This is a genomic window from Deltaproteobacteria bacterium, from assembly GCA_011375175.1.
In the GTDB taxonomy this organism is placed as follows: Bacteria; Desulfobacterota; GWC2-55-46; order GWC2-55-46; family DRME01; genus DRME01.
Genome location: DRME01000054.1, coordinates 1 through 43947, shown reverse-complemented (window position 1 = coordinate 43947; position 43947 = coordinate 1). Strand labels below are relative to the sequence as shown.

Here is a 43947-nt window from a genome sequence, read left to right as displayed (position 1 = left end):
CCTCCCCGCCGCAGCGCCCGGCCATGCCCTTGACGAGCTCTTCCATCTTCTCGGCGTAGGGCCTGGCGGCCGTGATGTCCTCCTGGGCCCGGCGCAGCTTGGCGGCCGAGACCATCTTCATGGCCTTGGTTATCTGCTGGGTGTTCTTGACACTCTTTATGCGACGCTGTATGTCTCTGAGACTCGCCATGTCATTCCGTTCTTATTCGAGGTGGCTCTTCAGCGGAAAAGAGCTCTTTCGTTACGCCGGGGACGCCGGTACCCGGCGGATTTCCCACACCCCCTTACGCCCCCTTCAAAGGGTCCGCCCCGTCAGGCCTCTTCAGCCACAAAGAGGCCCTTGAACTCGTCGAGGACCTTGTTGAGCTTCTCCCTGAGCTCGTCGTCGAGCGTCTTCTTCTCCCTTATGTCGTCGAGGACGTCGGCGTGGCGGGTCTCGACGAAGCTTACGAGCTCCTGTTCGTACTTGCCGAGCGCCGCGACGGGATAGTCGTCTACGTAGCCGTTGGTGGCGGCGTAGATGACGAGCACCTGCTTTTCAACGGGCATGGGCGCGTACTGCCCCTGCTTGAGTATCTCGACGAGGCGGCTGCCGCGGGCGAGCTGGCGCTGGGTGGCCGGGTCGAGGTCGCTTCCGAACTGGGCGAAGGCGGCGAGCTCGCGGTACTGGGCGAGTTCGAGCCTGAGCGTGCCGGCCACCTGCTTCATGGCCTTTATCTGGGCGCTGCCGCCCACACGGCTCACCGAGAGACCGACGTTGATGGCGGGCCTCACGCCCGAGTAGAAGAGGTCGGTCTCCAGGTATATCTGGCCGTCGGTGATGGAGATGACGTTTGTGGGGATGTAGGCCGACACGTCGCCGGCCTGGGTCTCGATGACGGGCAGGGCCGTGAGGGAGCCTCCGCCGAGCTCGTCACGGAGCTTGGCCGCCCGCTCGAGGAGCCTTGAGTGGAGGTAGAAGACGTCGCCCGGGAAGGCCTCGCGGCCCGGCGGGCGCCGCAGCAGGAGCGAGAGCTGGCGGTATGCGACGGCGTGCTTGGAGAGGTCGTCGTAGATTATGAGGGCGTGCTTTCCGTTGTCGCGGAAGTACTCGCCGATGGCGCAGCCCGTGTAGGGCGCGATGAACTGGAGAGGGGCCGGAGCAGAGGCCGTGGCCGAGACGACGACCGTGTAGTCCATGGCGCCGTGCTGGCGGAGCTTTTCGACTATCTGCGCCACGGTGGACTGTTTCTGGCCCACGGCCACGTAGATGCAGAAGACGTCCTGGCCCTTCTGGTTTATGATGGTGTCGATGGCCACGGCGGTCTTGCCGGTCTGGCGGTCGCCGATTATGAGTTCGCGCTGGCCGCGGCCGATTGGTATCATGGAATCGACGGCCTTGAGTCCCGTCTGGAGGGGTTCGCTGACGGGCTTCCTGGCCACGATGCCCGGGGCCTTGACCTCGACGCGCCTGGACTCGGAGGCCTCGATGGGACCGGCGTCGTCTATGGGCTGGCCTATGGCGTCGACCACGCGGCCGAGCACGGCCTCGCCCACGGGGATCTCGACGATGCGGCCCGTGCGCTTCACCGTGTCGCCTTCCCTCACCTCGCGGTCAGGGCCGAGAAGGGCAACCCCCACGTTGTCCTCCTCGAGGTTCAGGACCATGCCGTAGAGGCCGCCGGGGAACTCGAGCAGCTCGCCGGCCATGGCCTTCTCCAGGCCGTAGACCCTCGCTATGCCGTCGCCCACGGAGATGACCGTGCCGATCTCCTTGACGTCGATCTCTTTTTCGTAGCCCTTTATCTGCTTCTTGATGAGCTGGCTTATCTCTTCCGCCTTTATCATTTAGACTACCCCTCCGAGAATTTTTTCCCTCATCCTTTCGAGCTGGCCCCTGAGGCTGCCGTCGAATATGGTGTTCCCCATCCTGATGACCACCCCGCCTATGAGCTCCGGCTTCTCCTCGAAGCTCAGGATTATCTCCTTGCCCGTCTCGTCGCCGAGCTTCCCGGAGATCGACTCGAGCAGTTCCTTGCCCAGCGGAGAGGCGGCCTCCACGCCGACCCTCAACCTTCCGGCCAGCTCGTCCTCCATCCTGGCGTAGGCCTGCGCTATCTCCCCGACGAGCCGCACCTTGCGCCCCTCGACGAGTATCTCGAGAAGCCTCGCCACGCGCTCCGAGGCGCCGAGCTTTTCGGCGAGCCCCGCCGCCAGGGCCTTGCGCTCTTCAAGCCTGTACATGGGGTTGAGCAGGACCTTGCAGAGAGCGGGACTGCCCCGGAAGGTCGCCGCCAGAGAGCGCAGCTCGTCGCCGAACCTCTCTACGCTTTTCTCCTCACGGCCTATCTCCATGAGCGCCTTTGCGTATCTCTTTGCCACCGAGCTTCTGCGCATATCCTATTCCCGTGCCTCTCTCATCGTTGTCCGTCCCCTCCGGGGGAGGTCCCTCCATGACGCTTCTACGCGGGCCTCTCTCCGAGAACACCCCGGCGCCGCCGATACTCCGCATGTGCCGGCCCCCGGACAGCCCCCCAGCCCCCCTCAGTGGAGCTTGAGCGAGCCGATGTACTCCTTCGCCAGCCGCTCCCTGTCGCCGGCCCCGACCTCTTTTTCCAGGAGTTTGCGGGCGAGTTCGAAGGCCAGGAGCGATGCCTCGCGGCGGAGCTCGATGCGGGCCTTCTTGAGCTCCTGTTCGGCGGCGAGCCTTGCCTGCTCTTTTATCCTCCGGGCGTTCTCGCCGGCGGTCTCGATGATCCTCTCCCTCTCGGCCTCGGCCTCGAGCAGTATCTCGCGCTTTATCTCGTCGATGCGGCCGTCGAGGAGCTTTAATTTCTCCCTGTACTCCCGCTCGCGGATATCGGCCTTCTCCTTGGCCTCGCGGGCCTCTTCCATGGCCTTTTCGATGGAGGCGGCCCTGTCGTCGAGCGCCCCCTTTATGTACTTCGTCCAGACGAAGTAGAGGCCGCCGGCGAGCACGAGGAAGTTGAATATCTTCCACCCCATGCCGCCGCCGTGTCCTCCCCCGCCCGAGGCGAGCGCCGGCTCGGCCCCGGCCAGGAGCGAAGCGGCGAGAAGAACCACAGCGGCCGAGATCGGACGATCCAGTATCTTCTCCACTATGGTGCGCGAGAGGCCCTCGGCCTCGTCGCCGAGAGCGCTCATGGCCCGGGCCTTGTCGGCCTCGAGCTCGGCGCGCAGGCGCGCAAGCTCGTCGGCCGCCTCCCGCCGGGCCTTGTCCAGTATCTTCTTCTCCTCGGCCAGCGCGCCCTGGCGCACCCTGGCGCGCTGCTCCTGCCCCTCGACGGCCGCCTCCCTGAGACGGCGTTCGTACTCGGCGAGCCCCTGGTCCACACTCTTTTCGAGCTCCTCGGCGGCCTTGCGCGTACCGCCTATCCTGCGGTCCCGCTCTTCCACGACCTTCTGGACGGGCTCGTAGAGGAAGCGGTTAAGCACGTAGAGGAGGGCGAAAAAACCGAGTATCTGGAGTACGAGAGAGATGTCTATGGATATCATCGGCAGAGGACCTTCCCAGTCTTTTGTGGCGGAGCGCACGCAACCCGCGGCCCGTCGGCGCCCCGGCTTCTTTCCCCTTGAAAAACCTGCACAATCGGCAAGGCGGGCTGAAAGTAAAACAGCAAATTGAGTAACACAGGGGTGGTTGGTTGTCAAGGAATAAATGGAGTCGGGCCGATAAGGGCCTCAACCGCCCCGCTCCGCGCCGCGGTCGTCGAGGAAGGCCTCTATCGTATCGACACACCTCGCTGCGGCGCCGCGGTTAGCGTCCACCACCGCTTTCGCGCGCCGCCCCATCTCCTCTCTCGCCCCCTCCTCGCGCAGAAGCCTTCGAAGCTTTGCAAGCATGTCGCTCTCTCCGGCCGCCCGCAGTCCGCCGCCTCCGGCCTCGAGCAGCGCCGCCATGGACCTGTAGGAGTCGATGTAGGGTCCGTAGAGCACGGGCCTTGAGAAGAAGGCCGGCTCGAGGAGGTTGTGGCCGCCCACGCCCCTTACAAGGCTGCCGCAGACGACGGCCACGTCGGCGAGGCTGTACAGCGCCGAGAGCTCGCCGACGGTGTCGACGACCACGATGTCGCCGCGTCCGCCGGCAGAGCGCCTCACGTAGCTGAAACCGCTCCTCGCCGCCAGGGCCTCGACCTCGTCGAAGCGCTCCGGGTGACGGGGGACGATGAAGAGTCTCAGCTCGGGGAACTCGCTGCGCAGGGAGCCGTACAGCCGAAGCAGTATCTCCTCTTCGCCGCGGTGGGTGCTTCCGGCCACTATGACGGGGCCGCCGTCCACGCACAGCGCCCTGCGGAGCTCGTCGGCCCTGGCCTCGCAGCCCGCCGTGCGCGCGCCCATGTCGAACTTGATGTTCCCGGCCACCGTGACCCGGCCCGGCTCGACACCGAGGGCCTCGGCCCTTGCGGCGTCCTCCTCGGTCCTCGCGCAGAAGGCCGACAGCGAGCCGAAGACCTCGCGGAAGAAGAATCCGAAGCGGCGGTAGCTCTCGAAGGACCTCTCCGAGACCGTGCCGTTCACGACGACCGTGGCCGCGCCGCTGCGTCGGAGCAGAAGGAGGAGGTTGGGCCACACCTCCTTTTCAACCACCACGAAGACCCTGGGGGCCGCCCTGTCGATGAGGCGGCCCACGGCCCAGGAGAAGTCGAGCGGACAGTAGACGAGGGCGTCGATGAGTCCCTTTCCCTCGGCGGCCGCCACGTCGTTGGCCGTGGCCGTAACCGTGGAGAAGAGGACCTTCACCTGGGGACGCCTCTCCTTGAGCATCCTCACAAGGGGTATGACGGCCCTCGTCTCCCCGACCGAGACGGCGTGGACCCACACAACGGGCCCGCCCTCCAGGGCCGCGAGCTTCCGGCGCGGCACCATGCCCAGGCGCTCCGGCAGGCCCCGGCGGTACTTGCGCGCCGCGGCGGCCATGAAGAGAAAGTAGGGGACCATGGCGAGGAAGCCTATGTGGAGGACGATCTCGTAGACAAACCTTGTCATCGGCTATAGCAGCGTCGCGGCGCCCCCGCGCTTCACCGGCCGCCGGCAGCGGTGTCGTCGAAGTAGCGGTCGGCCCGCTCCGTGATGGCCCGCATCGACTCCTCGAGCTCCGTGCGTTTTCTCTCCAGCTCCTGCGGCGTGCATCTCCTGTCCACGTATATGGGGTCGCCGCAGATGTATACGCCGGTGGAAAAGGGCAGCGGCACCATGAAGGCGTCCCAGCTCGAAAATACCACCTTCCTCGATGCGCCGAAGGCGGCCGGTATGATGGGAAGGCCCGTCCAGGCGGCAAGCTGCACCACACCGGGCTGGACCCTGTAGCGCGGCCCCTTCGGGCCGTCCGGGGTTATGGCCAGGTCCCGGCCGGCCCTGGCGGCCCTGAGCATGGCCTTGGCCCCCGAGGCCCCTCCCCGCGTGGTGGAACCGCGGGCGGCCTCCACGCCGAAGTAGCGCGAGAAACGGCTTATGAGCTCGCCGTCGCGGTGGCGGCTCACCAGGATGGTCATCCCCCGGCCCTCGTAGGGCAGCGGCATCATCAGGAGCCGGCCGTGCCAGAAGGCGTAGATGGCGTTCTCGCCGGCAGCGACCCTGCGCCTGTACTCGTCGAGGTTGACGTACTCGAAGCGCATGGTCGCGGCCAGGAGCCGCACCATGGCGTAAACGACCGGCGGCGCGAGGGCAAGGAGCGCCCGCCGGCCGACCTCCTTCCAGAGGGAGCGGCCCATGCCCCTACGCGCCGGCCTCCCTGGCGGCGGGGAACTGGAGGTCGTAGAGGCGGCGGTACTCGCCGCTTCGGGCAAGGAGCTCTTCGTGACGGCCCGCCTCCTTGATGGTGCCGCCGGAGATGACGATTATCCTGTCGGCGTTGCGCACCGTCGAGAGCCGGTGGGCGATGACGAAACTCGTCCGTCCGCGCATGAGGTTGTCGAGTCCCTTCTGGACCTCGAGCTCGCTCTCCGTGTCGAGCGCGCTCGTGGCCTCGTCGAGTATGAGGATGGGGGCGTTCTTGAGGATGGCCCTCGCTATGGATACGCGCTGTTTTTCGCCGCCCGAGAGCCTCACTCCGCCCTCGCCTATGATCGTGTCGTAACCGTCGGGGAGCGATGCGGCGAAGTCGTGGATGTTGGCCGCCCTGGCGGCCTCGACGACCTCCTCGCGGCTGCGCGAGGGGTCGCCGTAGGCGATGTTTCGGCCGAGGGTGTCGTTGAAGAGGACGACCTGCTGGGAGACGATGGCGATGAGGGAGCGGAGCGCCCCGAGATCGAGCTCCCTTATGTCGCGGCCGTCGATCCTTACGGCCCCGCCGGTCACGTCGTAGAAGCGGGGGATGAGGTTCACAAGCGTGGTCTTGCCCGCGCCGCTTCCGCCCACTATCGCTATCATCTCGCCCTTCTCCACCACGAGGTTCACGTCGCGCAGCACCGGCTTGCCGGGGCCGTAGGAGAAGGAGACGTCGTCGAAGACCACGGCGCGCTCGACTCCCCTGAGCTTAACCCCCTCTCCCGACGGCTCGCGCTCGGTGTCGAGGACCTCGAAGACCCGCTGCGCGGCGGCAAGCCCGTTCTGGATGTTGAGGTTCACGCCGTTGAGGGCCTTCACCGGCTGGTAGAGCATGAGTACGGCGGCGCAGAAGGACATGAAGGCCTCGGGCGTGAGCGTGCCCGAGGCTATCCGGTACGTGGCGTACCATATGGTGACGGCGAATCCGGCGGCGCCGAGAAGCTCCATGAGCGGAGAGGAGAGGGCCTTGACCTTTATCTGCTTTATCCTGTGGCGCGTGTACCCCTCGTTCTCGGCCCGGAAACGGCCGGCCTCGTAGCCCTCCATGCAGAAGGCCTTGACGATCCTCACCCCGCGCAGCGCCTCGTTGAGCACGGAGGTCATGTTGGCCATCGTCGCCTGGCCCTCCGTGGAGGCGCGCTTCATCTTCTTTCCGAGCCGCACCATGGGCGATATGGCGATGGGATAGATGAAGAGCGCGCCGATGGCCATCTGCCAGTCCATGGCCACCACCACGACGAGAAGGACGGCGATTGTGAGGACGTTCTTGAAGACCTGCGTCACGGCCTCGGCCGTCGCTGTCTGGAGCATGTTGGTGTCGTTTGTCACGCGCGAGACGAGCTCGCCGCTCGAGGTGCGGCTGAAGTAGCCCACGGGCAGCCGCAGTATGTGGGCGAAGAGTTCGTCGCGCAGGTCCGAGACCACGCGCTGGCCCACGTAACCCATGAGGTATGTCTGGCCGAAGGAGCTCGCGCCCTTTACCACCGCCACGACGATGATGGCCAGCGGCACGGCCACGACCATGCTGGTCCGCTCTATGCGGACGAGGTCGAAGGGGATGAGCCTTATCTCCGGCGGCGTCTCCCCGCCGGAGAAGAAGAGGAACTTGAGCGCCGGCCCCACGAGGTAGGCCATGGCGCCGTTGGAGAGGGCAAAGACGACCATGCAGACGACGGCGGCCGCGAAGGTCCCCTTGTAGGGGGAGAGGTAGTCGAGAAGTCGCAGGTATATCTTCATCTTCGTAACGCCTTGCTCCCTGCGGCGCGCGCCACGTCGAGCACGGCGCGGGCGGCCCTCATCGAGGCCCCGCCGCCTCCGAGAAGGCGCGCAAGCCCGGCGAGGTCGGCCCTCACCGCGGCGCGTCTGTCTCCGTCGCCGAGGAGGGCCTCGAGCTCCAGGGCTATTCTCCGCGGCGTCACCTCCTGCTGGAGGAGCTCGGGGACGATCTTCCGGCCGGCCACGATGTTGGGCAGGCCGAACCACCGAAGGCGCACAAGGAGCCTTCCCAGGAGGTAGGAGAGCGGCGAGAGCCTGTAGACTATGACCATGGGCGTGCCCATGAGCGCCGTCTCGAGCGCGGCCGTGCCCGAGGCGACCACCGCCGCGTCGGCGGCCCGCAGGCAGCGGTACATGGCGCCGCGCACGACCCTGATCCTCGCGGCGGCGGCGCCGAGCGCCGAGGCGATGAGACCGTCGTCGAGCGTGTCGGCCGCGGCGAGCACGAACTCCACCGTCCCGTCGCGCCGCTCCGCGATGAGCTCGCAGGCCCCGGCCATGGCGGGAGCGAGACGCATGAGCTCGTCGCGCCTGCTTCCGGGCAGAAGCGCTATGACCGTCGACTCCACGCCGAGACCGAGCTCCCTTCTGGCCTCGGCCTGCGTAAGAGCGCACACCGCGCGCTCGGCCAGCGGATGGCCCACGTAGCGGACCTCAACGCCCTCGGCCCTGTAGAAATCGACCTCGAAGGGGAAGACCACGAGCATGAGGTCCACCATGCGCCGTATCTTCCTCACCCGGCCCCGCCTCCAGGCCCAGACCTGGGGGCTTATGTAGTAGACCACCGGCACGCCGCGGCGGCGGGCCTGCTCGGCGAAGCGGAGGTTGAAGTCGGGGAAGTCGATGAGCACCACGGCGTCGGGGCGCTCTTCGTCGAGCATCTTCTTGAGTGTCCTGAAGGCCTCGAGGACGGCCGGGAGGCGGGAGGCGACCTCCACTATGCCCACCACCGATACGTCCCTGGAATCGATGCCGCGAAGCCCCTGGGCCCTCATGGCTTCGCCGCCCATGCCGACGACCTCGACTCCCGGCTCCAGCTCGCGCAGGGCCTTTATGAGCGCGCCGCCGTGGAGGTCCCCCGACGCCTCGCCGCTCACGATGAGTATCCTCGCGCCCATCGATCAGAAAACCGGCTCCCCTCGGGCCGCGGCCCTCAGAGCGGTATCCCGCCCTTCCTTATGTGCTCCTCGAGAAGCGTCATGGAGCGCCGCACCGATTCCTGGATCCTCACGGCCACCTCGAGGGCCCTCCGGCCGTCCCTGCCCGACACCACGGGCGCGGTCCCCTCGGCGCAGCTTCGCACGAAGGCCCTGATCTCCTCGGCCAGGGCGTCGGTCTTCTCGATGTCGAGCACCTCCTCGGCTATCGTCGGCGGCCCGTCCGGCCCGGAGGCCGTGCGCCTGAAGACCGAGATGTGCTGGGAGGCATAGTCTATGGCCATGTAGGCGTCCCACTGGAAGAGCCTTATCCTGCGCATCCTCTCCTTTGAGATGCGGCTCGCCGTCACGTTGGCCACACAGCCGTTGCCGAACCTTATGCGGGCGTTGGCTATGTCCACGTGCGTGGAGATGACCGGCACGCCCACGGCGTCGACCCACTCGACCTCCGAGTCCACGAGGTTCAATATGATGTCTATGTCGTGTATCATCAGGTCGAGGACCACGTCCACGTCGGTCCCCCTGTCGGGAAAGGGGGATAGACGGTGGCTCTCGATGAACATGGGGTTGTCCACCCTCCCCTCCAGGGAGACGACGGCGCCGTTGAAGCGCTCGAGGTGCCCCACCTGGAGCACGCGCCCGGCCCTGTCGGCCTCGTCGATGAGACGGTCCGCCTCGTCCACGGTCACGGTCATGGGCTTTTCCACGAGCACGTCCACGCCGTTTCTGAGGAAGTCGAGGGCTATGGGGTAATGGGTCTGGGTGGGCGTGACTATGCTGACGGCGTCCACCCTGCCGAGGAGGTCGCGGTAGTCCTCGAAGGGCTCGGCGCCGGTCATGGCCGCCACCTCGGCCGCCCTCTCGCCGTCGATGTCCGCCACGCCGACGAGCTCCACGCCGTCGAGCTCGCCGTACTTGCGGGCGTGAAACCTGCCGAGATAGCCCGCCCCTATGACGGCCGCCCTAAGCTTCTTCATGCTCGGGCCTTCTGTGGAGCCTTTCGCGGGTTACGCCGCGCTTGGAGCCCTTGAGGAACTCGAGGTAGCGCCCGGCGTGAAGCGAGTCGGGCATCTCGGCGCGGAGCCTCTCCATGGCGTCGGCGAGCTTGAGAGACGAGCGGAAGAGTATGTTGTAGGAGCGCTTTATCTCCGAGATGTCGGCCCTGGAAAAGCCGGCGCGCCGCAGCCCCACGGAGTTGAGTCCGTAGAGGTGGGCCCTGTTGCCCACGGCCATGACGTAGGGCGGCACGTCCTTGCTCACGGCCGAGGCGCCGCCTATGATGCAGTAGGCCCCGATGCGCACGAACTGGTGGACCGCCACGAGCCCGCCCACGATGGCGTGGTCGTCGATGGTCACGTGCCCGCCAAGCGTTGCGTTGTTGGCCATGATGACGTGGTCGCCTATGGCGCAGTCGTGGGCTATGTGGACGTAGTTCATGAGGAAGTTGTTGCTCCCTATGACCGTCCTCATGGCCTCCTTGGTCGTGGCCCTGTGTATGGTGACGAACTCCCTTATGACGTTGCCGTCCCCTATGATGACGTCGGTGCGCTCCCCCCTGTATGTGAGGTCCTGGGGCGGGGCCGCTATGGAGACGTACTGGAAGATCTCGTTGTTCTCACCTATGGTCGTCCACCGGTCGATGTTCACATAGGGACCGAGCCGCGTGTTCCTGCCGATGCGCACGTCCTCGCCTATGACGCAGTAGGGACCTATTTCGACGCCGCTGTCGAGCTCGGCCGAGGGGTGCACGACGGCGGTGGGGTCTACCTTCACCTCCGCTGCGCTCTCACTCATCTTCACCGGTCCTTTCGACGATGGTGGCCATGAGCTCGGCCTCGGCCGCCACGGCGCCCTCCACCATGGCCCTGCCGCTGAAGACCCAGACCGGACCGCGGACCTTCTTCACCTCGAGCTCGAGGTCGAGCCTGTCGCCCGGGACCACGGGCCTTCTGAACCTCGCCCTGTCTATGCCCATGAAGTAGACGACCTTGCCCGACACGCCGGCCGAGCGGAAGGCGAGCACCCCGCCGACCTGGGCCATGGCCTCGACGATCAGCACGCCCGGCATGACGGGATGACCGGGGAAGTGCCCCTGGAAGAACGGCTCGTTTATGGTCACGTTCTTTACGCCCCTGGCGCACCTGCCCTCCTCGAGCTCCACTATCCTGTCGATAAGAAGAAAGGGATAGCGGTGCGGTATTATCTCCTGTATCTCCTTTACGTCTATCATCACCCCTCCTCTTCCCCGGGGGAACCGGCCGACTCCCTTTCGAGCTCTTCGAGCCGCCTTTCCAGCTCCGAGACCCTCTTGCGCAGCTCCGGCAGCCTCGGCAAGAGCATGGCGGCGCGCAGCCACCGCCCCTGCTCGATGGCGGGACTGCCCATGTAGACCCCTCCGGCCTCGAGGTCGCCGGCCACGCCCGACTGCGCCCCCACCACGGCGCCGTCGCCTATCTCCACGTGGCCCACCACGCCGACCTGGCCGGCCAGCACAACGCCGTCGCCTATCTTCGTCGAACCGGCGATGCCTGCCTGCGAGACGATTATGGCGTTGCGTCCGATCCTTACATTGTGCGCCACCTGCACGAGGTTGTCTATCTTCGTGCCGGCCCCTATGACGGTCTCGCCCATCGTCGCCCTGTCCACGGTGACGCAGGCCCCTATCTCCACGTCGTCCTCTATGCGCACCGTCCCCACCTGGGGGATCTTGTGGTGCCGCCCGTCCTCTGTGGCGTAGCCGAAGCCGTCGCTTCCGACGACCGAGTTGCAGTGGATGACGACGCGCTCGCCGATCCTCACCTCTTCCCTGATGGAGACGTTGGCGTGGATGATCGACCCCGCGCCGACGACGGCGTCCCTGCCCACGCATACGGCGGCGCCGATGACCACGTCGTCGCCTATGACGGCGCCTTCGTCGATGGAGGCGAAGGGGCCTACCGAGACGTTGCGGCCGAGCCTCGCCCCCTCGTGGACCCAGGCGCGGGGATGGACGCCCGGAGCAGGCCGGCGGTATGGATGAAGCCGCGCCGCGATGCGGGCGAAGGCGAGCCTCGGGTTCTTCACCACGATGAGGTCGCGGCCCGGAAAGGCCGCTTCATCCTCCACTATGAGGGCCGCGCCGCGGGCCTTGTCCGCCCGCTCCCCGGAACGCCTGTCCGCGACGAAGGCGATATCCCCCGGCCCGGCCTCCTCGAGGGGGGCCACGGCGGTCACGACCCTGCCGCCGTCGCCGACCACACGGCCTCCGGCAAGCCCGGCGAGCTCCCTGAGCGAAAGGCCGGCCAACTTACTTGCCTTCCTTTTCCTTGAAGCGCTCGTTGTAGAGCTCTATGACCCTGCCCGTTATGTCGGCGTCGGCCGGGGCCACGAGGATGCCGCCCATGGACTTCTCCAGCACGTAGGCGTAGCCCTCCTTCTCGGCCAGCTCCTCCACTATCTCGCGCAGGTCGTTTATGATGCTCGCCTCCGTCTCCTGGCGCTTCTTGTTGAGCCTTTCGTTGTACTGCATGTACTTGCCCTGGAACTCCTGGCTCTTCACCTGGAACTCGCGCTGCCTTGCGTCCAGGGTCTCGGCGTTCCAGATGGCGCGCTTGCTGTCGATCTCCTCCTTGAGTTTCTTGAGCTCGGCCTGCTGGCTGTTGAGCTCGGCCTCGAGCTCCTTGGCCTCCTTCTGGAGGTCCTCGATGGCCTTGATGCCGGCGTCCGACTCGTTGAGCGCCTTCTGGAGGTCGGCGTAGGCGATGAGCGGCTTGTCGGCCGGCCAGGCCGCCGTCGCCGCGAGACACAAAAGACCCAAAACAGACAGCATCACCCTCGTCTTCATCGATACCTTCTCCTTTTGACTGGACTTTCTGAGATTTTACACCTTCGGGCCCCTGAGAGCAAGGGCCGCCTGAGAGTTTGCCGGCCGGCTGAACTCTCAGTGGAAGGGCCATAGGCCCCCTCGTTTCCCCCCTCGTATGTTATTCGGATGTTTGGCGGTCCTCTGGAGGCTCGGCCCGCGCCAGGCGGGCTCTTTACGCCTTTGCGGCCCGAACCTCCAGAGGACCGCCCCCCGGCGCAGCCAATACGGACAAAACACCCCCTTCAAAGATTTTCAATTCCCTGCGGATCATTCCGATTCTGCAAGCAGAATCGGAATGATCCGCAGGGCGTTAAAAGTTTTTTGGAGGGAGTATGTTCGGCGGTCTCCGGGCTCAGAACGCCGTACCCACGGCGAACTCCCACTGGCTCGCCTTCTCGCCGGCCTTGGGCGCCAGGTTGAAGCCCCACTCCAGACGCAGCGGTCCCAGCGGCGAAAACCACCTTATGCCCGTTCCGGCCGACATCTTCAGGTCCCCGAAATCTATGCCCCCGTCGTAGGAGTTGCCCGTGTCGAAGAAGACGAGCCCCTTCATGGTCTTCTGCGAGAAGAAGGGGAAGAGGTACTCGACGTTCACGACCAGCATGGTGTCGCCGCCAAGGATCTCGTTGGTGCGGGGGTCGCGGGGACCGACGCTTCGCGTCTGGAAGCCTCGAAGCGAGTTTATGCCGCCCAGGAAGTAGCGCTCGTAGAGCGGGGCGCTCTTGCCGCCGTAGCCCTGGAGGTGTCCCACCGAGCCCCTTATGGAGAAGACCGTATCCCAGGGCAGGGGGAAGAAGCGCACGGCGTCGGCCGCGTACTTTATGTAGTTCGTGTCTCCGCCGAAGGGACCGCCGGCCACCTCGGTCGAGACGGTGATGACCGTGCCCTCTGTGGGGAAGAAGGCGTCGTCGCGCGTGTCGTGGCGGACGAGGCCGCGCACGCTGCTCACAGTGCTGCTTCCCTGCTGGCTCGATATGAAGTACGAGGCGAAGGGGGAGACGTCGAATATCTTCACCTCCTCGAGCCTGTAGGAGACGAGTCCCCTGGTGACGAGCTTGTAGAGCGGGAAGCCCAGGCGCACCTCGAAGCCCTTGCGCTCCTGCGAGAAGTCGGGGTACTCGCGCCGCAGGTTGTAGATGTCGAATCCCGCCGATATGGGCTTGTCGAAGAGCCATGGCTCGGTGAGCCCGATCATGTAGCGCGAGCTGCTGGCGCTCACCGTGCCCATGACGTTGAGCTTGAGGCCCGTGCCGAGAAAGTTGGACTGGGAGATCGACGCCGTGCCTATGACCTTGTCGATGGAGCTGTAGCCCACGCCCGCCGAGATGGAGCCCGTGGGCATCTCCTTGACCTTGACGGTCACGTTCTTGCGGTGCGTCGACGAGCCCATGCTCTCTATTATCTGCACGTCCTCGAAGTAACCGAGGCGTTTCAGGTTGTTCTTGCTCCTCTTTATGCCGGTGGAGGTGTAGAGCTGGCCCTCCTTGAACTCGAGCTCCCGGCGGATCACCTTGTCGCGCGTCTTGACGTTGCCCGTTATCTCTATGCGCTCGAAGTAGACGAGCTCGTTTTTCCTTATCTCCACCTTGATGTCCACGAGCTTCTTGTCTCTTCTGAGCCTGGTCCTGGGCGTTATCTCCACGTTGGCGTAGCCCTTGTCGCCGTAGAAGTCGGTGACGGCGTTTATGCCGCTGGCGAGCCTGCTGCGGTTGAAGACCTCGCCGGGCTTCACCAGAAGCATCTTCTTGAGCTCCGCTATGCCGGTGAGGAGGTCGCCGCTCACCTCGACGTCGCCTATGGTGTACTGCTCCCCCTCGGTGACGGCTATGGTTATGTAGAACCAGCGCTTGTCCTCGCTCAGAAGCACGGAGTGGTCCGTTATGTCGGCCTCCACGTAGCCGTTGTCGAAGTAGTGCTTCATGATGAGCAGCAGGTCGTTCTGGAAGTAGAGGTCCTTGAACCTGCCGGCGTCGGTAAGCGGCGAGAAGACCCAGTACTCCTTGGTGTTCATCACCGCCTTGAGTTCATCGTCGGTGAAGACCTCGTTGCCTATGAAGCTTATGCGGCGCACCCGGACCTCGTCGCCCTCCCTTATCCTGAAGGTGACGGTGGCGTCGAGGCCGTCGGTCTGCACCTCGGGCTCCACCTGGGCGAGAAAAAAGCCCTCCTCGGCGTAGAGGGCCTTTATCTTGTCGGCGTTCTCGCGCAGCAGCACCCTGTCGAGCACGGTGTTCTCCCTGATCGTCAGCGTCTCCCTGATCTTCTCGTCCCTGAGCTCCTTGTTACCCGTGAACTCCACCCTCTTGATGAAGGGCATCTCCCGGACGATGAAGGTCAGGACCTTGCCCTTGCGTCCGTCGGAGAGGTCGGCGGCCACGTCGTCGAAGTAGCCCATGCCGAAGATGCTCTTTATGTCCTCGCGGACCTTGTCCTGCGAAAAGGGCTCGCCCGGGCGGCTCGAGACCCTCGAAAGGATGGCCTCGCCGTCGACCCGCCTGTTGCCCGACACGGTCACCTGCTCGATGAGCCCCTCCTTCTCGACGGGCCTTCTCGCAAGCTCGGTCTTCATGTGGACGTAGACGTGGTGCATCGTCTCGTCGACCTTGCGCAAGAGCTCGCGCAGCGAGCCGGCGCTGCGGAAGTAGTGTGCCGTCAGGACCCCCTCTTTCAGGTCGAGCACCCGCCAGTCGGCCGAGAGCCTGCCCGAGAGCTCGGTCAGCGAGCCGAGGACGGCGAAGTCGGCCTCCACGCGCGAGGCTATGGAGAGCGCCGTCTCCTCGTCGAAGCGCTCCACCCCCTTGTCGACGACGAGTCTTCTCACCTCGTCGAGCCCCGCTATCTCGGCCCCCAGGGCCTTGAGCGAAGAGGCGACCGTCTCCATGAGGTCCCTGCGGGCCTGCGAGATGTCGCCGGCCGAGTGCATGTCAAAGGGCAGCACCAGCACCCTTATGTCCGCCGAACGGGCCGGAACGCCCTGCACGAGGAGCGCAATCACCGCTGCAAGAAGAAAAACACGCCTGAGCCTCAATACCAGCCGCCCCTCCACTTGTCCGTTCCCGCCGCAACCGTCTCCCCGCAAGCGGTGTGTGTCAACGCCGCCGAACCTCCGGCAAAGCCCCTGGGCGGAGCTTCTTCTCCGGCCAGACTCAGACCGCTCGTCCCGTCCGAGAGTTCCTTTCCCCCGGGCGGACCAACCCGGAGCCTCGCCGAAGGGCTTTCCCCCGCGCAACAAACCATGCCTTTCTCAATCTTCCTCGACGATCCTGCCGTCGACCATGCGGACCCTTCTGTCAAGCCTCGCCGCCAGCTTCTCGTTATGGGTCACCATGACGAGAGACGCGGCGCCGCGCCTGTTGAACTCGAGAAGGAGCTCGAAGACCTCCTCTCCCGTCTTCGTATCGAGGTTCCCCGTGGGCTCGTCGGCGAGCACGAGCTCCGGCCCCTGCACCAGGGCCCTCACCAGGGCGGTGCGCTGCTGTTCGCCGCCGGAGAGCTCGCCGGGCTTGTGGTCGAGGCGGTCTCCCAGCCCCACCTCTTCGAGCAGCGCCCGGGCCCTCGGACGCACCTCGTCGCGGCCCTCCCCTCCTATGAGCGCCGGCAGCATGACGTTCTCCAGGGCCGTGAACTCCGGCAGGAGGTGGTGGAACTGGAAGACGAAGCCGATCTTGCGGTTTCGGAAGGCCGCAAGCTCCGCCTGGCCGAGCTGCGAGATGGGGCGGGAGCGGTAAAAGACCTCTCCGGCCGTCGGCCTGTCGAGCACCCCTATCATGTTGAGCAGCGTGGACTTGCCGGCTCCCGAGGCGCCGAGCACGGCCATGGTCTGGCCCTCGCCTATGACGAGGTCCACGCCCCGCAGGACATCGAGCTTCGTCTTGCCGCCGCCGTAGCTCTTGCAGAGCTTCTCCACCCTCACGAGCTCGCCCGGCGGGTCCTGGGGCCGTTCGGCCGGCGCGCCGCGGCTCACAGCAGTCCCGCCGCCGCGGCGCGCCTGGCCCTGTGCACCCCGGCCACGCGCCTTTTGATCACCCCGGCGAGCTCCTCCCTCACCTCCGGGTGCCGGGTCACCACATCCCTCATGACGGCCCTGTCGAAGACGAGGGTCTCAAGGGGCGTGAGGGCCGTCACGCTCGCCACGCGGGGCCTGTTCGTGGCCATGGCCACCTCGCCGAAGAAGTCCCCCTCGCCGAGCTCGGCCAGCACCTTTTTCCCGCCTTCCGGTCCGCGGCACCACACCTCCACCCTCCCCTCCTTTATGAGGAACATGGTGTCGCCCCTGGTCCCCTCCTCGACGACCGTCTCTCCGGCCTCGAAGCCGCGCCTTCCCAGGCGCGCGACCACGGCGCGGCGCTCGTCCCCGCCCAGCGGCCTGAAGAGGTCGGTGAGGGCCATGAGCCTGAGGGCGACCCTCTCCTTGTAGAAGTCGAAGAGGACCTCCGAGACCCGCGGGTGCCGCGCCGTCACCTTGTCGATGTCGGCCTTCGATATCTCGAGCACCTCGCTGTCTGCGAGCGCCCTGACGGCGGCGCGCCGCCTGGCGCCGGAAAAGAAGCTGAACTCCCCGAAGAAGTCGCGTTCGCGCAGCACGGCGAGCCGCACCGGCTGGCCATGCCTTGCGCGGCCCGTGACCTCGAGCTCGCCGCCCGACACGATGAATATGGAGTCGCCGGGGTCGCCCTCCTCGAAGAGCGTCTGCCCGGCGCCGAGCTCCCTAAGGCGCACGCGCCGGACGAGGTCGAGAAACTCGGCCCGCGTGAGGTCAGAGAAGAGCGGCGTCCTGGGCACCTTCTTCTCGAGCTCCCTGAGCCTGTCGGCGGCCGTTCCCGACCCGGCCCCGCCGCGGCTGCACAGGGCGGCGAGCTTGTGGTGGACCTCCTCGAGCGAGGGGTCGATGGCGAGCACCATCTTGCAGACGGCGATGGCCTTGACCGTGAAACCGAGGGCGGCGAAGTGGTCGGCCGCCCGGCGGTAGAAGGCCACGGCCCGCCCGGTCTCGCCGAGCCTGCGGCAGATATCGCCCATGCGAAGGCTTATCCTCGGATCACTCCGGCTCTCGCCCTCTATCCTGCCGTAGGCGGCCAGGGCGTCCCTGAGCCTGCCGTCGCCGAAGAGACTCTCGGCCCTATCCTTTACGGCCGCCACCGTCTTCTTGTCAAGCGCCATGGCCGTCCCCAGCCCCGCTCTCCCCGCCGCGCCGGCTACTCATAACGCAGCCCCTCGACCGGGTCGAGTCTCGATGCCTGCCACGATGGATAGAGCGTGGCGAGAAAGCTTATGCTCACCGACATGGCGGCCACGGCCGCCACCACGAGCGGCTCCACCTTCGACGGGAGCCTGTCGATATAATAGACGCTCGGCGGAAGGAGCTTGAAGTGGAAGAGCCGCTCCAGGAAGGCGACGATCTCCTCGAGGTTGAAGGCCGCCGCAAGGCCGAGCGCAGTGCCGAGCGCCGTGCCCGTGACCCCTATGACGAGCCCCTCGATCATGAATATGCGCATTATGCCCGCCGACGTGGCCCCCATGCTCTTCAGGATGGCTATGTCCTTGGTCTTCTCCATGACGACCATGATGAGCGTGCTTATGATGTTGAGCGCCGCCACGAGTATTATGAGCGCAAGGATGATGAACATGGCCACCTTCTCGAGCTTGAGTGCGCTGAAGAGGTTCTTGTTCATCTCCATCCACGTGCGCGTCCAGTACGGTCCGTCCAGTCTTTCCTCTATGGCCGCCGCCACCTCGGCGGCCCTGTAGAGGTCTCTCACCCTCACCTCCACGCCCGTTGCCGCGCGGCCGAGCCGGAAGAAGGTCTGGGCGTTCTCGAGCGAGATGAAGACCACCGACGTGTCGTACTCGTACATGCCGAGCTCGAAGACGCCGGCCACCCGGAAGGTGGCCATCCTCGGCATGGTGCCCACGGCGGTGACGGTCCCGGCGGGCGAAATGACGCTCACCTCGTCGCCGAGCCCCACGCCGAGGTTTGCGGCAAGCTCCGAGCCGATGAGTATGCCCGGCGTGCGGCCCGGACTCTCGGCAAAGCCCGCCCTGAGCCCCTCCATGGAGCCGGCCTTAAGGCGGCGGGGCACGACGATCACCTCACCCGCCGTGTCGATGTCCACGCCGCGCACCACCACGCCGTACACGCCGCTGAGGCTTGAGAGCATGGCCTGGCTGTATATGAAGGGCGTTGCGCCGATCACCCCCTCCACGCCCTTCACCTCCTCGACGACCCTCTTGTACTCCTCCATGCCGCTGCCGAATTCCATGACCGTCACGTGGGCGTTGAGCCCCAGTATCTTCTCGCGCAGGTCCTCCTCGAAGCCCGTCATGACCGACAGAACTACTATGAGCGCCGTGACACCGACGGTGATGCCCAGTATGGATATGAAGGTGATGACCGATATGAAGGTCTGCTTGCGCTTGGCCTTCAGGTACCGCAGGCCTATGAACAGGGGATAGGACATATCGTCTCACAGGAGGCGGAGGCCGGGCGCCCTCCAGCGGCGCCCGCAGGCCGTAAGGCCCCGCCCCGTCGCCGTCACCGCATGTGCGGAAAGAGTATGACGTCGCGGATGGACGGGCTCTCCGTAAGGAGCATGACGAGCCTGTCTATGCCTATGCCCTCTCCGGCCGTGGGCGGCATGCCGTACTCGAGGGCCTCGATGAAGTCCTCGTCCATCAAGTGGGCCTCCGTGTCTCCGGCGGCGCGCTCTTCGAGCTGGGCGAGGAAACGGTTGCGCTGGTCCACCGGGTCGTTGAGCTCGGAGAAGGCGTTGGCTATCTCGTTGCCCTTGACGAGCAGCTCGAAGCGGTCCACGAGGCGCGGGTCCCCGTCGCTCCTGCGCGAAAGCGGCGACACGTCCAGCGGATAATGGGTCACGAACGTGGGCTCTATCAGGTTTGGCTCGGCCACGGCCTCGAATATCTCGAGAAGCACCTTGCCGTGGCTGAAGGCCTCGGGGAGATCGAGACCGATCTTCGAGGCATAGGCCAGGGCCGCCGCCTTGTCGTCGAATATCCTCTCGTCGGCGTCGCTGTGGCGAAGCACGGCCTCCTTCACCGTTATCCTCTCCCACGGCGGAGCGAGGTCTATCTCCACGCCGTCGACGCTCACCCTCGTGGTGCCGTTCACCTCCAGGGCCAGGCCGCTTACGAGTTCTTCGGTCAGCGCCATGAGGTCCTCGAAGTCGGCGTAGGCCTGGTAGAACTCGAGCATGGTGAACTCCGGGTTGTGGCGCGTCGAGACGCCCTCGTTGCGGAAGTTCTTGTTTATCTCGTAGACACGCTCGAAGCCGCCCACGACCAGGCGCTTCAAGTAGAGCTCCGGCGCTATGCGCAGATAGAGGTCCCTGTCGAGGGCGTTGTGATGGGTCACGAAGGGCCTTGCCGCCGCGCCGCCGGGCACCTTGTGCATCATGGGCGTTTCGACCTCCATGAAGTCCCTGGCGTCGAAGAACTCCCTTATGAACCTTATGATGCGCGAGCGCTTCCTGAAGACCTCCCTCACCTGTGGGTTGACTATGAGGTCGAGGTAGCGCTTGCGGTATCGAAGCTCCACGTCCTTGAGGCCGTGCCACTTCTCGGGCAGGGGGTTGAGTCCCTTGGCCAGGAAGCGGAACGTTGCGGCCTCGACGGTGAGCTCGCCGGTCCTCGTCCTGAATGGACGGCCCGTAACGCCTATGAAGTCGCCGATGTCGCTGAGCTTGAAGATGTCGTAGGTCTCGGGGCCGAGTATGTCCTTCCTGAAGTAGACCTGGATGCGTCCCGTGCGGTCCTGGATGTGGGCGAAACTCGCCTTGCCGAACCTTCTCAGGGCCACGATCCTGCCTGCAAGGCTCAGCTCGTCGGCGCACTCTTCGAGCTCGGCGGCGTCGCTGTCCGCGTAACGCCCGGCGACCTCGAGCGCCGTGTGGGCGGGCTTGAAGTCGTTGGGATAGGGCTCCACGCCGAGCTCGCGCAGCCTTTTGACCTTGGCGAGCCTCTGGTTGAACTGCTGCGATCTCTCTTCCACTTCGGTGTCCTCAACCTCTTGAAAGGGTTTGAATTTTAATGTTTAAAGGTATCTCATTAGCCGCATCGAGTCAAGGACAAAGCTCGTCTGCGCCCCGCTTCGTGAAAAAACGCCCTTCCATGCCGATGGACTTGCGCTCACGGTGAAATGCGTATATAATGTAACAGGATCTCGACGGAAGACTTCAAAGAAACTCTGATTTATTGCACCGGGGGAAACGTGGGCCTATGGCCCTTCTACAGAGAGTTTCCCCCGGTGTAATAAATCATAGCTTCCTTAATTCCCTGCGCGCGGCGCATCGAGACGAGAGAGAGGACTTCACCACCGGCGGACCGATCACACAACGCGTAACCATTCCACCTCCCACAACTCCAGAGCGGGTCTCCCCTCAATCCACGAAGAGGCGCAAGGGCGCGCATAGGGGCCAGCAGTTCGAGGGAAACGGAGGGACGGAGATGCCCGTAAGGGAAGGGATAATAATACTCGACCGCGCCGGGCAGGCGGTGGAATACTCGACAGTGGAGGAGAGACGCCGATACATACGCTTTCCCGTTACCCTGTCCGTGCGCTTCAAAGGCCGGACGACGAGCGGCAACGACTTCGTCCTCAATGCAAGTCGCGGCGGTCTCTTCATCAAGACCGAGAACCTGCTGCCCAGGGGCTCCCTCATCGAGATCGAGCTCTTCATACCGCCCGACGGCAAACGCCTCGGCGAGTTCAAGGGAAAGGTCGTGGGCGTGAACGCCGACGAGTCGCTCTATGCAAAGGGGCTGCACGTGGAGTTCGTCGACTGCAATAAGGAAGAGCTCGACAGGCTCGTCGATTTTCTTGAGGAAAGACGCCACCTCGTCGACGAACGCGCCTGAAAAACCGCTCTCGCCGCACCGCCGGACCCCCGAACCATCCCGCCTCCGGGCAGCCGGAAGACCTCCGCCATGTCAGAAAAACGACACAACCGGCACCGCCGGCCTCGGTGATGTCAAAAAATCGTCTCCCCTCCTTAACCCCTCCTGTTGAACTAAGGAAACTCTGATTTATTGCACTGAGGGAACCTTTTTGTAAAAAGGTTCCCTCAGACTCCCTCCAAAAACTTTTAACGCCCTGCGGTTCATCCCGATTTTGCAAGCAAAATCGGGATGAACCGCAGGGAATGAACCGCAGGGAATTAAAAGTCTTTGAAGGGGGCGTCCCGCCCGCACCGACTGCCTCGTGGGGCTGTGCCGGGGGGTCGGGCCGCAAAGGCGTAAAAAAACCCCGCCTGGCGCGGGCCGAACCCCCCGGCACAGCCGAAGACCCCAATAACATACGATGGGGCAGCGGGGAAGCGTGGGCCTGTGGCCCTTCTACAGAAAGTTTCCCCCAGGGTAATTAATCAGAGCTTCCTTAGAGCAAAGGCCGCTCGCCCCCTCTCCGGCCGAGGCGGCGCCACTTGGTCCCCGCCCCCTCATCCATTCTCTCCCCCAGCTGCGGGAGCGCTTCCCCGAGGGACTCCACGACATGCAGCGCCGGGCCGCGCCGATGGGGCCGGAATTTCCCACATGGCGGAAAAAACAGACAAGAAAGTGACGCAAAAACGCAACAATCCACATAAGATAAATGGCGTAATTGCTCGATTTGCATAAACATTGCCACAATGGCACATGTCTTGCATATATGTCAACACGTCTGCACCGACACGACCGGGAAAAGCGAGCGCAATCAACGGGCGGAGATTTCAGTCGCACAGAGCGGAAAGACGAGGGACAGGGAGATGACCACACAAGCTATCGCTCACAGCCTCATACGGGATGTAAAGCGCCTGGTATGGATGAACATCATATTTCTCGCCGGCATCTCGGCCGTGCTGCTCCACTTCGAGGGCGAGCGGAGCACGTCGGCCGCCACCTTCCTGCTGACGGGACTGCTATTCGGCGCGTGGAACCACGTCTATATCAACAACTACTACAGGCGCAAGGCCGAGTCCGAGCTGGACACCTCCTACATGAAGCTCCAGGAGGCCCTCTCCTTCGACGAGCTCACGGGCGTCTACAACAGGCGCGTGGGCATGCAGCGCCTCAAGGAGGAGTTCTCGAGGGCCCATCGCAACAACCTCAAGCTCACCCTCGCCATGGTGGACATCGACAACTTCAAGTTCGTAAACGACAACTACGGCCACCAGGCCGGCGACGTGGTGCTCAAGACCATAGCCGGCAACATCAAGACGTGGCTGCGCGAGCAGGACGTCATATTCCGCTACGGCGGCGAGGAGTTCCTCATAATACTGCCCGAGACCGACGCCGCCCGGGCGGCCCATCCTCTCGAAAGGCTCAGGGAGAGGCTCTCGTCGGTGACGGTGCGCCACGACGGCCACGAGATAAGGACTTCCGTTAGCATAGGCGTGGCCACGGTGCTCGACAAGGAGCGCCACGAGACGGAGACGATAAAGAGGGCCGACAGCGCCCTCTACAGGGCCAAGCGCTCCGGCCGCAACCGTATCGCATACTGCGACGAAAGGCAGCCCGCCCTACAGGTTGTCACCAGGGCCTCGTAGAAGCAGAGGCCACCCTATCCGAGGGGGTCAGCTTGGCCGCGGCCCCCTCGCCTTTCCTCCTCCCGCCGGCCCCTCCCCTTGCGCCCGGTGACGAACCAGAGAAAACCGAAGCCCGCCGTGCCGGCCGCTATCGACGAGATTATGACGGCCAGCTTGACCGTGGCCAGCAGCTCCGGGTCCGTGAAGGCCAGGTTCCCCACAAAGAGCGACATGGTGAAGCCTATGCCGGAGAGCAGCCCCACGCCGTATATGTGGCGCCAGTCCACACCGGTCGGAAGTGTGGCAAGGCCCAGTCTCACGGCGCCGTAGGAGAAGGCGAAGACACCGGCCTGCTTGCCGATTACGAGCCCCGCCGTCACGCCGAGGAAGACCGGGTCGGTGAAGGCCGTCCACAGGGCGCCGGTATCGACGGCCACGCCGGCGTTGGCAAAGGCGAAGAGCGGCATTATGACGTAGACGACCCAGGGATGGAGCGACTGCTCGATGCGCTCGAGCGGCGGCTGGGCCCTGTGGCACGCCTCCTCGAGCGAGCGGAAGAGGGCCTGCCTGCCGTCGTGATCGAGCTCGACGGGGCAGACGTTGACACCCCGGTCGTTTCCCGTCAGGTATCCGAGCTGTCTTTCCATGACGTTTACGAACTCGTTGTGGCGTATCGTTACGGTCGCCGGTATGGTCATGGCAAGGAGCACGCCGGCCACGGTGGCGTGGATGCCCGACTTGAGGAGCATGAGCCAGAGCGCAAAGCCGAGCAGCACGTAGGGCAGTGTCCTGCGCACGCCCATGCGGTTGATGATGTAGGAGAGGGCGAGGATGAAGAGCGCCGCCGCGAGGGCGCCTACGCTCAACTGCTCGGTGTAGAAGAGGGCTATCACCAGGATGGCGCCGAGGTCGTCCACTATGGCAAGGGCCGTGAGAAAGACGAGAAGCGCCGGCGGCACCGAGCGGCCCAGGAGCGCGAGGGCCCCGAGGGCGAAGGCGATGTCGGTGCTCATGGGCACGCCCCAGCCCCTGGCCCCCTCTCCTCCGAAGTTCAGGAGCAGGTATAGGGCGGCGGGCACCACCATGCCGCCCAGGGCCGCCGCAAGGGGCAGCGACGCCCTCGAAACGCTGCGCAGCTCGCCGACCAGCACCTCGCGCTTTATCTCCAGGCCCACGAGGAAGAAGAAGACCGACATGAGGCCGTCGTTTATCCAGTGGTGCAGGGTCTGCTCGAGCCTGAACGACGCTATGGACACTCCGGCCGTTATCTCCCAGAGGTGGCGGTAGGCGTCGCCGAAGGGGGAGTTGGCCGCGGCCATGGCCGCCGCGGCGGCCGCCATGAGCAGTATCCCGCCCGAGGCCTCGGTCCTGAAGAACTTCTGAAAGGGCTTGAGGATCGTCCCGGCCAGCACCTGAATGTAACGCTCCTGTTCCCTCGAATAGATCGCGCCCATCGTACCTCCCCGGAGGAAACTTTAAGGAGACTCCGACACGTTGCCAGATGGAAACTTTCCGCAAAAGGGCCATGGGCCCGCGTCTCCACCCTCGCCCCACCGTATGTTATTCGGATATTCGGCTGTACCGGGGGGTCGGCCCGCGCCAGGCGGGTTTTTTTACGCCTTTGCGGCCCGACCCCCCGGCACAACCCCCGGAGGCAACCGACGCGGACAGTCTGGGGGAAACTTTCTGGAGAAGGGCCATGGGCCCGCGTCTCCACCCTCGCCCCATCGTATGTTATTCGGATATTCGGCTGTGCCGGGGGTTCGGCCCGCGCCAGGCGGGTTTTTTACGCCTTTGCGGCCCGAACCCTCCGGCACAGCCCCCGGAGGCAGCCGGCGCGGGCCGAACCTGCCGGGGAGCGCTCTCCCTCGCGCCGGCGACCGTCACCGGCGATGACGAACATCTTATGGAAACTCTGATTTATTACACTGAGGGAACCTTTTTGTAAAAGGGTCACAGACCCCCGGTTCCCTCAGACTCCCTCCAAAAACTTTTAACGCCCTGCGGATCACCCCGATTTTGCAAGCAAAATCGGGGTGATCCGCAGGGAATTAAAAGTCTTTGAAGGGGGTCTGGGGGAAACGTGGGCCTGTGGCCCTTCTACAGAAAGTTTCCCCCAGGGTAATTAATCAGAGCTTCCCTTATATTATAGGGCGCCGACCTGCATTTCAAGGAAAAGCGACGGGGTTGCGCGCCATCTCAGAAGAGGGTGGGCTGCGGCGGAGGTTTGGGGAGCGGGGGTTCGAGGGGGTCGAAGATGCTTATCTTTCCGAACTCGCCGTCGAAGCCGGGCCTTACGTTTATGCGTCCCGAGCGCACGCGCGAGACCGCCTCGGCCACTCTCGGCCCGGCCATCTTCTCTATATCGTCTCTGTCCATGTCGAGCAGGAGGGCGAACTCGCCGCCCGCCTCGTCCACGAGCCTCAGGTACTCTTTCGTGACGGCCTTGGTGGCCGGTCCCCTGCCCAGGACCTCGGCCAGTATCTCCTGGAGGGGCACCAGGCGGCGGGCCGGCACGTCCATGGCGGCCACCTCCTCCTCGCTCCTGTCGGCCAGTTCCTCGACACGGCTCATGACACCCACCGTGACCTCCGCGCCGCAGACGAGGCAGCGCCCTTCCATCTCGCGGGTACGCTTCGGGGCGTAGAGCACGCCGCAGCCGCGGTGTCCGTCGTAGTGGTACTTGCCCTCCTCCGGGTAGTACTCGATGGTGTAGAGGAGCCTTCCCGGCCCCTCGCCGCTCAGGGCCGAGGTGACGGAGCGGTAGTCGAGCCCGCAGTCGAGGACATTGGCCTCCCGGCCGAGCTTCGACGGCGAGTGGGCGTCGGAGTTCGATATGAGCGTTATGCCGTCCAGCGCCGATATGCGCCGGTTCATCGGGGGGTCCGAGGAGAGGCCCGTCTCTATGGCGCGTATGCGGGGCGACCACTCGCCGAAGCACTCCTCGATGGAGTCGAAGCCCGACCTGCTGCCGAAGATGGAGAACCAGGGGGTCCAGGCGTGGGCCGGCACGACCATGGCCTCGTCGCTTGCGTCGAGGACGATCTTCACGAGGTCGCGCGCGGAGAAGCCGAATATGGGGCGTCCGTCGGAGCGGATGTTCCCGAGGGCGGCGAGGGTGGAGTTCAGGCGGCGGGCGGCCTCGACGGAGGGGACGAAGATGAGGGTGTGGATCTTGCGCGTGCGGCCGTCCTGCCTGTAGATGTTGCTCACCTCGGCGGTGAGCATGTAGCGCACCGAGGCGGCGGGGCCGGAGACGCCGGAGAGGACGTAGAGACCGGGCTCCGCCGGCTCGAGCTTCTCCTCGATGGCCGCCATGTGGGCCGGATGGGTGAAGTCGCCGGTGCCGAGGAGATCTATCCCCTTTCGGGCGGCCCACAGGGCCATGTTCTCCAGCGTCATCTCGCGGCTCGTGGCCCGCGAGTAGCCCGTGTGGACGTGGAGATCGGCTATTATCCTCACGGCCGCCGGTTCAGACGCCTATGATGTTGTAGCCCGAGTCGACGTAGATGGTCTCGCCGGTCACGCCGCTTGAGAGGTCGCTGAGCAGGTAGATGGCCGTGCCAGCCACGTCCTCCTGGGTCACGTTCCTGCGCAGCGGGGCCTTGCGGTCCACGTGATCGAGGATGTCGCGGAATCCGGAGATCCCCATGGCGGCAAGCGTCTTGACCGGCCCCGCGGAGATGGCGTTTATCCGCGTGCCGCCCGGGCCGAGGTCCTCGGCGAGGTAGCGGACCGAGGCCTCGAGAGCCGCCTTGGCAACACCCATGACGTTATAGTTCTTCACCACCTTCTCGCTGCCGTAGTAGGAGAGGGTTATCACCTTGCCTTCCCGGCCCTTCATGAGCGGACGGGCGGCCCGCGCAAGGGCCACGAGCGAGTAGGCCGACACGTCCATGGCGAGACTGAAGCCGGTGCGCGAGGTGTTTATGTACTCCCCCTTGAGCTCCTCCTTGTTGGCGTAGGCTATGGAGTGGACAAGGAGATCAAGCCCCCCCCACCTCTGCTTTATGGCCCCGAAGACAGCCTCTATCTGGTCGTCGTCGGTCACGTCGCAGGGCAGGATCAGCTCCGAATCGAGGGACCGGGCAAGAGGACGAACCCTCGCCTCGAAAGGCTCCCCGGCATAGGTGAAGGCAAGCTCGGCGCCTTCTCGCCTCATGGCCTTCGCGATGGCCCAGGCGATGCTCCTCTCGTTTGCGACCCCGAATACTACCGCCCTCTTCCCCTCAAGAAGCCCCATGGCGTCCTCCTTGAAAATTCTTCACAAATTGTATTTTTATCATTTCCCGCCCCGCCATGCAATATTTACTTTCACGCCCCTGCGGCGCTTCCAAGGAAGCTCCGATTAATTGCACTGAGGGAACCTTTTTGTAAAAAGGTTCCCTCAGACTCCCTCCAAAAACTTTTGAAGCGAGTTGGTTTCCCCCTGTTTTGCAAAGCAAAACAGGGGGAAACCAACTCGTATCGAAAGTCTTTGAAGGGGGTCTGGGGGAAACTTTCTACAGAAAGTTTCCCCCAGGGTAATTAATCGGAGTTTCCAAAGAGAGCGGGTCAGACGGTGGCGCGGCGATGGGCCATGACGACCCTGTTGCGGCCTTTTTGTTTGGCCTCGTAGAGGGCCCTGTCGGCCTCGGCCACGAGGCCCTGGGCGTTTTCGGCGTCGTCGGGCCAGGAAGCGATCCCTATGCTCACGGTGACGCGTTCGACGAGGCCGGCTGTGACGGTCCGCCAGTCGTGGTTCTCGATCATGAGTCTCAGTCTTTCGCCGAGGACGGCGGCGCCTTCCTTGTCGATCTCCGGCAGGATGACGGCGAACTCCTCGCCGCCGTAACGGGCCGCGATGTCGGTCTCGCGCACGCCGCGTCTTATGATGCGGGTCAGCTCGCAGAGTATCTTGTCGCCCTCCATGTGACCGTGGGTGTCGTTTATCTCCTTGAAGCGGTCGATGTCTATCATGAGGAAGGAGAGGGGGCGGCCGTAGCGCACGGTGCGGTGGAATTCCTGGGCGAGGCGTTCGTAGAAGTAGCGGTGGTTGTATAGGCCTGTCAGGCCGTCGGTCACGGCAAGGATCTCGAGCCGCCTGTTGGCCTCCTCCAGTTCGCGGGTCCTCTCGGCAACCTTGCTCTCGAGGGCCTCGTAGTACTCGCTGAGCCTGTCGACCATGGCGTTGAACTCCTCGGCCAGCCTGCCTATCTCGGCGTCGTCATCTATCTCCACCTTCGTCCACCGGCCGGCGCCTATGCCCTTGACGCCGTCGCTGAGTCTTTCCACGGGGATCCTCACCATGCGGTCGAGGTAGAGGATGGTGAGCACGCCGAGGATCAGCACGGCGGCCGCTCCGGCCATCATGGAGCGGGATACGAAGGTCAAGACCCGCTGTCCGCGTTCGATGCGGCTCTCGAGCTCGGCCTCCTTTTCGCTTCCGGCGATGCGCAGCCTGTGGAGCAGCGTCCGCGAGGCGTCGTTGAGGCGGGAGAGGCGGGCGGAGGCGTAGTCGAGTCTGTCGGGCGGCAGGCTGAAGATCTCGCCGCCCAGGGTCCTGAGCTCGGAGATCCTCGACCTCATGTCGTCGAGCAGTCTCCTGTCACTGCCGGCAAGGGCGCCGTAGCGGGAGAGGAGTGACTCGGCGTCGCGCAGGCCGTCGTCGAAGCGGGTGCGCTCGGCCGGGTCTGCGGTGAGGACGTAGTTGTTGGGGGGCATGACAAGGCCCATGTGGACTGCGAGGGTCAGCTTGTGGAGCACGTCGAGCTCGACGGCCGCGCTGCCCACATTCCCCAGCGCGTCGGAGAGGGTCTGGCGCGAATAGAGCCCTATGGAGCCCACGACGAGGAACAGAAGGACGCCGACGCTGTATCCCAGGAGAAGACGTGTCCTTATGCGAAGCATGATGGTACCGGAGTTTAACGGTCATCTGTATTTCTTGCGAAGCCTCTCAAAGCCTGTCGGCGGCCCTTGCGGCCGAAAGGCGAACTCCGGCAGCAGCCGTCTGGAGAATGAGTCAGGGCTTTCTTACTATTATAGCATAGATCGGCGCTCCATGCATGACGCTGTTACGGATTTGCGTAAGAATGGAAGGGACTGTAAGGCGGCTCTCAGGGCGAGGGTTCGGAGATGGCGGATACCGTTTCGACAAGCTTTTTGCTGTTGAGGGGCTTCATCATGTAGCGACAGCCCCAGCGGGCGCAGCACTTGTCCACCTCCTTGTCTATGGCGCCAGTGAGAAGGACGAGTCTGCCGAGAAGGTTCGGCCTGTTGTCGGCTATCCACGCTCCCAGCTCTATGCCCGTCATCTCCGGCATCTTCACGTCGGAGAGGACGCAGTCGAAAGCCGGGTCGCCGTCGAGTACGGTGACGGCCTCCTTGCCGTTGGCGGCCCTGACGACCTCGAATCCCCTGGACAGGAGGACCCGTTCGAGCCAGCGGCCGATGGCTTCGTCGTCCTCGACGACGAGCACCCGTGCGTCCGCGGCGGCCGCGGACGCCGCGGCGGCGTCACGGGCAGGCCTCTTTTCCCGCGGCGCAGGAGCGGCGGCGGGCAAGGTCACGGTAAACCTCACGCCGTCGTCGATGTTTTCGGCCCAGATCCCTCCGCCGTGCTCCTTGACCACGGCGTAGGCGATGGAGAGCCCCAGTCCCGTGCCGTCACCCACCTTCTTGCCCGTAAAGAAGGGGTCGAAGATGTTGGCCATGACGTGTTCCGGTATGGGGGGGCCGTTGTTTTCGAACACGGCGCGCACCTCGTCGTCGGAGGAAGAGGTCCTGACGGTGAGCACTCCGCCGCCGTTTGCGCTGCGCATCTCGTACTGGGCGTTGGAGACGATGTTGAGGAAGACCTGCTGCAGTTGTGTGGCGTCGCCGAGGACGGGAGGAAGCGGCTCGGTGAACTCGCGTCTCACTTCTATGCCGCTGCGTGCCAGGTCCCGCCCCTGGAACTCGAGCACGCCCGATATCAGCTCGTTGATGTCGAGCGACACCTTGGAGGAGGTCTTCACGCCGGTGAACCTGAGCAGCCCCCGCACGATCTCCACGGCCCGGCGCGACTGGGCGGCTATGACGTCGAGATCGCTTCTCACATGCTCGTCGAGGTCTTCCATCTCGACCAGCCCTTCGGAAAAGCCGAGTATGGCGGTGAGGGGGTTGTTGAGCTCGTGGGCCACGCCGGAGACGAGCGTGCCTATGGAGGAGAGCCTCTCGCTGCGGCGAAGCCGTTCCTCGAGCCGTTTCTTCTCGCTTATGTCGCGTTTTATGGCCACGAAGTGGGTGACTTCCCCGTTTTCGTCCTTTATGGGCGAGATGGTCATCTCCTCGTTCCAGAGGGCGCCGTCCTTTCCCCTGTTGACGAGCTCGCCACTCCAGATGCGGCCGTCCATAATGGTCTCCCACAGGCGGCGGTAGAACTCCCCGTCCTGGTGGCCCGACTTGAATACGGCCGGCGTCCTGCCTATCAGCTCTTCGCGGCTGTAGCCGCTTATGCGCGAGACGGCGGGGTTTACGTACTCGATGACACCGGAAGAGTCGGTGACGACGACCATCTCGACGGCCTGTTCTATGGCGTTTTCGAGCTTTTTGAGGTGCATGGCCGTGCGCTTGCGCGCCCGGTGGCCTGCTATCAGGTCGCTCACCACACGGAGCATGCCGGCGTCGTCGTCGGACCAGGCGCGTCCGCGCCGGACGCTGTCAAAGCCTATGAAGCCGGTGAGGGAGCCGTCGCTGTCCTTCATGGGCACGATGATGACGGACCGCGCTCCACGCAGTTTCATGAGTCCCCGTATGCCGGCGGCGTCTTCGGAGAGGGATTCGACGGAACCCACTATTATGTTCTCGTCGCGGCCGAGCCTTTCGAGCAGCCATGCGATACGTCCGACCTCTATGTTCTGGAGGAGTTCCCTGCGCGACTCTACACCGTCGTTGCACCACTCGTGGGTGTTGCTCACGTACCTGCCGTCGTCGCTTATCATGCAGACATGGACCCTGTCGGCGTCGACGGCTTCTCCCATGACGGCCAGGGCCTCGTTCACCGTGGTCTCGGGCGACGAGGCGAAGCGCGCCGACACGCGGGCTATGGCCTTCTCCACGGTGGTGCGGTACTTGAGGCGTCTTTCGGCCCGCACCCGCTCGATCTCGGCGCCGATACGGGAGGCGAAGAGCCGCAGAAAGGTCTCGACGTTGCGTTCCTTCGGCATCCTCTTGTCGTGGAGCACGACGAGAAGACCGACGACCTCGCCGCTGCTTGCGACGAGCGCCACGCCGCGGTAGCTCTCGATGCCCATCTCGGCGAGCATGCGGTCCTCGGGGAAGAGTTCGGCCACCCCCTCGGGGTAGTAGCACTCCACCTGCCCCGTGACGACCTGCTCGCAGGGCGTGCCCTTGAGCCGATACCTGAAGTTGGCGCTCTTTTCGCCTCCGGCCCAGACGGCGAGCGTCTCCGCCGCCGTGCCGTCCTCGACGAGCTCGCAGATGAGGGCGTAGCGAACGCCGAGGACCTCGGCAAGCCGCCTTACGAGTTCGGTGAAGAACTCCTCGCCGCTAACGAAGGCGGTTGCGCCGACGACGAACTGCATGTCGAGTTCGAGGCGGCGCCGCACGATGGCGGCCGAGAGGACGTTGGCCACGGACTGGAGGAAGTTGATGTCGTCGCCCGTGAAGACGCGTCTTTTCGCGGTATGGGCGCCGAGGACGCCGTAGGGCCTGTCCGCCCCGTGGAGCAGCACGCTCAGACCGCTGACCACGCCGTGATCCCTGAGCAGCGCGGGTCCCTTGAAACGGGGGTCGGAGGAGAGCTCCGAGACCACCACCGGCCCATCGGCGTGGAGTGTGTATCCGGCCTGCGAGTCCATGCCGGCGCCGACCTTCGCGCTCCCGACGAGCCCCTCCTTCCATCCCACGCCCGCCGCCAGGAGGAAGGCGTCGCGCTCTTCGTTGAGCTCGAGGACCTTGGCGAACTCCACGTCGAGCCCCTTGGCCACGACCCTGACGGCCTCGTCCATGATGGACGAGAGGTCCACGATCTCGAGGGCGCACTGGCCGAACTCGGCCACCAGGGCCTGCTGGCGCAGGCGCATATCGAGGCTCTCCCAGGCGATCCTCTCGTCCGTGATGTCCCTGGAGGCGATGACGAAGCCGCGTATGCCGCCGTGCTCATCCCTTATGGCCGTGATCAGCGCGTCGATCACGCGCCGCCGTCCGTCCCTTTGCGTCTCGGCCCGCCACCGGAACTCTCCGTTGCGCCTGACGGTGTCGAAGGCCGGCCGGATACGCTCCGGCTCGAGGTAGTCGCCGAGCAAGACGTCGTCCACGGGGCGTCCCGTCACTTCTTCGGCCCGGCGGCCGAAGAGCTTTTCAGCCACGGGGTTGAGATATATGATACGGAAGTCGAGGTCGGTGGCGGCTATGGCGAGGTCGATGGAAGAGCGCAGGATGCTCTCCATGTGGCTCGTCTTCTCGGCCAGGGCCCTTTCGAGCCCCTTCAGCCTGATGCCGAGTTCCGAGGTGCGCAGGGCGCGCACCACGGCCCCCTCGAGAGCGAACCGCTCGCCACCGTCGACGCATTCGAACGCGCCCCGCTCCACGAGCCTGAACGCCCGCTCCCGGTCGGCCTCGCTCTCCAGGGAGACGAGGAGTATGACCGGCCTCTGGGAGTCGATCTCCACGAGCCGCTCGAGCACGGCGGCCGGCTCGCCGACGGAGCCGATTACCGCCACATCACAGCCTCCCGCGCCGGCGACGGCGGCGGCCTCGTCGCAGGACGAGGCGGCCAGGATATCGAGATATCCCGACAGCGCGGAAAGCCGCTCCTTCATGGAGACGGCCCTTTCATGGTCCCGCTCAACAACAAGTATCCTGTAAGGTCTTTTCGCTACCACCGTTCGAAGCCATAAGGGCTGCGCGCCGTGATGGTCCGCCGCATGAGCACTCCGCGATGGCCGGAGAGAGCCCCGCCGCCCTCTGTTTTCAGAGAGCCTCCTTCAAGGACCTCGATAGCCCCTCTCCGCAACGCAGAAGGCACCTCTCGGCGCGGCAGACCGACCTCCCTCGACGAGGATTCGGCAAGATAATATAACTATCGGCATTTAACGATAAATATTGAACTAAATATTCCAAAAAAGCAAGGTTTAAATTCGGCGGCCCGGACAGTGAGCAAATGGACAGGCTGGGGCTGAGGTGATATCATCATATTGAGGAAAGCCGCCTCCATGGAGCCCGGCTCCCCGCTTCAGGGCGTGAGGGCGATGGGCGCAGGCGGGGCGGCGGAGGGGGGATGAAAGGATGCGAGCGCTTCACTACCATCGAGAGAGCGGACTGCGCCTGCTTTCGGACTATCCCGTGCCCGTGCCGGAGCCCGGCGAGGCGCTCGTAAGGGTCACCCTTGCGGGCATCTGCGCAACGGACCTCGAGATAACGAGGGGCTACATGGACTTCGCGGGGGTCCCGGGCCACGAGTTCGTCGGTGTGGTCGAGAAAGCGGCCGACCGGTTCATGGAGGGCAGGCGCGTCGTGGGAGAGATAAACATAAGCTGCCGGCGCTGCGGCCTCTGCCGCCGGGGCCTCTCGGCCCACTGCCCGGACCGGAAGGTGCTGGGCATCGCCGGCAAGGACGGGGCTCTGGCCGAGTACCTGACCCTCCCTGTGGAAAACCTCCACGTCGTGGACGACGGCGTGGACGACGAGGAGGCGGTCTTCACCGAACCGCTGGCGGCGGCCTTCGAGATCCTGGAGCAGACGGACGTGGGCGAAGACGACCGGGTGCTCGTCATGGGCGACGGCAGGCTCGGCCTGCTTGCGGCCCAGGTTCTCGCCCTTAGGAGCCGCCGCGTGGTGTGCGCAGGCCGTCACGGCGACAAACTCTCCATCCTCGAGACACGGGGCATCGAGACGACTGCCGACGGGGCGGAACTCATGCGCCGGGGTCACCGCTTCGACGTTGTGGTGGAGTGCACGGGCCGCCCCGCCGGGGTGGCCGAGGCCCTGCGGTACGTAAGACCACGGGGCACGGTGGTGGTGAAGACGACGGTGGCAGCCCGCCGGGAGGCGGACCTGAACCGCCTGGTCATCGACGAAATAACGCTTCTCGGCTCGCGCTGCGGCCCTTTCGAGCCGGCGCTGCGGGCCCTGACGCAGGGGCTCGTCGAGGTGAAGGCCCTCGTCTCCCGGCGCACCGGCCTTGCAGGCGGTGTCGAGGCCTTCGAGAAGGCATCTGCAAAAGGCGTGATCAAGGTGCTTGTGGAGATGTGAGGCAGTCCGGGGGAAACTTTCTGTAGAAGGGCCACAGGCCCGCGTTCCCCCCAGACCCATCGTATGTTATTCGGGTCTTCGGCTGTACCGGGGGTACGGCCCGCGCCAGGCGGGTTTTTTTACGCCTTTGCGGCCCGTACCCCCGGCACAGCCCACCCAACGCAAGATGGCGAGGGCAGGACGCCCCTTCAAAGACTCTTAAGGCAACTCTGATTTATTGCACTGGGGGAAACTTTCTACAGAAAGTTTCCCCCAGGGTAATTAATCAGAGCTTCCTTAACTTCGGCTGAAGAACCTCGTTTCATCAGCCATCATGAGAACCAACGCGGCTCGAAGATCGAATTTACCTGCCATGAAGCAAACTTCCTATTGTTTTTTCTTTGCTTACTTTCTTTTTTACAAAAAAGAAAGTAAGTGGTCGGGGCGAGAGGATTTGAACCTCCGACCCCTAGCACCCCATGCTAGTGCGCTACCAGACTGCGCCACGCCCCGACACGTCGTATGTGCGGCCTCCTCCCGGCCCGGCGGCGGGCGGGAAGTAGAGGCCCCTGCAAGCTTGCCGCCGGTGAAGCAGCTTTCTTATCCCCCTTCCATTACGCGGGAAGAGGGGCACCCGGAAGCTTACCGTCAGTGAAGCAGTTTTCTTATGCTCATGAGTTCCCGCTTCAGCGTCTTGAGAAGCGAGAGGTATTTGCTGTCGTTGAAGGGGAGGCCGAGCTGGCGGTCGCGCTCGGACTCCATCTCTTCGAGCTTTCTCCTGGCCCCTTCGATGGTGAACTTCTCCTCGTAGAGGAGACGCTTGATGTCGAGGATGGTCTCGACGTCGCGCCTTGTGTAGACCCGCTGGTTCGTCTTCGACTTGCGGGGACAGACGTTGAACTCCGACTCCCAGTACCTCAGCACGTGGGGCTTGACCTGAACGATCCTGGCCACCTCGCCGATCTTGAAGTAGAGCCTGTCGGGGATCTCCACGTCTTCGCCGGTCTTCTTCTTCGTCACCAAGGCCCGACCACCTTTTCGCAGCGGAGATCGCACCCCGCAACGGCGACAACGGACTCTCTTTCCGCGCCCTCTTCGAGGCAAAGGCTCGGCCCGAAGACGGAGCGCGCTACCGCTTGTGTTCGTTTATGGCCTTCTTGAGCAACTGGCTCGCCTTGAAGGTCATGACCTTCCGTTCGTCGATGGTTATCTCGTCGCCCGTCTGGGGGTTGCGCCCCCGTCTCGCCCTCTTGTGGCGTATGGAGAAGTTGCCGAAGCCGGAGATCTTGACCTTTTCGCCCTGTTCGAGGGTCGCCTTTATGGTCTCGAATATCTGGTCGACCACAGCGGCGATGTCTTTCTTCGAAAAACCTACCTTTTCAAAGACAATCTCGACAATATCGGCCTTGGTCATCTCCTCCTCCTGCTGCCTGTGACTGGGCGGGGGGCAAGCTCCGCCCCACCTCCGGCCTCCGCCCATGGATCGTATGGCGACCGTCCTTTCCGCCTTCCCGCGCGCCGGCGGTCTCCCCCCTGCCCTGCCCTGCGGCGCCCGGAGGGTGCTAAACCCGCAGCTCCACGCCGAACTTCTCGACAAGGCGCCTCGTCAGCTTTTCATGGGCCTCGTCGACCTCGGCATGGGTGAGCGTCCTGTCGGCGAGCCTGTATACGACCCTGAGGGCGAGGCTGCGCTTGCCGGGGGGGATTTCACTGCCATAGTATACATCAAACAAGTCAATCTTTTCAATAAGTTTTATGTGGAGTCCGTTGATTTCGTCGATAATCTCCCCGTAGGGCACCGAGTCGTCGACGATGAAGGCCACGTCGCGGCTCGACCCGGGGAAGCGGGCGATGGGCCTGTAGCTTCTTGCGGGGCTGTACAGGCGCGCCACGGACTCGATGTCGAGCTCGAAGAGGTAGGCCGCCCTGCGCAGCTCATACCTTTTGAGTATCTCCGGGTGGGCCTCGCCGAAGATGCCGACGAACTTGCCGTTGAGGAAGACCTCGGCGCAGCGGCCGGGATGGAAGAAGCCGGCCGAGCCCGACGCCGACACGGTCATGAGCTCGTCGAGCGCCAGGCTTTCCATTAGTTTTTCCACCACGCCCTTTACGTCGTAGAAGTCGAGGGGGACGGCCGGATTGTTCCAGCTTGCGGGGTTTCTGGAGCCGTACATCAGGCCCGCCACCTTCCACTTCTCGACCACCCTGTCGTCGGCGTCCTCGAAGACGGGGCCGAACTCGAATATCTTTATCTCGTCGTTGCGGCGCGAGAGGTTGAGGGTCAGGTTCTCCATGAGGGAGGCGAGAAGGCTCGTGCGCATGACGACCTGGTCCTCGCTTATGGGATTGAGGATGACGACCCCCTTCTTGCCGGCGGGGCAGGCGGCGGCGAAGGCGTCCTGGGAGATGAAGCTGTAGTTCATGACCTCGCAGAAGCCGCTGTTGACGAGCAAGGTCTTTACGTGGCGCTTGAGGTGGACGGTGCGCTCCCCTCCGGTCGAGGCGATAGGGGCCGCCGGGACGGTGGCCTCCACGGCGTCGAAGCCGGTGAGCCTTGCGACCTCTTCTATAAGGTCGGCCTCGAGGGTGATGTCACAGCGGTAGCTCGGCGGCTCGGCGGTCCAGACGCCGGGGGTGCCGGTATCGACGAGGGTTATGCCCAGGGAAGAGAGCTTGGCCGCCACGTCGTCGGCGTCGAGGGGGAGGCCGAGGAGCCGGGATGCGCGCTCGAGCCTGAAGCGCACACGCCGGGGCTCGAACCCCCCAATTCGGCGGTCTATGCGTCCCGCGGCGACCCTGCCGCCGGCGATGTCGGCCATGAGGGCGGCGGCCCTGTCGAGGGCCTGGGCGACCCCCTCGATATCGACGCCCCGCTCGAAGCGGTAGGACGAATCGGTCGAGAGGTTGAGCTCCCGCGAGGTGCGCCGCACCGAGCGGGGATCGAACCATGCGGCCTCGATGAGGACCCGCGTGGTTGAGCCGGTCACCTCGGTGGCCCTGCCGCCCATCACGCCGGCCACGGCCTGGGGGCCGGAGGCGTCGGCGATGACGAGCATCCCCTCGCGGAGCGCTCTTGCGACGCCGTCGAGGGTGACGATGCTCTCTCCCTCGCGGGCTGTCCTGACGACGAGGGTCGAATCCTTTACGAGGTCGAGGTCGAAGGCGTGGAGCGGCTGGCCGAGTTCGAGCAGCACGTAGTTGGTCACGTCCACGACGTTGTTGACCGAGCGGACGCCCATGGCCTCGAGCCTGCGGCTCAGCCACCGGGGCGATGGGCCGACTATGAGGCCCTCCACCACCCTTGCGGCGTAACGGCGGCACACCTGCGGCGCCTCCACCTCTATGCGCGCAAGCTCGTCCACCGGCGCGCCGGTCTCCTTGAGCGCAGGCTCCACGTCGCGGAAGGCCGCCCCCGTTACGGCCGATATCTCGCGCGCAAGCCCCCGCACGCTGAGGCAGTCCGGCCTGTTGGGAAGGACGGCCACGTCGAGTACGGCGTCGCCGAGCTTGAGGAGCGTGTTCACGTCCTCGCCGAGGGGCGTGTCGTCGGGCAGTATCATGATCCCCTCCGACGTGTCGGCTATGCCGAGTTCCACCTCGGAGCACATCATGCCCTCGGACTGGACGCCGCGGATCCTGGACTTCTTGATCTTCACGCCGCCGGGCAGCCTGGCGCCCGCGAGCGCAAGGGCCACCTTGTCGCCGGGCTTCATGTTCCTTGCGCCGCAGACGACGGTGTACTCGTCCTTGTCGGTGGCCACGCGGCAGAGCGAGAGCTTGTCGGCGTTTGGATGAGGCTCGACGGTGAGGATCTCGGCCGTTACGACCTTGCTCGAGAGGGCCTCGGTCTCCTCCACGCCCTCGACCTCGAAGCCCGTCATGGTGAGGCGCTCGGCGAGCTCGGCGACGTCCATGCGGGGATCGGCGAATTCCTTTAGCCAGTTGTAACTGAAGAGCATCCCTGTAGGCACCCCGGTGCCGGACGGACACCCCCTCGAGGGCGGAGAGGGCCGGGCGGCCGCCGCCCGAGGGACCGTCCGGCGTCAGAACTGTTTCAAGAACCTGAGATCGTTTTCAAAGAAGAGCCTTATATCGTCTATGCCGAACTTGAGCATGGCTATGCGCTCGATGCCGAGGCCGAAGGCGAATCCCGCGTACTCCTCGGGGTCGTAGCCCACCGAGGTGAAGACCCTTGGGTGTATCATGCCCGCCCCGAGGATCTCGATCCATCCCGTGGACTTGCAGGTCCTGCAGCCCGACCCCCGGCAGATGACGCACCTTATGTCCACCTCGGCCCCGGGCTCGACGAAGGGGAAGTAGCTGGGCCTGAAGCGCAGCTCGACGTCGGCGTCGAAGAGCCTGTGGAGGAAGAGCGTGAGCACGCCCTTGAGGTCGCCGAACGTGATCCCGTCGTCGACCATGAAGCCCTCGACCTGGTGGAACATGGGGGTGTGCGTGAGGTCCGAGTCGCGGCGGTAGACCGTGCCCGGCGCTATTACGCGCAGCGGCGGGCGGCGCTGCTCCATGATGCGGATCTGGACGGGCGAGGTATGGGTGCGGAGCAGCAGGTCCCTGGCGATGTAGAAGGTGTCCTGCATGTCGCGGGCCGGGTGTTCCTTCGGTATGTTGAGGGCCTCGAAGTTGTAGTAGTCGTGCTCGACCTCGGGACCCTCGGCCGTCTCGAAGCCGAGGCCGTGGAAGATGTCCTCTATCTCCTCCATGACCTGGGAGACGGGATGGGAGCGGCCGAGCTCCGGACGCCTGCCCGGAAGCGTCACGTCGAGGCGCTGGGAGGCGAGGCTCTCGGCCCTCTTCTTCTCCTCGATCCTCGCCGAGGCGACCTCGAGCTCCTCCTCGAGCCTTGTCTTGAGGCTGTTCATGAGGGAGCCGGCCTCGCGGCGCCGCTGGGGCGGCATCTTGCCAAGCCCCTTTATGAGCGAGGCGAGCTCGCCCTTGCGGCCGAGGAACCTCGACCTTATGCGCGCAACGTCCTGGAGGTCGGAGGCCGCGGAGATCGCCTCGTCAAAGGACCTCTCGATGCGCTCGAGTTCGCGGCCGACGGCGTCGTCCATGTCGTCCATTTTGTCTGTCGAAGGGGAAACGGACAAGTGGCTGTGCTCTCCTGTTTCGTTCTTCCCGGTCGGCCCGCCGCCGTGCGCCCCCGGCGCGCCGGAGCAAAGGGCCCGGCATGGACGGGAGGGAAGAGAGCTGCGGCGAGGGAGAGGTGACGAACCCCTTTGCGGGGCCGCCGCCCATCACGGGGGGCCGCCGCCTTAGCGTCGATTGGTCGAGCACTTCCCCGGGGTCCTTACACAGGGGGCCGCCGCCCTCAACACAGGGGATCTCCGCCCCTTGAGCGGACCGAATACGGAGGGGACGAAAACGACGGCCCGCCGGGAACGGCAGTCGCCGAATCTCATGGGAGCCGGACCCCGAAGGGCGGATAAGGCCCCGCAGGGGCGGTCGGCTCAGGCGCAGAGCCGCTCCTTTGCCACCTGGACCAGGCGGGCGAACCCGGCCGGGTCGCTCACGGCGAGCTCGGAGAGGACCTTGCGGTCGATGGCCACGTCGGCCTTGGCGAGTCCCTCGACGAGGCGGCTGTAGGTTATGTCGTTGGCGCGGGCCGCGGCGTTTATCCTCGTTATCCAGAGCCTGCGGAACTCGCGTTTCTTTGCGCGCCTGTCGCGGTAGGCGTAGCAGAGACCGCGCTCGACGGCCTCGGTGGCGCTGCGAAGCAGCTTGCCGCGCCCGCCCCTGTAGCCCTTGGCGGCCTTTAATATCTTCCTTCTCTTCTTCTTGGCGTGTACCGCCCTCTTGACCCTCGGCATTGCTGTCTACTCCCTGTCTTCCTTGTTTGTATCGACACGGCACGGCCCCCGCGCGCCCGGGCTCCACGGCCCGCCGGGCCCCGCCGCGCCCATCGACGCCCCGCGAGAGAAGCCGCGGGGTCTCCACGGCCCGCCGCCCCCGCGCCGGGCGTCATCCCCGCCCCTCTCAGGAGTAGGGGATGAGGGCCTTGACGGCGGCGGCGTCGGCCCTCGATACGTAGGCGGCCTTTCGCAGCGAGCGCTTTCTGCCCTCCGGCTTGCTCGTGAGTATGTGCCTGCGTCCCGCCTTGTTTCTCTTTATGCGTCCCGTGGCGGTGGTCCTGAACCTCTTGGCCGCCCCGCGGTTGGTCTTTATCTTGGGCACCGTAGCCTCCTTTACTGCTGTTGCTGTCTGGGCTGGTTCGGAGATATTATCATGGTCATGCTCCTGCCCTCAAGACGCGGCATCTGCTCCACCGAGCCGTACTCGCGGACCTCCTCGACCACGCGCTGGAGCATCTGGTGGCCGATCTCGGTGTGCGTTATCTCGCGCCCCCGGAAGAGCATGGAGACCTTCACCTTGTTTCCGCCCCTGAGGAAGCGGATGATGTTTTTCAGCTTGAACTGGAAGTCGTGCTCCTCGGTCTTGCAGCGGAACTTGACCTCCTTTACGTGGATGATCGTCTGCTTTTTCTTGGCCTCGTGCGCCTTCTTGCTCATCAGGTACTTGTGCTTGCCGTAGTCCATGATGCGGCACACGGGCGGAGCGGCGTGGGGGGCCACCTCCACGAGGTCGAGACCCGCGTCCTCGGCGGCCTTGAGCGCGGCCTTGAGGTCCAGTATGCCGAGCTGCTTGCCGTCGGGGTCCACGACGCGCACCTGGGGCACCCTTATCATCCTGTTTACTCTCAATGAGTCTCTTGCTATGAAAGCTCACCTCCCAACGGTCTGTTCTCTCTTTTCATGCGCTCCACGAGGGCGTCGACGCTCATGGCTCCCACGTCGCCCTCGCCGCGGATGCGGGGGGCGACGAGCCGCCGCTGCGCCTCGCGGTCGCCTATGACGAGCATGTAAGGTATCTTTTCGAGCTGGGCCTCGCGGATCTTGAAGCCCAGTTTCTCGTTGCGGTCGTCGAGCTCCGCCCTGAAGCCCTCGTCCCGGAGACGGGAGAGCACCGATGCGGCGTAAGCGGCCGTGCGGTCGGTGACGGTGAGGACCTTGGCCTGCACCGGCGCGAGCCAGAGCGGGAAGGCGCCGGCGTAGTGCTCGACGAGGCATCCGAAGAAGCGCTCCAGCGAGCCCATCAGCGCCCGGTGGATCATTATGGGGCGGCTTTCGCCGCCGTCGGCGCCGCGATAGGTTACGTCGAAGCGCTCGGGCAGGTTGAAGTCGACCTGCACGGTCGAGCACTGCCATGCCCTGCCGAGCACGTCCCTGATCTTTATGTCGATCTTGGGGCCGTAGAAGACGCCCTCGCCCGGGTCTATCTCGTAGTCGAGGTCCGCGGCATCGAGCGCCGCGGCCAGGGCCTTTTCGGCGGCGTCCCAGTTTTCGGGCGTGCCGACGAACTTGTCGGGCCTCGTGCTGAGGTAGACCTGGAACTCATTAAAACCGAAACTCTTCAGAATGTAAAGGGTAAAGTTGAGCACGCCCCTTATTTCGTCTTCCAGCATCTGCGGCGTGGTGAATATGTGGGCGTCGTCCTGTGTGAAGCCCCGCACGCGCAGCAGTCCGTGGAGCACGCCGGAGCGCTCGAAGCGGTAGACCGTGCCGAGCTCGGCGTAGCGGATCGGGAGGTCGCGGTAGCTTCGAAGCCTGCTCCTGTAGAGCTCTATGTGGAAGGGGCAGTTCATGGGCTTTACGATGTACTCCTGCCCTTCCACGTCCATGGGACTGAAGAGGTTGTCGCGGTAGAAGTCCCAGTGGCCGCTCCTCTTCCAGAGGTCGAGCTTCGCCACGTGCGGCGAGTAGACTATGTGGTAGCCGCCCTTTACGTGCTCCGTGCGCCAGAAGTCCTCGATGATGCGGCGGATCGTCGCGCCCTTCGGGTGCCAGAGCACCAGTCCGGCGCCTATGTCGTCGCTCGTGCTGAAGAGGTCGAGCTCGCGGCCGAGCTTTCTGTGGTCGCGGCGCTTGGCCTCCTCGATGCGCGCGAGGTGGGCCTTGAGGGCCTTGCGGTCGGCGAAGGCCGTGCCGTAGACGCGCTGGAGCATCCTGTTCTTCTCGTCGCCCCGCCAGTAGGCGCCGGCCGTGCCGGTGAGCTTGAAGGCCTTTATCCAGCCCGTGCTCGGCAGGTGGGGTCCCCGGCAGAGGTCTACGAAGCCGTCCTGGCGGAAGACGCTCACCGTGGGACGCTCCATCTCCTCGATGAGCTCCACCTTGTAGTCCTCGCCGAGCTCCCTGAAGAGCGAGATCGCCTCATGACGGCCGAGTTCCTCGCGCTCGAAGGGGATGTTGCTCCTTACGATCTCCCTTGCCGCCTCCTCGACGGCCTCGATGTCCTGCGGCGTAAAGGGCCTGGGCGCGTCGAAGTCGTAGTAGAAGCCGTCGGCTATGGTGGGGCCGATGGCGAGCTTCACATCGCCGCCCATGACCTCTTTGACCGCCTGGGCCACGACGTGGGCCGCGGAGTGGCGGCATATGTCGAGGCCCTCGGGGCTATCGAGGGTGACGGGCTCGACGACGACGGCGCGTCCGCCCACATCGCCGGCCCCCAGCGGCTCGCGCAGGTCGCGCACCACGCCGTCGACCCTGACGGCCACGGCCCGCCTTGCGAGCTTCTCGTCGAGCCCTCTGAGCACGTCGGCGCAGGTTGCGCCGTCGTCGAACGTCTTTTCCCCGCCCTCCGGGAGGGTCGCCTTGATCATGAAGACACCCGGTGCGCCCGCAACCGGGCGCCGGTCATAAAAAAACAAGAGGCATCGCCCGGCCGCCGGCGGCCAGGGTGACGCCTCTGAAGTCCGGCCATCGCTGAAAGACAAACTCTTATTATCCCGATCCGCCGGGCTCTTGTCAACCTTTTTCTCCTTGCGGACGCATGGACGGCGCAACCGCGACGGCGCCTCCGTCCGCTCTCCGCCCCTTTACAACTACCACAACACAACAAAAAGAAGGCCGCCTTCGGCACAAGCCCTGGAGGCACTGCCGGCAGCGGCCTTCGAGAAGATGGTAGGCACGGGCGGTTTCGAACCGCCGACCTCTACCGTGTCAAGGTAGCGCTCTCCCACTGAGCTACGCGCCTGCAACTTCCTTAGCGTTCTTTCCGCGGCGACGCCCACGTCCTCTCGGCCGCGCTCCGCCCCGCGATGGAGCGGCCGGGGAGGATATCGCCGGGCAAATCCCTGCACGTCCGCGGCACCACACTTTCCCGGCCTCCCGGATTCTTCCCCCCTCCCGGACTCCCGGTCTCCCGTATTCCCGGCCTCCCGTATTCCCGGCCCCCCTTGACATTGATGATAAGGATACGGCGGTGATTTGTCAAGGGAAAAGAAGAGCGAAGACCCGGGTTGCAGGCCGCGCCGACGGACCGGACGGCCGCCCGGGCGGCGGCATACCGGCCTGGAGGCCGCTGTGGGGGTGTAGGCCCGCGCCAGGCGGGGTCCTTTTACGCCTTTGCGGCCCCACACCCCCACCGCGGCCTCCAGACCTCCTCGAAAAAAGGACCCCCAGACGTAAATAATCGAAGGCCCCCCTTCTCGCTCCTTCCGAGGAGATATCAGGGAAGCTCTGATTTATTGCACTGAGGGAACCTTTTTGTAAAAAGGTTCCCTCAGACTCCCTCCAAAAACTTTTAACGCCCTGCGGTTCATCCCGATTTTGCAAGCAAAATCGGGATGAACCGCAGGGAATTAAAAGTCTTTGAAGGGGGT

At 64.7% G+C, this 43947-nt stretch carries 34 protein-coding genes and 2 tRNA genes; 3 read left to right on the top strand and 33 right to left on the bottom strand.

What is annotated here, in order from left to right; all coding sequences use genetic code 11:
* The 18 genes from ENJ37_04190 to lysS form a co-directional block, all read right to left on the bottom strand.
* Nucleotides 1–190, bottom strand: a 190-nt coding sequence (locus ENJ37_04190; GenBank protein ID HHL39682.1) for a F0F1 ATP synthase subunit gamma, incomplete at its 3' end; no start/stop codon positions are given.
* Between the two features lie 122 nt (nucleotides 191–312).
* Nucleotides 313–1827 (bottom strand): F0F1 ATP synthase subunit alpha, encoded by a 1515-nt coding sequence (locus ENJ37_04185; protein ID HHL39681.1) that lies wholly within the window; start codon nucleotides 1825–1827, stop codon nucleotides 313–315.
* Complete coding sequence (gene atpH, locus ENJ37_04180; GenBank protein HHL39680.1) at nucleotides 1828–2376, bottom strand: ATP synthase F1 subunit delta; 549 nt, start codon at nucleotides 2374–2376, stop codon at nucleotides 1828–1830. It abuts the gene before it with no gap.
* Nucleotides 2377–2523: 147 nt separating this feature from the next.
* The gene (locus ENJ37_04175; protein HHL39679.1) at nucleotides 2524–3495 is read right to left on the bottom strand and encodes a hypothetical protein; all 972 of its coding nucleotides are present in this window, start codon (nucleotides 3493–3495) and stop codon (nucleotides 2524–2526) included.
* Nucleotides 3496–3681: 186 nt separating this feature from the next.
* Nucleotides 3682–4986 carry a 3-deoxy-D-manno-octulosonic acid transferase gene (locus ENJ37_04170; protein HHL39678.1) on the bottom strand — a complete coding sequence of 435 codons (1305 nt, stop codon included), beginning with the start codon at nucleotides 4984–4986 and terminating at the stop codon, nucleotides 3682–3684.
* A 32-nt stretch (nucleotides 4987–5018) separates the two neighbouring features.
* Nucleotides 5019–5711, bottom strand: a complete 693-nt coding sequence (locus ENJ37_04165; GenBank protein HHL39677.1) for a DUF374 domain-containing protein — start codon at nucleotides 5709–5711, stop codon at nucleotides 5019–5021.
* Between the two features lie 4 nt (nucleotides 5712–5715).
* Nucleotides 5716–7503 carry an ABC transporter ATP-binding protein gene (locus tag ENJ37_04160; GenBank protein ID HHL39676.1) on the bottom strand — a complete coding sequence of 596 codons (1788 nt, stop codon included), beginning with the start codon at nucleotides 7501–7503 and terminating at the stop codon, nucleotides 5716–5718.
* On the bottom strand, nucleotides 7500–8660 hold the full coding sequence (locus tag ENJ37_04155) for a lipid-A-disaccharide synthase (protein HHL39675.1): 1161 nt from the start codon (nucleotides 8658–8660) through the stop codon (nucleotides 7500–7502). The genes ENJ37_04160 and ENJ37_04155 overlap by 4 nt, the downstream gene beginning before the upstream one ends.
* A 35-nt stretch (nucleotides 8661–8695) precedes the next feature.
* Nucleotides 8696–9676 (bottom strand): Gfo/Idh/MocA family oxidoreductase, encoded by a 981-nt coding sequence (locus tag ENJ37_04150; GenBank protein ID HHL39674.1) that lies wholly within the window; start codon nucleotides 9674–9676, stop codon nucleotides 8696–8698.
* A complete protein-coding gene (locus ENJ37_04145) occupies nucleotides 9663–10493 on the bottom strand; it encodes an acyl-ACP--UDP-N-acetylglucosamine O-acyltransferase (GenBank protein ID HHL39673.1) in 831 nt (276 codons plus the stop codon). Before ENJ37_04145 ends, ENJ37_04150 begins: the two co-directional genes overlap by 14 nt.
* Nucleotides 10486–10929, bottom strand: coding sequence for a 3-hydroxyacyl-ACP dehydratase FabZ (fabZ, locus tag ENJ37_04140; GenBank protein ID HHL39672.1), 444 nt, complete (start codon nucleotides 10927–10929; stop codon nucleotides 10486–10488). Before fabZ ends, ENJ37_04145 begins: the two co-directional genes overlap by 8 nt.
* Nucleotides 10929–11984, bottom strand: a complete 1056-nt coding sequence (gene lpxD, locus ENJ37_04135) for a UDP-3-O-(3-hydroxymyristoyl)glucosamine N-acyltransferase (protein HHL39671.1) — start codon at nucleotides 11982–11984, stop codon at nucleotides 10929–10931. The genes fabZ and lpxD overlap by 1 nt, the downstream gene beginning before the upstream one ends.
* Before the next feature lies 1 nt (nucleotide 11985).
* A complete protein-coding gene (locus ENJ37_04130; protein HHL39670.1) occupies nucleotides 11986–12522 on the bottom strand; it encodes an OmpH family outer membrane protein in 537 nt (178 codons plus the stop codon).
* Nucleotides 12523–12895: 373 nt separating this feature from the next.
* Nucleotides 12896–15538 (bottom strand): outer membrane protein assembly factor BamA, encoded by a 2643-nt coding sequence (gene bamA, locus ENJ37_04125; protein HHL39669.1) that lies wholly within the window; start codon nucleotides 15536–15538, stop codon nucleotides 12896–12898.
* Between the two features lie 249 nt (nucleotides 15539–15787).
* Nucleotides 15788–16507 (bottom strand): ABC transporter ATP-binding protein, encoded by a 720-nt coding sequence (locus ENJ37_04120; protein HHL39668.1) that lies wholly within the window; start codon nucleotides 16505–16507, stop codon nucleotides 15788–15790.
* Nucleotides 16504–17703 (bottom strand): cyclic nucleotide-binding domain-containing protein, encoded by a 1200-nt coding sequence (locus ENJ37_04115; GenBank protein ID HHL39667.1) that lies wholly within the window; start codon nucleotides 17701–17703, stop codon nucleotides 16504–16506. Before ENJ37_04115 ends, ENJ37_04120 begins: the two co-directional genes overlap by 4 nt.
* A gap of 35 nt (nucleotides 17704–17738) precedes the next feature.
* Complete coding sequence (locus ENJ37_04110; protein ID HHL39666.1) at nucleotides 17739–19001, bottom strand: lipoprotein-releasing ABC transporter permease subunit; 1263 nt, start codon at nucleotides 18999–19001, stop codon at nucleotides 17739–17741.
* Between the two features lie 74 nt (nucleotides 19002–19075).
* The gene (gene lysS / locus ENJ37_04105; protein ID HHL39665.1) at nucleotides 19076–20548 is read right to left on the bottom strand and encodes a lysine--tRNA ligase; all 1473 of its coding nucleotides are present in this window, start codon (nucleotides 20546–20548) and stop codon (nucleotides 19076–19078) included.
* 227 nt (nucleotides 20549–20775) lie between these two features.
* On the opposite strand from lysS, the gene ENJ37_04100 reads away from it, so the two are divergent.
* Both ENJ37_04100 and ENJ37_04095 read left to right on the top strand, forming a co-directional pair.
* The gene (locus ENJ37_04100; protein HHL39664.1) at nucleotides 20776–21414 is read left to right on the top strand and encodes a hypothetical protein; all 639 of its coding nucleotides are present in this window, start codon (nucleotides 20776–20778) and stop codon (nucleotides 21412–21414) included.
* A gap of 767 nt (nucleotides 21415–22181) precedes the next feature.
* Nucleotides 22182–23078 carry a GGDEF domain-containing protein gene (locus tag ENJ37_04095; GenBank protein HHL39663.1) on the top strand — a complete coding sequence of 299 codons (897 nt, stop codon included), beginning with the start codon at nucleotides 22182–22184 and terminating at the stop codon, nucleotides 23076–23078.
* Between the two features lie 14 nt (nucleotides 23079–23092).
* Here ENJ37_04095 and nhaA read toward each other — a convergent pair whose 3' ends face one another.
* From nhaA to ENJ37_04070, 5 genes are all read right to left on the bottom strand, one after another.
* Nucleotides 23093–24511 carry a Na+/H+ antiporter NhaA gene (gene nhaA, locus ENJ37_04090; protein ID HHL39662.1) on the bottom strand — a complete coding sequence of 473 codons (1419 nt, stop codon included), beginning with the start codon at nucleotides 24509–24511 and terminating at the stop codon, nucleotides 23093–23095.
* 745 nt (nucleotides 24512–25256) lie between these two features.
* The gene (locus ENJ37_04085) at nucleotides 25257–26519 is read right to left on the bottom strand and encodes a DNA helicase UvrD (protein ID HHL39661.1); all 1263 of its coding nucleotides are present in this window, start codon (nucleotides 26517–26519) and stop codon (nucleotides 25257–25259) included.
* A 10-nt stretch (nucleotides 26520–26529) separates the two neighbouring features.
* A complete protein-coding gene (locus tag ENJ37_04080) occupies nucleotides 26530–27300 on the bottom strand; it encodes an enoyl-ACP reductase (protein HHL39660.1) in 771 nt (256 codons plus the stop codon).
* A 311-nt stretch (nucleotides 27301–27611) separates the two neighbouring features.
* Nucleotides 27612–28946 carry a diguanylate cyclase gene (locus ENJ37_04075; GenBank protein HHL39659.1) on the bottom strand — a complete coding sequence of 445 codons (1335 nt, stop codon included), beginning with the start codon at nucleotides 28944–28946 and terminating at the stop codon, nucleotides 27612–27614.
* A 206-nt stretch (nucleotides 28947–29152) separates the two neighbouring features.
* Nucleotides 29153–32923 carry a PAS domain S-box protein gene (locus ENJ37_04070; protein HHL39658.1) on the bottom strand — a complete coding sequence of 1257 codons (3771 nt, stop codon included), beginning with the start codon at nucleotides 32921–32923 and terminating at the stop codon, nucleotides 29153–29155.
* Nucleotides 32924–33326: 403 nt separating this feature from the next.
* Here ENJ37_04070 and ENJ37_04065 point away from each other — a divergent pair, with 403 nt between their 5' ends.
* Nucleotides 33327–34292 carry an alcohol dehydrogenase gene (locus tag ENJ37_04065; protein HHL39657.1) on the top strand — a complete coding sequence of 322 codons (966 nt, stop codon included), beginning with the start codon at nucleotides 33327–33329 and terminating at the stop codon, nucleotides 34290–34292.
* A 415-nt stretch (nucleotides 34293–34707) separates the two neighbouring features.
* On the opposite strand, the gene ENJ37_04060 is transcribed toward ENJ37_04065, so the two are convergent.
* From ENJ37_04060 to ENJ37_04015, 10 genes are all read right to left on the bottom strand, one after another.
* A tRNA-Pro gene (locus ENJ37_04060) sits at nucleotides 34708–34784 on the bottom strand.
* Between the two features lie 135 nt (nucleotides 34785–34919).
* Entirely contained in the window at nucleotides 34920–35264 is a 345-nt protein-coding gene (locus ENJ37_04055) for a MerR family transcriptional regulator (GenBank protein ID HHL39656.1), read from the bottom strand.
* 136 nt (nucleotides 35265–35400) lie between these two features.
* The gene (locus tag ENJ37_04050; GenBank protein ID HHL39655.1) at nucleotides 35401–35685 is read right to left on the bottom strand and encodes an integration host factor subunit alpha; all 285 of its coding nucleotides are present in this window, start codon (nucleotides 35683–35685) and stop codon (nucleotides 35401–35403) included.
* 148 nt (nucleotides 35686–35833) lie between these two features.
* Nucleotides 35834–38230, bottom strand: a complete 2397-nt coding sequence (locus ENJ37_04045) for a phenylalanine--tRNA ligase subunit beta (GenBank protein ID HHL39654.1) — start codon at nucleotides 38228–38230, stop codon at nucleotides 35834–35836.
* Nucleotides 38231–38314: 84 nt separating this feature from the next.
* Nucleotides 38315–39343, bottom strand: coding sequence for a phenylalanine--tRNA ligase subunit alpha (locus ENJ37_04040; protein HHL39653.1), 1029 nt, complete (start codon nucleotides 39341–39343; stop codon nucleotides 38315–38317).
* Nucleotides 39344–39739: 396 nt separating this feature from the next.
* Entirely contained in the window at nucleotides 39740–40099 is a 360-nt protein-coding gene (locus ENJ37_04035) for a 50S ribosomal protein L20 (GenBank protein ID HHL39652.1), read from the bottom strand.
* Nucleotides 40100–40265: 166 nt separating this feature from the next.
* The gene (locus tag ENJ37_04030; GenBank protein ID HHL39651.1) at nucleotides 40266–40463 is read right to left on the bottom strand and encodes a 50S ribosomal protein L35; all 198 of its coding nucleotides are present in this window, start codon (nucleotides 40461–40463) and stop codon (nucleotides 40266–40268) included.
* Nucleotides 40464–40474: 11 nt separating this feature from the next.
* Complete coding sequence (locus ENJ37_04025) at nucleotides 40475–40990, bottom strand: translation initiation factor IF-3 (GenBank protein HHL39650.1); 516 nt, start codon at nucleotides 40988–40990, stop codon at nucleotides 40475–40477.
* An 11-nt stretch (nucleotides 40991–41001) separates the two neighbouring features.
* On the bottom strand, nucleotides 41002–42945 hold the full coding sequence (gene thrS, locus ENJ37_04020; protein HHL39649.1) for a threonine--tRNA ligase: 1944 nt from the start codon (nucleotides 42943–42945) through the stop codon (nucleotides 41002–41004).
* Between the two features lie 299 nt (nucleotides 42946–43244).
* Nucleotides 43245–43319: transfer RNA gene (locus ENJ37_04015), tRNA-Val, on the bottom strand.
* Nucleotides 43320–43947: the final 628 nt, after the last annotated feature.

Coding starts and splice junctions, on each gene's coding strand:
- ENJ37_04185 (HHL39681.1), bottom strand. CDS start 1,827: ATGATAAAGGCGGAAGAGATAAGCCAGCTCATCAAGAAGCAGATAAAG.
- atpH (HHL39680.1), bottom strand. CDS start 2,376: ATGCGCAGAAGCTCGGTGGCAAAGAGATACGCAAAGGCGCTCATGGAG.
- ENJ37_04175 (HHL39679.1), bottom strand. CDS start 3,495: ATGATATCCATAGACATCTCTCTCGTACTCCAGATACTCGGTTTTTTC.
- ENJ37_04170 (HHL39678.1), bottom strand. CDS start 4,986: ATGACAAGGTTTGTCTACGAGATCGTCCTCCACATAGGCTTCCTCGCC.
- ENJ37_04165 (HHL39677.1), bottom strand. CDS start 5,711: ATGGGCCGCTCCCTCTGGAAGGAGGTCGGCCGGCGGGCGCTCCTTGCC.
- ENJ37_04160 (HHL39676.1), bottom strand. CDS start 7,503: ATGAAGATATACCTGCGACTTCTCGACTACCTCTCCCCCTACAAGGGG.
- ENJ37_04155 (HHL39675.1), bottom strand. CDS start 8,660: ATGGGCGCGAGGATACTCATCGTGAGCGGCGAGGCGTCGGGGGACCTC.
- ENJ37_04150 (HHL39674.1), bottom strand. CDS start 9,676: ATGAAGAAGCTTAGGGCGGCCGTCATAGGGGCGGGCTATCTCGGCAGG.
- ENJ37_04145 (HHL39673.1), bottom strand. CDS start 10,493: ATGAGTGAGAGCGCAGCGGAGGTGAAGGTAGACCCCACCGCCGTCGTG.
- fabZ (HHL39672.1), bottom strand. CDS start 10,929: ATGATAGACGTAAAGGAGATACAGGAGATAATACCGCACCGCTATCCC.
- ENJ37_04130 (HHL39670.1), bottom strand. CDS start 12,522: ATGAAGACGAGGGTGATGCTGTCTGTTTTGGGTCTTTTGTGTCTCGCG.
- ENJ37_04115 (HHL39667.1), bottom strand. CDS start 17,703: ATGGCGCTTGACAAGAAGACGGTGGCGGCCGTAAAGGATAGGGCCGAG.
- ENJ37_04110 (HHL39666.1), bottom strand. CDS start 19,001: ATGTCCTATCCCCTGTTCATAGGCCTGCGGTACCTGAAGGCCAAGCGC.
- ENJ37_04100 (HHL39664.1), top strand. CDS start 20,776: ATGGCCCTTCTACAGAGAGTTTCCCCCGGTGTAATAAATCATAGCTTC.
- ENJ37_04095 (HHL39663.1), top strand. CDS start 22,182: ATGGCACATGTCTTGCATATATGTCAACACGTCTGCACCGACACGACC.
- nhaA (HHL39662.1), bottom strand. CDS start 24,511: ATGGGCGCGATCTATTCGAGGGAACAGGAGCGTTACATTCAGGTGCTG.
- ENJ37_04080 (HHL39660.1), bottom strand. CDS start 27,300: ATGGGGCTTCTTGAGGGGAAGAGGGCGGTAGTATTCGGGGTCGCAAAC.
- ENJ37_04075 (HHL39659.1), bottom strand. CDS start 28,946: ATGCTTCGCATAAGGACACGTCTTCTCCTGGGATACAGCGTCGGCGTC.
- ENJ37_04065 (HHL39657.1), top strand. CDS start 33,327: ATGCGAGCGCTTCACTACCATCGAGAGAGCGGACTGCGCCTGCTTTCG.
- ENJ37_04050 (HHL39655.1), bottom strand. CDS start 35,685: ATGACCAAGGCCGATATTGTCGAGATTGTCTTTGAAAAGGTAGGTTTT.
- ENJ37_04045 (HHL39654.1), bottom strand. CDS start 38,230: ATGCTCTTCAGTTACAACTGGCTAAAGGAATTCGCCGATCCCCGCATG.
- ENJ37_04040 (HHL39653.1), bottom strand. CDS start 39,343: ATGGACGACGCCGTCGGCCGCGAACTCGAGCGCATCGAGAGGTCCTTT.
- ENJ37_04035 (HHL39652.1), bottom strand. CDS start 40,099: ATGCCGAGGGTCAAGAGGGCGGTACACGCCAAGAAGAAGAGAAGGAAG.
- thrS (HHL39649.1), bottom strand. CDS start 42,945: ATGATCAAGGCGACCCTCCCGGAGGGCGGGGAAAAGACGTTCGACGAC.